The organism is Pseudomonas sp. W15Feb9B, from assembly GCF_000828175.1.
Classification (GTDB): domain Bacteria; phylum Pseudomonadota; class Gammaproteobacteria; order Pseudomonadales; family Pseudomonadaceae; genus Aquipseudomonas; species Aquipseudomonas parakoreensis.
Map to the genome: position 1 here is coordinate 1 of NZ_JTKF01000011.1, position 57,671 is coordinate 57,671.

Genomic DNA, 57,671 nt, shown 5'->3' on the forward strand with positions numbered 1-57,671 from the left:
TTGTTTTGTCCGCAGGAAAGTTCCTACAGCGCGCGGTATGCCCTTCCGGCTGTAACAGCCTGCCGACAATGCTAAGGTTCTGCCCTGGCTTTGTACTTTTCCAAGGAAGCTTTTATGCCGGACGCCCAGTCCCTCAATGCTGCATTCATGGTGGTCCAGAGCAATAGCCTGGACGAACTGCGCAGCCTGGTGGTTAGCGTCATGCGGCGCTATCCATTGGCACCCTTGGAGAACGAAATCGCTCTGGTGCAGAGCAACGGTATCGCCCAATGGCTCAAACTGGCTTTGGCGGAAGACCCTGAGGACGACGACCTCGGGGGATGCGGAATAGCTGCGGCCATAGATGTGCAATTGCCTGGCAGTTTCATGTGGCAGCTTTACCGTATGGTGTTGGGCCGAGACGAAATTCCCGCCAACTCCCTGCTCGACAAAGCCCCATTGACCTGGCGACTGATGCGCTTGCTGCCGCAGGTTATTGATCGCCCCCATTTTGAGCCGCTACAAAGGTTCCTCACGCACGACACGGATTTACGCAAGCGCTACCAGCTGTCAGAGCGTCTGGCAGATCTCTTTGACCAGTACCAAGTGTATCGGGCTGATTGGCTCGAGGACTGGGCCGAAGGCCGGCACCAGTTGCGCAATGTTCGAGGTGAAGTGAAGCCACTGCCCCCGGTCGTTTGCTGGCAGGCCGAATTGTGGCGTGCTCTGCTGGAAGATGTCGGTGAGCAGGGCATGGCGCAGAGCCGGGCAGGTGTTCATCAGCGCTTTGTCGAGCGCATAAATGCCCTTGAAAACGCACCTGCGGGGCTACCCTCGCGGGTGATCGTGTTTGGCATATCTTCGTTGCCGGCCCAGGTGCTCGAAGCATTGGCCGGACTTGCGCGTTTCAGTCAGGTGCTGCTGTGTGTGCACAACCCTTGCCGACACCACTGGGCCGATATCGTTGCCGACAAGGATCTGCTGCGCCATCAATACAAGCGACAAAGCCGCAAGACCGGCATGCCGGTCGTACTCGATCCGGAAGCGCTGCACCAACACGCGCATCCGTTGCTCGCAGCCTGGGGCAAACAGGGGCGCGACTACATCAACTTGCTGGACAGTTACGATGACCCCAATAGCTATCGCGCGGCATTCCGTGACGGGCGCATCGATCTGTTCAGCGAGACGCAGCCACAGAACCTGCTCAATCAACTTCAGGATGACATCCTCGAATTGCGGCCGCTCAATGAAACGCGTGAACACTGGCCTGCGGTCGACCTGACGCAGGATGAGTCTATCCGCTTCCATATAGCCCACAGTGCTCAGCGCGAGGTGGAAATCCTTCACGACCAGTTACTCGCCCGCTTCAGTGCCAATCCCGACCTTCGCCCGCGCGATGTAATCGTGATGGTGCCGGACATCGATAGTTATGCGCCCCATATTCGGGCGGTGTTCGGGCAACTGGATCGGCATGATCCGCGCTTCATTCCATTTACCTTGGCCGACCAGGGTCAGCGCGGTCGCGATCCGTTGCTGATTGCCGTCGAGCACCTGCTCAAACTGCCGGACAGTCGTTTCCCGGTAAGCGAGATCCTTGACCTGCTCGACGTTCCTGCATTGCGCGCCCGCTTTGGCGTTCAGGAACGCGACTTACCTACTCTGCATCGCTGGATCGAAGGCGCAGGTGTGCGCTGGGGAATGAACGCTGAACAACGTGCCGGATTGGGCTTGCCAAATGAGCTTGAGCAAAACAGCTGGCATTTCGGCCTGCGACGGATGTTGCTTGGATACGCCGTAGGCAGCTCCAACGCCTGTGCAGGTATCGAGCCTTACGATGAAATCGGCGGTCTGGATGCCGCGTTGATCGGGCCGCTGGTTGCCCTGCTCGATGCCTTGGAGCTGGCCCATCACGAGCTCAATGAGGCCGCTCAGCCCAAGGTGTGGGGCCTGCGGCTGCAGATTCTGATGCAACTATTCTTCAAGGCCAGTAATAAGCACGACGATTATCTGCTCACGCAACTTGAGGAGCTGCGCGAGACTTGGCTGCAAACCTGCGAATCGGTGGGGTTGGTAGATGAGTTGCCGCTGACGGTGGTTCGGGAAGCCTGGCTCGCGGGGCTGGATCAGGGGCGTCTGTACCAGCGCTTTCTGGCCGGTGCAGTAAATTTTTGCACACTGATGCCCATGCGTGCGATCCCGTTCAAGCTTGTCTGTTTGCTGGGAATGAACGATGGCGATTATCCCCGAGCGCAACCTCCACTTGATTTTGACCTCATGGGCAGTGATTACCGGCCCGGGGACCGTTCCCGACGTGAGGATGATCGCTATCTGTTGCTCGAGGCGCTACTGTCAGCGCGAAATCAACTGTACATCAGTTGGGTCGGACGCAGTATTCGAGACAATAGTGAACGGCCTGCTTCCGTGCTGATCGGCCAGTTGCGCGATCACCTCGCCAGTGGCTGGCGGTCGCTCGATGAGCACCAGGAACTCTTGCACGCCATGACCGAGGAGCATCCCCTGCAACCGTTCAGCTCGCGCTATTTCCATGAAGGCGACCAACTATTCAGTTATGCCCGTGAATGGCAGGTTTTGCACCAGATGCATGAGCCACACCGCGAGGCGGAACTACTCGCGCCCCATGTTCAGGAGGAGCCGCTGAGTCTGGCCCTTCTGCAGGATTTCCTGCGCATTCCGGTCCGACACTTTTTCACGCAGCGACTCAAAGTGTACTTTGAAGCCGCCGAGGCGCCCCTGGCTGACGAAGAACCGTTCGTGCTGGACGCATTGCAACGTTACACACTGAGCGAGAGCCTGCTCGAGGCCGCGCTTCGGCAGCCCGATAATGTCGATCGTGCGCTAGAAGACCAGGCACGTCGTTTGCAAAACAGCGGGTTACTGCCCATGGCCGGTTTTGGCGAATGCCTGCAACGAGAGTTGATCGAGCCGTTACCGGATCTGCTGCAGCGTTACCAACAACTTCTGGCGTTATGGCCGACTCCGTTGACCAGCGCGCTGCCGGTCAATCTCGAGTTGCAGGGTGTGCGTATCGAAGGCTGGCTCGCCGGTTTGCATCAGCGTGCTGACGGTGGCGTGTTGTCCGTCACGGCCATTCCCAACAGCATCGGTTCGATCAAAAGTCGGAAATGGCATCGCTTGATCAAGCCCTGGGTCAACCACCTGGTGGCCTGCGCCAGCGGACTCATGCTGAGCACGGCGTTGGTGTCGAGTGACGATACGCTGTTGCTCGAGCCGATGGAGAAGGATCGTGCCGCTCGGTTCCTTGGCGATCTTCTGCTCGCCTGGCAGGCCGGCATGCGCCAGCCGCTGCCGATCGCGGTCAAGACAGCCTTCGCCTGGCTTGCGCAGACTGATCCGCTCAAAGCCGAGGCAGCTGCCCGCAAGGCCTATGAAGGTGACGGCCAGACCACTGAAGGCGAGCGCCGAGAGAACCCTGCGTTGTCCCGTCAATTCGCAGATTTTGATGCATTGCTGGCGGATGAAACATTCTCCGGTTGGTGCGACGCGTTGTATCGCCCTCTGTATGAAGCGCCTTGGCGTTCACTGACCAGCGAAGGGGCGCGCGCATGAGTACCAAGACACCTTTGGCACTGGCCTTCCCGCTGCACGGCAGTCAACTTATCGAGGCCAGTGCCGGCACCGGCAAGACCTTTACTATCTCGGCGCTTTATCTGCGGCTGATCCTTGGGCACGGCGGCGAAGCGAGCGGCTTCGGCCGGGAGCTGCTGCCCCCGCAGATTCTTGTGGTGACGTTCACTGATGCCGCCACCAAAGAACTGCGTGAACGAATCCGTACGCGGCTGGCCGAGGCCGCGCGGTTTTTCCGTGAAGAAACCCCTGCGCCGGATGCCCTGATTGTCGAATTGCGTGAGCAATTTGACCCGGCGCAATGGGCCGGATGCGCCAATCGTCTGGACATCGCCGCGCAATGGATGGACGAAGCGGCCGTCTCCACCATCCACAGTTGGTGCCAGCGCATGTTGCGCGAACATGCATTCGACAGCGGCAGCCTGTTTACGCAATCCCTGGAGACCGATCACAGCGACCTGCTCGGCGAAGTGCTGCGCGATTACTGGCGACTGTTCTGTTATCCGATGCAGGGCGATGCGCTGAACTGGGTTCGTACCCACTGGGGCGGGCCGGCCGCGTTGTTGCCAAGGGTGCGCGGTCTGTTTGGCAGTGAGCGCGAAAGTGATGACGGCAAAGCTCCCGCAGAGTTGATCGACGAGTGCCTGCAGGAGCGACGTGCCGCGTTGCTCGAGCTGAAGATGCCATGGCGTCAGTGGGCGGATGAACTACTAGTGATCTGTCACGAGGGCGTCGCGAGCAAAGCCGTTGACGGACGCAAGATACAGGCGCGTTACTTCGAACCCTGGTTCGAGAAACTCAAGGCCTGGGCGCAAGACGAGTCCATGGAGCAACTGGACATCGGCACCGGTTTCACCCGACTAACCCCTGACGGGATGGCTGAAGCCTGGAAGGGGCAGCCACCGAGTCATCCGGGGCTCGACGCGATGCCGGGGCTCAAGGCGAGCCTCGACGCGCTGCCAACCCCGGATGCCGCTGTCTTGCAGCACGCGGCGAGATGGGTGGGCGCGCGTTTTGAAGAAGAGAAGCGTCGTCGCGCGGAAATGGGTTTTGATGACATGCTGTTGCGCCTGGATTCGGCGTTGCAATCCGACAGCGGCGAGCGCCTTGCTGCGGTAATCCGCGAGCAGTTTCCGGTAGCACTGATCGATGAGTTTCAGGACACCGATCCGGTGCAATACCGGATCTTCGAAAGCATCTATCGCATCGAAGATAACAGTCCGGACACCGGCCTGTTCCTGATCGGCGACCCCAAGCAGGCGATCTACGCGTTCCGTGGCGCCGATATCTATACCTACCTGCGTGCGCGTCAGGCCACCACCGGCCGCCTGCATACGCTGGGCACCAACTTCCGCTCCAGCCATGGCATGGTCAATGCGGTCAATCATGTATTCGAACGCGCCGAGTCCCGTGAGCAGGGACGCGGCGCGTTTTTATTCCGGGAAAAAACCGGGGAAAACCCGGTGCCGTTCCAGCCCGTTGATTCGCAAGGACGCAAAGAGCGGCTGCAGATTGCCGGCCAGGATGTCACGGCACTGAATGTCTGGCACCTGTCGACGGACCAGCCGCTGTCAGGGGCGGTCTATCGCCAGCAGTTGGCGGCGGCCTGTGCCAGCGAAATCACCGCATTGCTCAACGGTGGGCAAGCCGGCGCGGCGGGATTTGTCCGGGACGCAGAAGCCTTCCGTGGTTTGCGGCCCTCCGATATCGCGATTCTGGTACGTGACGGCAAAGAGGCCCGAGCCGTACGCACAGAACTCGCGGCCCGTGGCGTGCGCAGCGTTTATCTGTCGGACAAGGACTCGGTGTTTGCCGCCCAGGAAGCGCACGACCTGCTGTCCTGGCTCAAGGCCTGCGCCGAGCCGGATGTCGAGCGCTCACTGAAGGCCGCGCTGGCCTGCATCACCCTCAATCTGCCGCTGGCTGAACTTGAGCGCTTGAATCAAGACGAGTTGGTCTGGGAAGCCCGCGTCATGCAGTTTCGTGGCTATCGCGAACTGTGGCGCAAGCAAGGTGTACTGCCGATGTTGCGACGCTTGCTGCACGACTTCCATTTACCGCAGACCCTGATCGCTCGCAGTGACGGCGAGCGAGTGCTGACCAACCTTCTGCACCTGTCGGAACTGATGCAGCAGGCCGCGGCGGAACTCGATGGCGAGCAAGCGCTGATTCGCCATCTGGCCGAGTTGCTGGCACTGTCCGGTCAGGCCGGTGAAGAACAGATATTACGTCTGGAGAGCGACGAGCAACTGGTCAAGGTGGTGACCATCCACAAGTCGAAGGGACTTGAGTATCCGTTGGTGTTCCTGCCTTTCATCTGTTCGGCAAAACCGGTGGATGGCAGTCGCCTGCCGCTGCATTACCACGATGCCTCCGGCAAAGCCCAGGTGACACTGAAGCCTACCGCCGAATTGGTCGCCCTGGCGGATGACGAGCGTCTGGCCGAGGACTTGCGTCTGCTCTACGTCGCGCTGACTCGCGCGCAACATGCATGCTGGCTGGGTGTCACGGACCTCAAGCGCGGTAATAACAACAGTTCAGTGCTTCATCTTTCGGCGCTTGGCTATCTGCTGGGTGGCGGCGCCAGGCTGGAAGAGTCAACCGGCCTGAGTCGTTGGCTGCAGGATCTGCAACAGGACTGCGCGGCTATCAGTCTGAGTGAGTTGCCTCAAGCGACGCAGGAGATCTACCAGCCGGAGCGCAATGAGGCGATCCTCAGCGCCACATTGGTGCCAAAGCGCAAGGCCAGCGAGAACTGGTGGATCGCCTCCTATAGTGCGTTGCGCATCAGTGACGTGTTGAGTGTCGGCAGCGATGAGGCGCCGGACAGTCCGCAAGCGCAAAAGCTGTTTGACGATGAGCGCCTTGACCCGGATGCGCCGCGAGATCTCGTGGTTGGTGGCGCCGATATTCATCGTTTTCCTCGCGGTCCGAACCCGGGAACCTTCCTTCATGGTTTGCTGGAGTGGGCTGGCGATGAAGGCTTTGCCGTTTCCAGTGAGTCGATCAAGGACGCAATTGGCCGGCGCTGCAATCTGCGCGGCTGGCAGGGCTGGATTGTCACCTTGAGTGACTGGCTGCAGCACTTGCTCAAGTCCCCGCTGCCAGCAGGTGGCGGACAGCCTCCGGTCGTGCTCGAGCAACTGAAGCAGTACCGCGTTGAAATGGAGTTCTGGTTTGCCAGTCACAAGGTTGATGTCCTCAAACTTGATGATTGGGTGCGCCAGTACACCCACAACGGTGTGGCGCGAGGAGCCGCCGAGCCAGTACAGCTCAACGGCATGTTCAAGGGCTTTATCGACCTGACCTTCGAGCACGCGGGCCGTTACTACGTCGCCGACTACAAATCCAACTGGTTGGGTGTCGACGATACGGCCTATACCGAGCAAGCCATGGAGCGCTCGATCCTCGACAACCGTTACGACCTGCAGTACGTGCTGTATCTGCTGGCCTTGCATCGGCAATTGAAGGCGCGCCTGCCCGACTACGATTACGACCGGCATGTCGGTGGTGCGTTGTATGTATTCCTGCGGGGAACCCGGGCAGACAGTCGCGGCGTGTACTTTGCGCGGCCGCCACGGGACTTGATCGAACGCCTGGATCGCCTCTTCCAGGGTAAGCCGGAACCCAAGGCCGAACCCGCATGGGAACAGGGAGTCCTGTTATGAACCGTACCTTCGCCGATCTGTCATCGGCTATCGACAACCCGTCGAGCCTGGCGCCACTGACCAGTGCCGCAGATCTGCTGATCTTGCTTGAGCGCTGGGTCGAGCGAGGCTGGCTTCGTTCGCTGGACAAGGCCTTTATCGGTTTTCTGTACGAACTCGCACCCCAGTCCGATCCACTGGTGTTGCTCGCTGCCGCACTGACCAGCCATCAACTGGGTCACGGACATGTCTGCCTCGACGTGTTCGAAACCCTCAAGGCCCCGGATTTCGCCCTCTCTCTGCCTCCGGAAGGCGATGTACAGGGTGGCGCCCTGCTGTTGCCGTCGCAGTTGCTTGAAACGCTGGATGGCGCCCATTGGTGCAAGGCGCTGGCGAGCAGTGCGCTGGTTGCACTGGCAGCGGACACCAGCGACCCGGCGCAGCAGCGGCCGTTGGTGCTGTCCGGCAAGCGTCTGTATCTGCGGCGCTACTGGGCTTACGAGCGGCGTATCGATGCAGCGTTACGGACACGTCTGGCTCAGCCTGAAACGCCGCCGGATGACTTGCCCCAACGCCTCGATGAGTTGTTCGGCCCTGCAACACCGGGGGCCGTGATCGACTGGCAGAAACTCGCCTGTGCCCTTGCCACTCGCGGTGCGTTCAGCATCATCACCGGCGGCCCGGGAACCGGTAAAACCACGACCGTGGTGCGTTTGCTCGCGCTGCTCCAGGCGCCGGCGGTCGAGGCCGGTCAACCGTTGCGTATTCGTCTCGCAGCGCCCACCGGCAAGGCCGCTGCGCGGTTGACCGAGTCCATCAGCCAGCAAGTGCAATCGCTGACGGTCACCGAAGACGTGCGCGAGAAGATCCCTTGTGACGTGACGACTGTCCATCGTTTGCTGGGCAGCCGTCCCGGCACCCGTCACTTCCGTCACCATGCTGGCAACCGCTTGCCGCTGGATGTGCTGGTGGTCGATGAAGCTTCCATGATCGACCTGGAAATGATGGCTAACCTGCTCGATGCATTGCCGAAGCATGCGCGTCTGGTGTTGCTCGGCGACAAGGATCAACTCGCTTCGGTGGAGGCCGGAGCGGTACTCGGCGATCTTTGCCGTGATGCCGAGGCAGGCTGGTATAACCCGCACACCCGGCAGTGGCTGGAGTCGGTCAGCGGAGAGTCATTGCACGGCAGTGACCTGCACGTAGACCTCGATGGCTCTCATCCGCTGGCCCAACAACTGGTGATGCTGCGTCATTCCCGGCGTTTTGGTGAAGGTAGCGGCATTGGTCAACTGGCGCGGCGGGTCAATCAACAGTTGCCGGATGAGGCACGCCAGTTGCTGGCGGCCGGTCACTACGACGATGTGTTTTCACTGCCGCTCAAGGGAGAACACGATCACAAGCTGGAGCGCCTGTTGCTCGACGGTCATGGCGACGGTCCACAGGGTTATCGCCACTATCTGAACATCCTGCGCGAACAACGCCCGCCAGCGGGCAGACCGCTGGAGCATCCAGACTGGGTCAACTGGGCGCGGGCGGTGCTGCAGGCGTTTGACACCTTCCAGTTGTTATGTGCCGTGCGCAAGGGACCTTGGGGCGTTGAAGGGCTGAATCTGCGGATCACCGAAACCCTGCTCAAGGCACGCCTGATCGAGCATGACCAACAATGGTACGAAGGCCGGCCGGTGCTGATGACCCGCAACGATTACGGTCTGGGACTGATGAACGGCGATATCGGCATCGCCCTCAAGTTGCCCGAGCGCGAAGGCCCCGAAGCTGGCAGACCGGTACTGCGCGTTGCCTTTCCGCGAAACGACGGGCAGGGCGGGGTACGTTTCGTGCTACCGAGTCGGCTCAACGACGTTGAAACGGTGTACGCCATGACCGTGCACAAATCCCAGGGCTCTGAGTTTGCCCACACCGCGCTGATCCTGCCGGATGCCTTGAATCCGGTGCTGACCAAAGAATTGATCTACACCGGGATTACACGGGCCAAGCACTGGTTCACCTTGATCGAACCCCGGCCTGGAGTGTTCGAAGAGGCCGTGCAGCGCAAGGTCAAGCGCCTGAGCGGATTGATGCTGGAACTGGAGGAAGGCGCAGAGGCTCGGGAATGAAATAACCTGAAGTCTGATACCGATTACTGACCGGCGGGTCAGAAGACGCTGTCTCGCTGGTGTTACTTCGCTGTGCTATCGTTGCGGCATCATTTCGGTACGATCCAAGAGAATCCCTGCATGAAGGTGGCTGTCTGGGCGACAGAGCGCGTGGTTCGCTGCAAGCACGCATTGCTTGTCGGTCTGCTCTGTTTGCTGGCGGGCGCTGCCATCGCGCAGCCACAAACGTCGGCGGGCATGGCCGAGCAACGCGCCCAAGCGGTGACGCAGGTCGTGCTCGGCATTCTCAGCTATGCACGCTGGCCGGTTGAACCTGCGCAATTGCGCCTGTGCATCGTCGGCCCCACTGAATACACCGACGACCTGGTCAAAGGCACCACGCAGGCCACTGGTCGGCCGGTCGTCGTACGCCGACTGCTGGCCGACAACCCGGCGATCGTCAGCGAATGCGATGCGGTGTATATCGGCAAACTCACGGCGGATGAGCGCAGTCGGCTGTTTGCTTCATTGATCGGTCACCCGGTGTTGAGCATCAGCGAAGGGGGCGATCAGTGCACGGTCGGCAGCCTGTTCTGCTTGCGCGTCGGCGATGAACAGGTGTCCTTCGAGGTCAACCTCGACTCTGTCGCGCGCAGCGGTGTACGCATCCACCCGAGCGTACTGCAATTGTCGCGTCGCAAACCGGCGGCGCCATGAAACTGTTCCGTTCTGGAAGCCGCCCGACGCTGGGATCGGTCATTGGCCGTGGCCATTTGATTGTGGCGCTGGTAGCCGTGACGATGGCCAGCGTATCGCTGACCCTGCTGGGCGTTCTCGCGCTGCGGGTGTACGCCGATCACAACTTGCAGCTCATTGCGCGCTCGATCAGCTACACCGTGGAAGCGGCGGTAGTGTTCAACGACAAGGCCGCCGCGACTGAAGCGCTGGCCTTGATTGCGTCCACCGAAGAGGTGGCGGACGCGCAGGTGTTCGATGCGCAAGGTCAGGTGCTGGCGCGTTGGCAGCGGCCGGAGAACGGCTTGTTCACCGAATTGGAAATGCAGATCACGCGTACCGTTCTGGAAAAGCCGGTCAGGCTGCCGATTGAGCATCAGGAGCGCGAAATCGGTCACATTCTGCTGGTCGGTCATGGCGGCAGTCTCATGCGCTTTTTGCTGAGCGGTCTGGCAGGGATCATCCTGTGTACCGCCATCAGTGCCTGGGTCGCGCTCTATCTCGCGCGTCGACAATTACGCGGTATTACCGGACCACTGCGTAGCCTCGCCGCGGTGGCCCACGCCGCGCGCAGCGAGCGCGCGCTGGATCGGCGGGTACCGCCGGCGCAGATTGCCGAACTGGATAATCTGGGCAACGACTTCAATGCTTTGCTCGACGAACTCGAATCCTGGCAAACCCACCTGCAGAGCGAGAACGAGACCCTCGCCCACCAGGCCAGCCACGACAGCCTCACCGGCTTGCCGAACCGGGCGTTTTTCGAGGGCCGATTGATTCGTGCCCTGCGTAATGCCGGCAAACTCAACGAGCGGGTAGCGGTGTTGTTTCTCGACAGTGACCGTTTCAAAGGCATCAACGACAACTTCGGCCACGCCGCCGGCGATGCCGTGCTGGTGGCGGTCGCCAATCGGGTCCGCGCGCAGCTGCGTGAAGAGGATCTGGTGGCGCGGCTCGGCGGCGATGAGTTTGCCGTGCTGCTCGCGCCGCTGCACAAGGTCGAAGATGCCGAGCGCATTGCTGACAAGATTCTCGACAGCATGGACATGCCCATCGCGCTGCCGGGCGACACCAGTGTGGTGACGTCGCTCAGTATCGGCATTGCGGTTTTCCCCGATCATGGCGCCACGCCAGGTGCCTTGCTCAACGCCGCCGACGCCGCGATGTATCAGGCCAAACGCCTGTCACGTGGTGCTCAATTCACTGCCGGGTCGGAGAGCCCGGTTGTCAATCTGCAAACCAGGAGCTGATTCCCGTGTTCACACTTCCCGCTCGATTGTTTTCCGCCTTGCTGATGATCACCGTACTGGCGCTGACCGGCTGCCAGACCGCACCACAAAAAGGCCTGACCCCGGCGCAGATCGCCGTCCTCAAACAACAAGGCTTCGAGGCAACCGACGAAGGCTGGGAGTTTGGCCTGTCAGGCAAAGTGCTGTTTGGCAGCGATATCGAAAGCCTGAACGCGCAAAGCACCGAAATCGTCGAACGCATCGGCAAGGCGCTGGTGGGGGTCGGTATTGAACGCGTACGGGTCGACGGTCATACCGACGCCTCGGGCAAAGAGACCTATAACCAGCAATTGTCGCTGCGCCGGGCCAAGAGTGTGGCCAAAGTGCTGACCACCGTCGGCATGAAGGAAGAGAATATCCAGTTGCGCGGCCTGGGCAGCAGCGAGCCGGTGGCGTCCAACAGTACTGCCGCCGGACGCACCGAGAATCGCCGGGTGTCGATTGTGGTCAGCGCCGATTAATCGGCGAACTGCATCTCGCGAGTCTGCCCCATCAGCAGACCCTGATTGCGCTCGGTCACCTCACGGATGTAATCCCACAGAAGGGTGATCCGCTTCAACTTGCGCAAGTCCTCCCGGCAGTACATCCAGAACTGCCGGGTGATGTCGATTTCTTCGGGCAGCACCGGCAGCAGGCGCGGATCCTGCGCCGCGAGGAAGCACGGCAGAATGGCCAGTGAACGCCCTTGCTGCGCTGCGACGAACTGCGCGATCACGCTGGTGCTGCGCAGGTTCGCGCTGGCGCCGGGCAGCACGTTCGCCAGGTACAGCAGCTCCGAGCTGAACGCCAGGTCATCCACATAACTGATGAATTGATGCTTGCCCAAATCGGCCGGGCGGCGGATCGGTGGGTGTTGGTCGAGGTAGTCCTGGGTCGCGTACAGCTGCAAGCGGTAGTCGCAGAGTTTGCAGCACACATACGGGCCGTGTTCCGGGCGCTCCAGTGCGATGACGATATCGGCTTCGCGTTTGGACAGGCTGATGAAGTGCGGCAGCGGCAGGATGTCTACCGAGATTGCCGGGTAAGCGTCGACGAAATGGCTCAGCTGTGGGGTGATGAAAAAGCTGCCGAAACCTTCGGTGCAACCCATGCGTACATGCCCGGAAAGTGCCACACCAGAGCCCGAGACCTGCTCGCAAGCCATGTGCAACGTGCTTTCAATCGACTCGGCATAGCCCAGCAAACGCTGGCCTTCAGTGGTCAGGACAAAACCGCTGGTGCGCGATTTTTCGAACAGCAACGTACCCAATGCCGCTTCCAGCGAACTGATGCGCCGCGACACGGTGGTGTAGTCGACGGCGAGCCGTTTGGCCGCGGTGCTGGCCTTGCGGGTACGGGCGACTTCGAGGAAAAACTTCAGGTCGTCCCAGTTCAGCGACCCCAGGGAGGTGATGTTTTTTTGCATGATGGACGGGCTTATATGTGCGTTCTTATTAGAAGTTTGCACATCTATACTCCAAAAACAGTCCGACAACCAATTCGTGACACACGCCTCATCTCAAGGCGAACCCTTTCGCCTTGGCTCCTACGATAAAAACAAGTTTCGGAGACCAGCATGAACGCATCGCTTACGCCCAACGAAACCACGGTCCAGAAGGTCAAGCTGCTGATCGACGGCGAGTGGGTCGAATCGCAGACCACCGAGTGGCACGACATCGTCAACCCGGCGACCCAGCAAGTGCTGGCCAAAGTGCCGTTTGCCACCGCCGCTGAAGTCGATGCCGCCATCAGTGCCGCGCACCGCGCGTTCCAGACCTGGAAACTGACCCCGATCGGCGCGCGCATGCGCATCATGCTCAAGCTGCAGGCACTGATCCGCGAGCACTCCAAGCGCATCGCCGTAGTGCTGAGCGCCGAGCAGGGCAAGACTATTGCCGACGCCGAGGGCGATATTTTCCGTGGCCTGGAAGTGGTCGAACACGCCTGTTCCATCGGCACCCTGCAAATGGGCGAGTTCGCCGAAAACGTGGCCGGCGGCGTCGATACCTACACCCTGCGCCAGCCAATCGGCGTGTGCGCCGGCATCACCCCGTTCAACTTCCCGGCGATGATTCCGCTGTGGATGTTCCCGATGGCCATCGCCTGCGGCAACACCTTCGTCTTGAAGCCTTCCGAGCAGGATCCGCTGTCGACCATGCTCCTGGTGGAACTGGCTATCGAGGCCGGCGTTCCGGCGGGCGTGCTCAACGTGGTGCACGGTGGCAAGGACGTGGTTGATGGCCTGTGCACCCACAAGGACATCAAAGCGGTGTCGTTCGTCGGTTCGACCGCGGTCGGTACGCACGTTTACGACCTGGCCGGCAAGCACGGCAAACGCGTGCAATCGATGATGGGCGCGAAGAACCACGCCGTGGTGCTGCCGGACGCCAATCGCGAGCAAGCGCTTAATGCGCTGGTCGGCGCCGGTTTCGGTGCCGCCGGGCAGCGTTGCATGGCCACTTCGGTGGTGGTGCTGGTCGGTGCCGCGAAACAATGGCTGCCGGACCTGAAAGCGCTGGCGCAGAAACTCAAGGTCAACGCCGGCAGCGAGGCGGGCACCGATGTCGGCCCGGTGATCTCGAAGAAAGCCAAGGCGCGGATTCTCGATCTGATCGAGAGCGGCATCAAGGAAGGCGCCAAGCTTGAGCTCGATGGTCGCGACATCAAGGTGCCCGGCTACGAGCAAGGCAACTTCGTCGGCCCGACCCTGTTCTCGGGCGTGACCACCGACATGCAGATCTACACCCAGGAAATCTTCGGGCCGGTGCTGGTGGTGCTGGAAGTCGACACCCTTGATCAGGCCATTGCGCTGGTCAACGCCAACCCGTTCGGCAACGGCACGGGCCTGTTCACCCAGAGCGGTGCGGCGGCGCGTAAATTTCAGAGTGAAATCGACGTCGGCCAGGTCGGCATCAACATCCCGATTCCGGTGCCGGTGCCGTTCTTCAGCTTCACCGGTTCCCGTGGCTCGAAACTCGGCGACCTCGGCCCGTACGGCAAGCAAGTGGTGCAGTTCTACACCCAGACCAAAACGGTCACGGCGCGCTGGTTCGATGACGACAGCGTCAACGACGGCGTGAACACCACCATCAACCTGCGCTGAGGACTGGTCATGAAAATCGCATTTATCGGTCTGGGCAACATGGGCGCGCCGATGGCGCGCAACCTGATCAAGGCCGGCCATTCGCTGAACCTGGTGGACCTGAACAAAACCGTGCTGGCGGAACTGGAGCAACTGGGCGGCACCATCCGCGCCTCGGCCCGTGAAGCGGCGCAAGACGCCGAGCTGGTGATCACCATGCTCCCGGCGGCGGTGCATGTGCGTAGCGTCTGGCTCGGTGAGGACGGTGTGCTGGCCGGTATCGGCAAAGGGGTGCCGGCGGTGGATTGCAGCACCATTGATCCGCAGACCGCCCGCGATGTGGCCGCCGCTGCCGCCAAACAAGGCGTGGCCATGGCCGATGCACCGGTCTCCGGCGGCACCGGTGGCGCGACCGCTGGCACGCTGACCTTCATGGTCGGCGCCACCCCGGAACTGTTCGCCACCCTGCAACCGGTGCTGGCGCAGATGGGCCGCAACATCGTGCATTGCGGTGAAGTCGGCACCGGGCAAATCGCCAAGATCTGCAACAACCTGCTGCTGGCGATTTCGATGGTCGGCGTCAGCGAAGCCATGGCGCTGGGCGATGCACTGGGGATCGACACCTCGGTGCTGGCCGGGATCATCAACAGCTCCACCGGGCGTTGCTGGAGTTCGGAAATGTACAACCCGTGGCCGGGCATCGTCGAAACGGCGCCGGCCTCGCGTGGTTATACCGGTGGTTTCGGTGCCGAGCTGATGCTCAAGGATCTGGGGCTGGCCACCGAAGCGGCGCGTCAGGCGCATCAACCGGTGGTACTCGGCGCGGTGGCGCAGCAGTTGTATCAGGCGATGAGCCAGCGCGGGGAGGGCGGCAAGGACTTCTCGGCGATCATCAACAGCTATCGCAAGCCGCAGTAACCACGCATCAAATGGTGGGGTGAGCTTCTGTGGCGAGGGAGCTTGCTCCCGCTGGTCTGCATCGCAGACCCAAACCCGGTCAATGCGGTTCTTCATAAAAACCGCATTGACTGAATTTACGACTGCTGCGCAGCCGAACGGGAGCAAGCTCCCTCGCCACAGGCGGTTTCCCGGCTTTTTTGCATCAGGCGAAAACGAAATATTTGCGCACGGTCTCGACCACTTCCCAGGTGCCTTTCATCCCCGGCTCAACCACGAAGATGTCGCCGGCACGCAGGTGAATCGGCGCCATGCCGTCCGGGGTGATGATGCAATAGCCTTCCTGGAAGTGGCAGTACTCCCACTTCACGTAGTCGACCCGCCACTTGCCCGGGGTGCAGATCCAGGTGCCCATGATCTTGCTGCCGTCTTCGCTGGTGTAGGCGTTGAGGTTGACGGTGTGCGGGTCACCTTCGAGTTTTTCCCATTTGCAGGCATCGAGTACCGGCAGCGGGTGGGTGTCGCGCAGAACGGTGATGGGGGCGGTCGCGGTCATGGGAACTCCGGGCAGAGGGATTTGAAGTCGAACCCTATAGCGCCTGCTCGCCGTTCAGTTGTCTGTGCTCGACATCGAACTGCTCAGAAACGCGCGGATCAGTGAGCGCGTGTAACAACGCGCGGGCGTAATTCGGCAACGTAGCGAAGTCTCGGGCGCACAACATGAGCGTGCGGCGTGCCCACGTTTCATTGAGCGCAACCCATTTGAATGACCGCAATGCGCTTCGCTCGACAGCGGCCAGCGGCACAATTGCCAGCCCGGCACCTCGGGCGACCATGCGTAGCACCCCGTCGAATCCGTCGGCGCGGATGCGGATCTGCATCCGCGAGCCGCTGTGCAGCGCTTGTTCTTCCAGATACACCGCCAGCGCACTGTCGGCGCGCAGTCCGACAAAGTCATGCTGCAGAGCGTCGCTGAAACGGCTTTCGGCAGCGTCAGACAATGGGTGGTCGAGGGGGAGAATCAGCACCAGCGGATCGGCACGAAATGGCAGGGTCTGCAGGTCGGTGGTATCGACGGCGTCGGACACAATCCCCAGGTCCGCCGCGCCTTGGCGCAAGGCATGAGTGATGCGCGCGCTGGGCAATTCCTGCAGATCGATGTCGAGGTTGGGATGCTCGCACAAAAAGTCCGCCAGCACTTCCGGCAGGTATTCAGTGATCGCGGTGGTGTTGCACAGCAACCGTACCTGGCCTTTGACGCCTTGGGCGTAATCGGCCAGATCCTGCTGCATGCGTTCGGACTGTTGCAGGAGGACGCGCGCATGTTGCGCCAGCGCCTTGCCGGCCGGCGTCGGGCTCACGCCACGGCGCCCGCGCTGCAGGAACTCGGTGCCGAGCGAAGCCTCCATGGCCCGGATGCGCGCACTGGCGGCGGCCAGCGACAGATGACTGCGGGCGGCGCCGGCGGTGATGTTGCCGCTGTCGAGGATGTGCAGGTAGAGGCGCAGGTCGGTGAGGTCGAAGTGCATGGGGGGAAGCCTCTGGTCTTCGTGGTTTCTGGGCGGGCCCTATCGCTGGCAAGCCAACTCCCACAGGATGTGTGTTGTGCACAGAATCTGTGATCGACACTGAAACTTGTGGGAGCTGGCTTGCCAGCGATGAGGCCGGAAGTTTCCATCAAGTCTTCAGCCTCTTGTATCGAAAGAGGCAGCCTCAGTATATGGCAGATTTTCAGCACACCCACCAAGGCGCACAGTAGCGCCATGAACGCACTCGCAGACTTCTATCAAAACCTCGGCCTGGGCCTATCGCTGCTGGTCATCGCCACCTTTATCATGGCCGGTCTGGTCAAAGGGGTAATCGGTCTCGGCTTGCCCACTGTCGCAATGGGGCTGCTGGGTCTGGCTATGGCCCCAGCACAGGCAGCCGCATTGCTGATCATTCCGGCGACACTGACCAACGTTTGGCAACTGGCCTTTGGCGGGCATCTGAAAGGGCTGATCAAACGCCTGTGGCCGCTGCTGCTGATGATCTTCCTCGGGACCGCCGTCGGCACGTTGTCGATCGGCATGGCGGGCGGGCATTGGGTGGTGCGCGGCTTGGGCGCGGCGTTGCTGCTGTATGCGTTGAGCGGGTTGCTGCTGCCGACCCTGCAGGTCAATCCCCGGCATGAGCCGTGGCTCGGCCCGCTGTGCGGGCTGATCACCGGAGTCATCACTTCGGCCACCGGCGTGTTCGTGATACCGGCGGTGCCGTACCTGCAGGCGCTGGGTTTGCAGCGTGATGAACTGGTGCAGGCGCTGGGCCTGTCGTTCACCGTCTCGACCCTGGCGCTGGCCGGCGGCCTGTTCTGGCGCGATGCACTGGGCAGTGGCGAGTTGACTGCCTCGCTGCTGGTGCTGATCCCGGCGATGCTGGGCATGGGGTTTGGCCAATGGCTGCGGCAGCGCATCAGCGCCGTGCTGTTCAGGCGCGTGTTCTTTATCGGACTGGGCGCACTCGGCGCCCATTTGCTGATCAGCGGCTAGCCGAAGAAGCGCTGAGCATTTCGATCCGACGGATATCGAAATCGCGCTCCAGGTACGTCATGCGGTTGTCGAAAAACTCGCGCATGTGCGGCAGGTTCGAGTGCACGTCCAGGTGCGCCTGGCTTTCCCAGATCTCGTAGAAGATGAATAGCGTCGGGTCTTCCTGGTCGCGCAGCATGTGGTACTCAATGCAGCCCGGCTCGGCGCGGCTCGGCTCGACATAGGCGCGAAACAGCGCTTCGAAGGCCTCGGCTTTCTCCGGGCGGGTCTTGGCGTGCAGGATGAAACCGTGGCGCTCACTCATCAGATCAACTCCTCAAATGCAGATGGCTGCCAATGCTATTGCAACAATCTGCGTTACATTCGTGCTTTTTGATCAAATGTATTTTGCGTCGACGCGGCTTATTCCGCGCGAGATGGATGGTTAACCTGCCGCCATTCGTTTTCCCATCTTTCTCCAGCCCAATGGCTGCGCGAGGCGTTCTGATGAAAAAAGTGTTGTTGCTCAATGGCGGCAAGAAATTCGCCCATTCCGACGGTCGTTACAACGCCACCCTGCACGAAACTGCACTGAGCGTGCTGGATCGTGGTGGCCTGGATGTCAAAACCACGTTCATCGATGAGGGGTACGACGTCGCTGAAGAAGTGGCCAAATTCCTCTGGGCCGATGTGATCATTTATCAGATGCCGGGCTGGTGGATGGGCGCGCCGTGGACGGTGAAAAAGTACCTCGACGAAGTCTTCACCGAAGGTCATGGCAGCCTTTATGCCAGCGATGGTCGGACCCGTTCCGATGCGTCGCAGAAGTACGGCAGCGGCGGTCTGATTCAAGGCAAGCAGTACATGCTGTCGCTGACCTGGAATGCACCGCAGCAAGCTTTCGACGACCCGAGCGATTTCTTCGAAGCCAAAGGTGTCGACGCGGTGTATTTCCCGTTCCACAAGGCCAACGAGTTTTTGGGCATGAGCGGGTTGCCGACGTTTCTCTGTGTCGATGTGATGAAGCGGCCGAACATCGAGAATGATGTGGCGCGGTATGAGCAGCATCTGAAACAGGTGTTTGCTCTCAAGGCTTGATGGATTTCAGGCTACTATCGAATGGCTTGGCCTGATCCTGTGGCGAGGGAGCTTGCTCCCGCTGGGCTGCGCAGCGGCCCTCGCTTTTACCTGAACCGCAGGGGAGCGCTTCGCACTCCAGCGGGAGCAAGCTCCCTCGCCACAATGAGTACGCATTCGATTAGAGAGTTTCCGTGAAAGCCAGATCCGATGAATTGCAGATTTTCGTCTGCGTGATCGAGTGCGGTTCGATTTCCGCCGCCGCCGAACAGGTCGGGCAGACGCCGTCGGCGGTCAGCCGCACGTTGTCGCGGCTCGAAGCCAAGCTCGACACCACGCTGATCAACCGCACCACGCGGCGCATGGACCTGACCGAGGAGGGCAAGTATTTCTTCGAACAGGCCAAGCTGATTCTCGATCAGATGGATGCGCTCGAAGAGCGTCTGTCTTCACGCCAGCAAACCCCGTCCGGGCGTCTGCGGATCAACGCTGCGTCGCCGTTCATGCTGCACGCCATCGTGCCCTACATCGACGAGTTCCGCAGGTTGTACCCGGACATCCAGCTCGAACTCAACAGCAATGACCTGATCATTGACTTGCTGGAACAAAGCACCGACGTCGCGATCCGCATCGGCACTCTTGCTGACTCCACGTTGCATGCGCGTTCGCTCGGTTGCAGTCCGCTGCTGATCGTCGCCAGTCCGGCGTATCTGGAGCAGCACGGCGCGCCGCAGCAGGTCGCCGACTTGAGTGACCACGCCCTGCTCGGTTTCACCCACAACGAAGGCCTCAATCAGTGGCCGCTGCGTTACGTGCACGGTGACCGTTGGCCGATCACTCCGGCCATCAGCGCCTCCAGCGGTGAGACCGTGCGCCATCTCGCGCTGGAGGGGCAGGGCATTGCCTGCCTGTCGCACTTCATGACCATCGACGACATTCGCGCCGGACGCCTCAAGGTGTTGCTGGCGGAGTTCAACAGCGGTTATCGCCAGCCGATCAACGCGGTGTACTACCGGAACTCGCAACTGGCGCTGCGCATCCAGTGCTTCCTCGATTTCATCCAGAGCAAACTCGCGGCGTACGCCAGTGCTGATTTCAAGGGCTGATTCGTGATCCCTGCGCAAGAGTGAATTGGGCGAGGGCGGGTTTTTCCATCGGGGTGACCGGTCGATACTCGTTGCATCACTTATTCACGCAGGGAGTTTCTCCATGAACGTATTCATCACCGGCGCCGCCGGTTTTATCGGCGGTTCCATCGCCACCGGTCTGGTCCAGGCCGGGCACTCTGTCACGGGCCTGGTGCGCAGCGCCGAGCAGGCCGATGAGCTGAAAGCTTTGGGCATCACCCCGGTGATCGGCACCCTCGAAGACAGTACATTACTGGCCGATCAGGCCCGCGCCGCCGATGCGGTGATCAATGCCGCCAGCAGTGACCATCGCGGCGCGGTCGAAGCCTTGCTCGACGCCCTGCGCGGTTCGCACAAAGTGTTCCTGCACACCAGCGGTTCGAGCATCGTCGGCGATGCCTCGGGCGGCAAATCCAGTGACGTCATCTACTATGAAGACAACCTGCCGGAACCCACCGTTGACAAGGCGGCCCGCGTGGCGATCGACAACCTGATCCTCGCCGCCGCACAGGACGGCGTGAACTCGGCAGTGATCTGCAACACCCTGATCTACGGCCACAGCCTGGGCGTCAATCGCGACAGCGTGCAGTTGCCGCGTCTGCTCAAACAAGCACGTAAAAGTGGCGTGGTGCGGCATGTCGGCACTGGCCAGAACATCTGGTCCAACGTGCACATCGAAGACGTCGTCGCACTGTACCGGCTGGCGCTGACCCGGAACGTGCCCGGCACCTTCTACTTCGTCGAAAGCGGTGAAGCCTCGTTCATCGACATGACCACTGCCATGGCGCAGGCGTTGAATCTGGGCCAGCCACAAGACTGGCCACTGCAAGACGCCGAAGCCGAATGGGGCTACGAAATGGCCAACTACGGGCTCGGCTCCAACAGCCGCGTACGCGGCAAACACGCTCGTGAACGGCTGGGCTGGGCGCCAAAGCGTACGTCGGTGGTGGAGTGGATTCGTAACGAGATGGTGTGAATCGTACTCCAGCCATCCAGACACCACCGAACCTGTGGGAGCTGGCTTGCCAGCGATAGCGGTTCACCCGTCAGCAAATATGTTGAATGTGCAGCCGCCATCGCTGGCAAGCCAGCTCCCACAAGTTTTTGTGTTTGCCTGGGAACCATGTAAATCCCGCCCCGCGATTTTCATTAATCGCGACAAGACATATCCAACAGCGACACGCCTTACCTCTCCACGAAAATTACTTTCATGGCGTTTGAAAACTCGATCTCGAAATGATTTATGAGTTTCACAACCCATTCGAACGTGACCCTTTCGAGGAGTACCGCATGACGCCTTCCTTCGGCTATTGGCTACTGATTTATGCCGCCGTAGCCATCATTGCCTTGATCGTGCTGATCGCCCGTTACCGGCTCAATCCGTTTATTGTCATCACGCTGATTTCCCTCGGTCTGGCGCTGGTGGCGGGGATGCCGCCGTCGGGCGTGGTGGGGGCGTATGAGGCCGGCGTGGGCAAGACGCTGGGGCATATTGCGCTGGTGGTGGCGCTGGGGACGATGCTCGGCAAGATGATGGCCGAGTCCGGCGGTGCGGAGCAGATGGCCCGCACCTTGATCGAGAAATTCGGCGAGAAAAACGCACACTGGGCGATGGTTTGCATCGCGTTTCTGGTCGGCCTGCCGCTGTTCTTCGAAGTCGGCTTTGTCTTACTGGTACCCATCGCCTTCACCGTGGCGCGGCGGGTGGGTGTGTCGATTCTGATGGTCGGCCTGCCGATGGTTGCCGGCCTGTCGGTGGTGCATGCGCTGGTACCGCCGCACCCGGCGGCGATGCTCGCGGTGCAGGCGTATCAGGCCTCGGTCGGGCAGACCTTGCTGTATGCGATTGCCATCGGTATTCCCACCGCAATCATCGCCGGTCCGCTGTACGCCAAATTCATCGTGCCGCGCATTCAACTGCCGGTGGATAACCCGCTGGAAAAACAATTTCTCGACCGCGAGCCGCGCGACAGGCTGCCGGGTTTCGGCATCACCATGGCGACCATTCTGTTGCCGGTGGTGCTGATGCTGATCGGTGGCTGGGCCAACCTGATCTCCACGCCGGGCAGCGGTTTCAACCAGTTCCTGTTGTTCATCGGCAACTCAGTGATCGCACTGTTGCTGGCGACCTTGCTGAGTTTCTGGACGTTGGGCATCGCTCAGGGTTTCAACCGTGAATCGATCCTCAAATTCACCAACGAGTGCCTGGCACCGACGGCCAGTATCACTTTGCTGGTCGGCGCCGGCGGTGGTCTGAACCGGATTCTGGTGGACGCTGGGGTCACCGATCAGATTGTCGGGCTGGCCCACGAATTTCACCTGTCGCCGCTGATCATGGGCTGGCTGTTCGCCGCGTTGATGCGGGTGGCCACCGGCTCGGCCACCGTGGCGATGACCACCGCGTCCGGCGTGGTTGCGCCGGTGGCCATCGGTCTGGGTTATCCACACCCGGAATTGCTGGTGCTGGCGACCGGCGCCGGCTCGGTGATCTTTTCCCACGTCAACGACGGCGGCTTCTGGTTGATCAAGGAATACTTCAACATGACGGTCGCGCAGACGTTCAAGACCTGGACCGTGCTTGAGACCCTGATCTCGCTGGTCGCTTTCGCTTTGACCGTCGGCCTTTCTTACCTGCTGTAACCGGAGCCCGCCGCCATGGACATCCTTTATCAGATCCGCGCTCGTCAGGATTCCTTCAGCGCCGGCGAAGGCCGCATCGCCCGGCTGATGCTGGACGACGTCGGTTTTGCCGCGAGCGCCAGCCTCGAAGATCTCGCACAACGGGCCGAAGTCAGTACCGCCACGTTGTCGCGTTTTGCCCGTACGGTGGGCTGCCGCGACCTGCGCGATCTGCGCCTGCAACTGGCCCAGGCCAGCGGCGTTGGCAGCCGTTTTCTCGACCCGGCGGGTACCCCTGAACAGTCGGCGTTCTACGGGCAGATTGTCGGCGATATCGAAACCACGCTGCGCCAGCATCTGGCAGGGTTCGACGAATCGCGCTTCGCCGACGCGGTGAAAATGCTCGGCCAGGCGCGGATGATTCATGCGTTCGGCATGGGCGGTTGCTCGACCCTGTGCAGCGATGAATTGCAGGTACGCCTGGTGCGCCTTGGCTACCCGATTGCGGTGTGCCACGACGCGGTGATGATGCGCGTCACCGCCGCCAGCCTCAGTGCCGAGCACGTGCTGATCGTCTGCTCGCTGACCGGCATCACCCCGGAGCTTTTGGAAACCGTCGAACTGGCGCGCAACTATGGCGCGCGCATTCTGGCCATCACCCGCGCCGACTCACCGCTGGCCGAATTGGCCGACATCGTCCTGCCGTTGCAAGGCGCGGAAACTTCGTTCATCTACAAACCGACGGCGGCGCGCTACGGCATGTTGCTCGCCATCGATGTGCTTGCGACCGAGCTGGCGCTGGCCAATCCTGAAGACAATCAAGAGCGTCTGCGGCGGATCAAACTCGCCCTCGACGAATACCGTGGCGGCGACGATCACCTGCCGCTGGGAGACTGACATGCAGTACGACACGCTGATCCGCAACGCCACCGTCATCGATGGCAGCAACACGCCCGGCTACCGCGCTGATGTGGCGATTCTCAACGGGCGCATCGAACGCATTGGCGACTTGCACGATGCCCGCGCCACAGAAGAAATCGACGCCGCCGGCCGCGTGCTCGCCCCGGGTTTTATCGACGTGCACACCCACGACGACACCGTGGTCATCCGCCAGCCGCAGATGCTGCCCAAACTCAGCCAGGGCGTGACTACGGTGATCGTCGGCAACTGCGGGATCAGCGCCTCGCCGGTCAGTCTCAAAGGCAATCCACCGGACCCGATGAACCTGCTCGGCAGCGCGGCGGCGTTCGTCTATCCACGTTTCAGCGATTATCGCGCCGCCGTCGAAGCGGCGAACACCACGTTGAACGTCGCCGCACTGGTCGGTCACACCGCGCTGCGCAGCAATCACCTCGACGATCTGTTGCGCACCGCCACGTCTGACGAAATCGCTGCCATGCGTGAGCAACTGCGTGAAAGCCTTGAGGCCGGCGCACTCGGTTTATCCACAGGTCTGGCCTACGCCAGCGCCTTCAACGCTTCCACCGATGAAGTGAAGCAACTGACCGAAGAACTGACGGCATTCGGCGCGGTGTACACAACCCACCTGCGCAGTGAATTCGAACCGGTGCTGGAGGCGATGGACGAAGCGTTCAGCATCGGCCGTCACTCGCGATCCCCGGTGATCATTTCCCACCTCAAATGCGCCGGTGTGGGTAACTGGGGGCGCAGTCCGCAGTTGCTCGCGGCGTTGGAGCAAGCAGCGAAAACCCAGCACGTGGGCTGCGATTGCTATCCCTACGCAGCGAGTTCTTCGACGCTGGATCTGAAGCAGGTCACCGATGCTCACCGCATCACCATCACCTGGTCGACGCCGCATCCTGAAGTCAGCGGCCGCGACCTGATCGACATCGCCGCCGAATGGAACGTGCCACTGCTCGAAGCCGCCAAACGCCTGCAACCGGCGGGCGCGGTGTACTACGGCATGGACGAGGCCGATGTACGAAAAATCCTCGCGCATCCACTGTCGATGGTCGGCTCTGACGGCCTGCCGGAAGACCCGTTCCCGCACCCACGCCTGTGGGGCGCTTTCCCACGAGTACTCGGACATTTCAGTCGTGATGTCGGGCTGTTTCCGCTGCACACCGCCGTGCACAAGATGACCGGTCTGTCGGCGGCGCGGTTTGGCTTGAAAGAGCGCGGCGAGATTCGTGAGGGCTATTGGGCGGATCTGGTCTTGTTCGATCCTGAGACGGTGCGCGATGTGGCGGATTTCACTGATCCGCAACGAGCGGCACAGGGGATTGAGGGGGTGTGGGTCAATGGCGTGTTGAGCTATCGCGACGGGCAGGCGAATGGTCGCCGGGAAGGGCGGTTTCTGGCGCGGCAGGGGGATTTGCGCGAAGGATTTCATTGATTGCCAAGCCCCGGTAGGCGCTGCCGAAGGCTGCGATCTTTTGATCTTCGTCTCGTAGTGGCACTCTGAGATTAAAGAATGTCGAAACCAAGCCGAATTGCTGACATCCCGCCCCGCTAAACGCTTGGGCCAACCAGTCAGGGAGCACCCCATGAGCTTCGGCAAAACCACCCCGATCCTGCGGATCTTCGATGAAGCCAAGGCGTTGGAGTTTTACGTCGACTTCCTTGGCTTCAAGATCGACTGGCAGCACCGTTTCGAAGCGAATTTCCCGCTGTATCTGCAGGTGTCCCGTGGCGAATGCGTGCTGCACCTGTCCGAGCATCACGGCGACGCGACGCCGGGCTCGGCGTTGCGCATCGAGACCGACGAGCTGGAGGCGTTTCAGCAGCAGTTGCAGGCCAAGGATTACAAGTTCTCGCACCCACAGATTCAGGCGATGCCGTGGGGCAGTCAGGACATGACGATTGCTGATCCGTTTGGTAATCGGTTGGTGTTTACCAACGCGATCAGTGTTTGAGTCGAGCCATACAAAAAAAGCGCTGCCAAACCATTAAGGTGGCTACTGGCGCCATCGCTGGCAAGCCAGCTCCCACAGTGATCGAGTCGTACACAAAATTTGTGCTTCACCAAGAAACCTGTGGGAGCTGGCTTGCCAGCGATGAGGCCAGAACAATCACCCCCGATGCATCTGCCGAAACTCCCCCGGTGGCATCCCGCGCCGGCTCTTGAAGGTTCGGTGAAAAGAGCGCGGCTCGGTAAACCCCAGATACTGCGCAATGTCCTGAATCGGCAACGTACTGTTGAGCAAATAATGCTCCGCCAGCTCCTGACGCAAATCATCGAGAATCTGCTGATACGACGTCCCCGCCTGATGCAACTGCCGCTGCAACGTGCGCACCGACACCGCGAGCTGCTCGGCCACCTGTTCCTTGCGCGGCAAGCCTTCCTTGAGCAACTGACGCAGGATGCTTTTGACCCGCTGCTCCAGCGACGCATCCTCCAGCGTCGCCATCAAACCCATCGCATGTTCTTCCAGCGTACGCAGCAATTGCGCATCGGCCTGGCGCAGCGGTAATTGCAGATACGCCAACGGCACGATCAGCGCTGAATAGGCCTGCTCGAACAGCACCGGGCAATCGAAAAACGCTTCGTACTGCGCCTGGGTAGCATCTGGCGGGCACGGATGTTCCAGCCACACGGCGGCGGGCGACATCTGTGTGTCGGCGATCCAGCGCGCGTATTGCAGCCACGAGCCGAGGACGTTTTCCACCAGATGCCGGCGGATACGCGGGCGCTCGTAGCGGCACGTCCAGATCAGGTGCACGTGGCCATCCTGCACGTCGGCGCGGCTGACGCCCATGTCGCCCACCAGTTTTTCGAACGGCATGATCCGGCTCATCGCATCGCCCAGAGTTGCGCAGTTCATGGTGATGTAACCGAGCACGCTCCAGGAGTTGGGCAGGACGAAATTGGCCGCGTTGAGACCGAACAGCGGATCGCCCGAGTGCTCGCAGAAATAATCGAGCAGGCGCTCATGGGTTTCGCCCGGCAGGCGCAGGCTGTTGTCGCTCAGTTGCTGCGCCTGCAAACCGGCAGCGGCCAACGCCGGCTCGATGGCCATGCCCAGTTGCTCGGCATGGCGCACGTATTTGAGCAGCGGCGGAACCGAGGTGAAGCCGAGCGATTGCATGATCCGAATCCCTTGATCAAGGCCTGCGTGAGCGAATGAATGCCTGAAAGGTAATTTGAAACCCCGACTAAAGTAAATGGCTGGCACTGGCGCGACGTTTGACTCAATTGGCTACTCGAACTGGCCGGATACGACCGTGACACTTTTTGGCCGCTGACTAGTATGGAGGCCTGCAATATCACTGATCAGACTGCATAAGAAGGACACACGCATGCGACGCTGGAACGGCTGGGGAGATGCAACCACGGTGGTCGAACTGCCGGCCCAGGGCGCGAGCTTTCTCCATGAACGACTGGGGGCCGGGCAGGTGTTGCCCGATGCCACGCTGGACGCGGCATTGGCGCGGGTGCCGGTCTCGCGGCTGGCGGCGCACACCTTGTACAGCGTCGATGCCCATGACCGTCTGCTGCACGCCCGGGGCCAGAGCCTGCCGGACTGGCTGGCGCTGCGCGAAGGTGCACTGGGCAATTATCCGGACGCGGTGGCGTTTCCGGAGACCGCCGGGCAGATCCGCCAATTGCTGGCGCTCGCCCACGAACAGGACCTGTGCCTGATTCCCTACGGCGGCGGCACCTCGGTGGCCGGGCATATCAATCCGCCGGATTCGGCGCGGCCGGTGGTGACCGTGTCGCTGGCGCGGATGAATCGTCTGATCGACCTCGACGAGCAGAGCCAACTGGCGACGTTCGGCCCCGGTGCCAGTGGCCCGCAGGTGGAAAGTCAGCTGCGCGCTCGCGGCTACACGCTGGGGCATTTCCCGCAGTCGTGGGAGCTGTCGACGCTGGGCGGTTGGGTCGCCAGTCGCTCCAGCGGTCAGCAGTCGTTGCGTTACGGGCGCATCGAGCAATTGTTCGCTGGCGGCACCCTGGAAACTTTCGCCGGGCCTTTGGAAATCCCGACCTTTCCTGCCTCGGCGGCGGGGCCTGATCTGCGCGAAGTGGTGCTCGGTTGCGAGGGCCGTTTCGGGATCATTTCCGAGGTCAAAGTGCGGGTCAGTCCGCTGCCGGCCGATGAGCGTTTCTACGGGGTGTTCCTGCCCAGTTGGAGCAAGGCGCTGCAAGCGATCCGCCAATTGGCCCAGGCGCGGGTGCCGCTGTCGATGCTGCGCCTGTCGAACGCGGTGGAGACCGAAACCCAACTGGCGCTGGCCGGGCATCCGCAGCAGATCGCCTGGCTGGAGAAGTACCTGAACCTGCGCGGCGCCGGTGAAGGCAAGTGCCTGCTGACTTTCGGCGTGACCGGCAACCGTCGGCAAAACGCGCTCTCGTTGAGCCAGGCGCGCCAGCATCTGAAAGCCTTCGGCGGCGTGTTCACCGGTACGTTGCTTGGCAAAAAGTGGGCGCAGAACCGCTTCCGTTTCCCCTACCTGCGCGAGAACCTGTGGAACGCCGGCTACGTGGTCGACACCCTGGAAACCGCCACCGACTGGAGCAATGTCGACAATCTGCTCACCCTGATCGAAAACAGCCTGCGCGATGCCTTGGCGGCGCAGGGTGAACGGGTGCATGTGTTCACCCATCTGTCCCACGTTTACGGCGAAGGCTCGAGCATCTACACCACTTACGTGTTTCGCCCGGCGGCGGATTATCCGGCGACGCTGGCGCGCTGGCAGGCGCTCAAGCACGCGGCCAGTCAGACCATCGTCGACAACCACGGCACCATCAGCCACCAGCATGGGGTCGGCAAGGATCACGCGCCGTACCTGCCGCGCGAAAAAGGCGCGCTGGCGATGGACACTTTGCAGGCGCTGAGCAGGCACTTCGATCCGGCCGGGCGCCTCAACCCCGGCACGCTGATGCAGGAGTGACGATCATGCACCCGGACTGGAACGCCGCGTGGCGCCAGCAAACCTTGCCGACATTGGCCGACGCAAGCTGGGATCTGATCGTCATCGGCGGCGGTATCAGCGGTGCCGGCATCCTGCGCGAAGCGGCACGGCGTGGCTGGCGTTGTCTGCTGCTGGAGCAACGTGATTTCGCCTGGGGCACCTCCAGCCGGTCGTCGAAAATGGTTCACGGCGGATTGCGTTATATCGCCAAGGGCCAGTGGCGCCTGACCCGCGATTCGGTGCGCGAGCGTCAGCGTCTGCTCGACGAAGCGCCGGGACTGGTGGAACCGATGAGTTTCCTGATGCCGCACTATCGCGGCGGCTTTCCCGGGCCGCGTGTGCTCGGTGGCTTGTTGTCGGTGTACGACGCGTTGGCCGGACGACGCAGCCATCGTTTTCACGACGCGCAGCAACTGCGGTTTCTCGCGCCGGGGGTGAAGGAAACCCGGCTGCTCGGTGGCACCAGTTTTGTCGATGCGCTGACCGATGATGCACGGCTGGTGATGCGCGTGTTGAGTGAAGCGCGAGCCGATGGCGCAGTGGTACTCAACGGGGTGCGCGTCGAACATTTGCTGCGTGAAGACGGCCGGGTGTGTGGGGTTCAGGTCGAAGATTATGAGTCGGGCGGGTCGTTGCAATTGCGTTGCGACGTGCTGGCGGTGGCGACCGGGGCGTGGGCGGAGCGCCTGCGTTTGCCCGAGGCTCCGCGACAATTGCGCCCGCTGCGCGGCAGTCATCTGCTGCTGCCGGGCTGGCGTTTGCCAGTGGCGCAGGCCTTCACGTTTCTGCATGCGCGCGACCGGCGGCCAGTGTTCGTTTTTCCGTGGGAAGGCGCGACAGTGGTTGGCACCACCGACCTCGATCATCGCGAGAATCTGGATCAGAGCGCGAGCATCAGCGCTGAAGAACTCGACTACCTGCTGGCGGCCTGCACGCAACAATTTCCAGGTGCCGAAGTGACGGCGAGCGATGTGCTGTCGACCTGGTCCGGCGTGCGTCCGGTGGTGGGCAGCGCGGCGGGTCAACAGCAAGGCAAGCCGTCGAATGAAACCCGTGAACATGTGCTGTGGCAGGAGCCGGGGTGCGTCACGTTGGCTGGCGGCAAACTGACAACGTTTCGCCCGCAAGCCATCGAAGTACTCAAGGCCTGTGCCGACATGCTTGGCCGTGCTTTCGAAGATGACGGCGCGCCGGTATTCGCAGCCGTACCGCCACTGACCATTCCCGGACTCAGCCCGCAACAGTGGCGACGGCTGGCCGGCAGGCACGGTCGCGATCTGCCGCGACTGGCGCAGTTGATCGCCGAGTTGGGCCACGAAATGGTTGGCAACACTGACACCTTGTGGGCAGAGCTGGCCTTCGCCTGTGAAGCGGAAATGGTGCTGCACCTCGATGATCTGTTGCTGCGCCGCACTCGTCTGGGCCTGTTGCTGGCGCGTGGTGGCGAAGCGCATTTCGCCGCCATCCGCCAACTCTGCCAGCCCCGCCTGGGCTGGGACGATGCACACTGGCAGCAAGAGCTGCAGCGTTACCGGGCGTTGTGGCAACGTCACCATGGCCTGCCGGATGCCACGCCTTGAGGCCCCTTGAAGAGAGCGCCATGGATAACCACTCGAACAAGCGCTACCTGCTGGCGATCGACAACGGCACCCAGAGCGTGCGCGCATTGCTTTTCGATTTGCAGGGCAATCTGCTCGGTAAAGGCAAGGTCGAGTTGCAGGCGTATTACTCGACGCAACCGGGCTGGGCCGAGCAGGACCCGGAATATTATTGGGCGAAACTCGGCGAGGCCTGTCAGCAGGTGTGGGCGCAAACCGGGATTGATCGCTCGCAGATTGCCGGGGTGTCGCTGACCACCCAGCGCGGCACGGTGATCAATGTCGATGCCGAGGGCAAACCGCTGCGCCCGGCGATTTTGTGGCTCGATCAGCGCCAGAGCGACGTCGAGGGCGGGATCAAGGGACCGTGGGGCTGGCTGTTCAAACTGGTCGGCGCGCAGGCCACCGTGGATTATTTTCGCGCGCAGGCAGAGGCCAACTGGATCGCCAGACACCAGCCTGAAGTCTGGGCGGCGACCGACAAGTTTTTGCTGCTCTCGGGCTTTCTCACCCATCGCCTGTGTGGGCGCTTTGTCGACTCGGTCGGCTGTTGCGTCGGCTACCTGCCGTTCGACTTCAAACGCCTGAAATGGGCCGCACCCAGCGACTGGAAATGGCAGGCGCTGGCGGTGCGTCCGGAGCAATTGCCAACCTTGCACAAACCTGGCGAAACCCTTGGCTACATCAGCGCTGAAGCGAGCCGTCACACCGGGATTCCCGAGGGCTTGCCGCTGATTGCCGCGGGCGCTGACAAGGCCTGCGAAGTGGTCGGTTCCGGCGTGGTCGATGCGAGTACGGTGTGCCTGTCCTACGGCACCACCGCGACCATCACCAGCACTCGCTCGCGCTATCTGGAAATCGTCCCGCTGATTCCCCCATACCCCTCGGCGGTGCCGGATCAGTACAACTGCGAGGTGATGATTTATCGCGGTTACTGGATGGTCAGCTGGTTCAAAAACGAGTTCGGTCTGCGCGAAATGCAGCAGGCGCAAGAGCAGGGCATTGAACCCGAGCAACTGTTTGATGCGCTGGTCAACGCGGTGCCGCCGGGATCGATGGGGCTGATGCTGCAACCCTACTGGTCGCCGGGAATTCGTGAGCCGGGCGTCGAAGCCAAAGGCGCGATGATCGGCTTCGGCGACGTGCACACCCGCGCGCACATTTACCGGGCGATTCTGGAAGGGCTGGCGTATGCGTTGCGCCAAGGACTGGAGAACATCGAGAAGCGCTCGAAGGTATCGGTCAAGCGTCTGCGGGTGGCCGGTGGCGGTTCGCAGAGTGATGCGGCGATGCAGCTGACGGCGAATATCTTTGGTCTGCCGGCGGAGCGCCCGCATGTGTATGAAGCGTCGGGGCTGGGCGCGGCGATCTGTTGTGCGGTGGGGTTGGGGGTGTATGCGGATTACCCGGCAGCGATAACGGCAATGACTCGCGTCGGGACGGTATTCACCCCGCAACCCGAGGCGCAGCAGGTTTACGAACGGTTATACAAAGAGGTGTACCTGCGCATGTATCGCCAGCTCAAGCCGCTGTACCAGAGCATCCGCAAAATCACCGGTTACCCCGCCTGAAAAAACACCACCAATCCCCTGTAGGAGCTGCCGAAGGCTGCGATCTTTTGACTTTGATTTTTTAAAAACAAGATCAAAAGATCGCAGCCTTCGGCAGCTCCTACACAGGTGAGCGGTGAGCTTCATATGGCGCTATCGGAGAACTTTTCTGGTGAGATCGGACAGTGTCAGCGCCGGAGGTGGTTGTTAGGCTCAACCCCCACAGCACCTCCAATAAGAATTAAAAGCGATGAAGCTGACCTTTCTCCTGTTGCTGCTTTGTGCAACGGCCCCGACGGCGTGGGGCTGGTCGAACCACACGGTGGGCAGCTATCTGGCGTTGCAGCAACTGCCGGCGCTGCGTGATGCGCCACCGGTTGCCGTCGAGCCGCTGGAGCGTTTTCTCGCCGAGCAATATCCAGCCGTGGTCGCGTTGCTGGACCAGCAGGAAAGCTTCGCCCGTGAACACTTCACCCAATACCCGCCGCGCCCCGACAACCTGAAGCTGCCCGCCGTACCGGGTGACAATCTGCGCCACGATTTTCTCACTGCGTTGCGGCTCAATCCGCGCATTCATCTGGCGATGGTCATTCAGCCGCTGCCGGGTCAAGACCTGCCGGAGCGCGAACATCTCAGCGCCGATCAGGTGATGGTCGAGCAGACGCTGTCACCGTGGAATCGCCAGCGCTTCATTCGCGTGGCGGATGGCGAGAACGTCGCGCCGCTGGCGGTACTGGCAAGCGCCGCCGACGAGCCGGATTATGGTCACGACATCAATCTGTTCAGCGACAACCCCGGCGAGGTCGGCGCGCGGTACGGCTTCGGCCCGCAGCCGTTCGGCGATGCGCGTTTTCAGTACAGCTCGCAGGCGCCGTTCCACATGGGCTTCTTCCATGAAAGCGCGGTGGTGTATGCCGCAGCCGGATTTCTTCAGCGCAGTTGGCCGGACTGGCGCGCCTATCAGTACCTGGGCCTGGCGCGTCTGGCGTTCGCCTCTGGCCATCCTTACTGGGGTTACCGTTTTCTCGGATGGGGCGTGCACCATGTGCAGGACCTGACTCAGCCGTATCACGCCAAGCCGCTGCCCGGGGTCGAACTGCCGAGTCTGTTGCTGCTGGAGGGCAAGGCGCTGGCCGGTTTTGCCGATGATAAAAAAGCCTCCATCGAACGGGTCGCTACCCGCCATATGGAAGTCGAGAAGTACCAATCGACCTGGTTGCGCCGGGTACTGCGCGCCGGTCAGGCGCATCCGATGCTCGCGGCCTACGCCGATGTCGCTCAAGACCAACAGTATCCGCCGTACTCGGTGGGCTACTTGCGCGACGTGGTCAGCGCCGAGTCGGTCGAGGACTCGGCGGCGTTCGATGAAGCCATCGGCCAATGGCTGGAGACGGCCCCGGTGACCAGTGATTTCAGCAGCGGCAACCAGTTGCAGCGCGAGCGTTTCGAGCATCCGGCACTCAATCAGCAGCTGTTCAAACTGCTCGGCCATTTCGGCGCGCACAGCCGGATTTATGTCCGTGCGGGACTCACACCGTAGCCATCGCGGTCAGGCAAAAAACAATAAGAACAAGGAGGAACCCATGATCAACACTCGATTGCGCCTCAGCGGCGTGGCACTTCCCGGTGTCGGCCTGGCGGGGCTGCTGCAACTCTGTGCGGTGGATGCGGTGCAGGCTGCCGAGTTCAGCGTGCTGGACAATCAAGTCACCGGATCGATCGACACGACCCTGTCCTATGGCCGTTTGTGGCGGGTGCAGGGCCGCGACAAGAACAACGACGACGTCAACACCAACGACGGCAATCGCAACTTCGATACCGGGCTGGTTTCCGAGGTGTACAAGATCACTTCGGAACTGGAGGCCAACTACCAGAACTACGGGATGTTCCTGCGCGGCACGGCGTTCTACGACACCCAGTTGATGGACAAGCGCAACGATTACTACCGTAACAACAACCCGGCGCAGCCGAGCCAGAGCTATCCGCAGGACGACCGTTTCACCAGTCAGACCCGTGACATCGCCGGCAGCCGGATCGAGATGCTCGACGCCTATGTCTACGGTAACTGGGACTTGGCGCAGATGCCGGTGACTGCGCGGGTCGGGCGTCAGGTGTTCAACTGGGGCGAGGGGATTTTCTATCGCGGCGGCGTCAACACCACCAACCCGGTGGACGCCGCCAAGTACCGCTTGCCGGGCGCCGAGGTCAAGGAGGTGCTGATGCCGGTGGAGGCCGTGAGCTTCAACATCGGCCTGACCGATTCGTTGACTATGGAGAGCTTCTACCAGACCAACTGGAAGGAAACCCGCATCGACCCGGTTGGGACTTTCTATTCGCAGACCGACCTGTTCGCCGATGGCGGCAACACCGGTTACAACAACTTCAGCGGCACCGCGCTTGATACCCCGGTGCCGGGGTTCGGCAACGTCATCGGGCTGTACAGCGCATTGGGCAACAACCCATTGCTCGGCCCGACGCTGAAAAGCACCGGCCTGTACGCCAACGGCGTGACACCGGCCTACGGCAATACGCTGAAAGTGGCGTCGATCGGCAAGGACTACAACGCACGCAACGACGGCCAGTTCGGCTTCGCCTTCCGCTATATCGCCGAGGCGCTCAACAGCACCGAGTTCGGCCTGTACCTGGTCAACTACCACGCCAAGGAACCGACCATCGCCGCAGATCTGGGTGGCTACAAGGGTATCGACATGAATGCCCTGACCAACATGCTCGCTGGTGTGGCCGGCAGTCAGGCCGGGGCGCTGGCCAACGGTCTGGCGACGGCCGACGTGATGGGCAATATTCAGGCGCATCGGCGTTATGCCGAAGACATCCGCATGTACGGTTTCAGCTTCAACACCACTTTGGGCCAGGCCTCCGTATTCGGTGAGATTGCCTACCGGCCGAACCTGCCGATCGGCATCGCCGCGACTAACGACTTGATCGGCGACCTGGCCAACGGTGCCGCCGTAGCGGTGACCGGCAAGCCTATCAACGTCGGCGGGCAGATGGTCACCCTCGACAGCGAGATCAACAACGCCGAGCGCGTTGAGGCGTTCAATACCTCGCTGGGCAGCATCTACAACTTCGGCCCGACGCTGTCGTTCGACTCGATGTTCGGCATCTTCGAACTGGCCTCCGAGCACCTGCGCGGCAGCAGCCTGCAATACACCGCCTACGACGGCAGCAGGCGTTATTACGCCGGTACCGGCAACACCTCTTATGTGTCCGGCGGTGATCGTGATGATCAGGTCAACCGCAACTCCTACAGCTACACGGTGATGTTCAACGGCACCTGGAACGATGTGTACGCCGGGGTCAACGTCTCGCCTTACGTCGTCTACAAGGACGACTTCAAGGGCAACAGCTATCAAGCCGGCAACACCATCGACGGGCGTAAGGCCTACACCCTGGGGATCAAGGCCAACTACCAGAACAAGCTCGAAGCCGAGGTGCAATACACCAACTTCTGGGGCGGCGGACAGAACAACGGGATTCGCGATCGCGACAACGTCGGGTTCAACCTCAAGTATTTCTTGTGAGTTTCAGACGCAGATCTCGGGACAACTCATCCCCCTGTGGGAGCGGGCTTGCCCGCGATGACGGCAGCACATTCGACATCAATGGTGGCTGATCCACCGCTATCGCTGGCAAGCCAGCTCCCACAGGGTATGCATTCTGGAGAAGAACATGTTTCATATTTCAAGATTGACTAAGACAATGCTGGCGCTCGTGCTGGGTCTCGCCGCGAGCAGCACATTGGCCGCCATCACCCCACAACAAGCCAAACAACTGAAAACCACCCTCACGCCCATGGGCGCCGAGCGTGCCGGCAACGCTGCCGGCACCATTCCAGCCTGGACCGGAGGCATCACCCAGGCGCCAGCCGGCTATAAACCGGGCCAACATCATCCGGATCCGTATGCGGCGGACAAACCGCTGTTCACCATCACCAAGGCCAATCTCGACCAGTACAAGGCCCACCTCAGCCCCGGTCAGATCGCGTTGTTCAACAGCTACCCCGACACGTTCCAGATGCCGGTCTATCCGTCGCGCCGTTCCGGTTCGGCGCCGCAGTGGCTGTATGACAACACGTTGAAGAATGCGACCTCAGCCAAGCTGCTCGAGGGCGGCAGCGGATTCGCCGATGCCTACGGCGGCGTACCGTTCCCGGTGCCCAAGGACGGCATCGAAGTGCTGTGGAACCACATCACCCGTTATCGCGGGATCTACGTGGTGCGTCGTGCGTCCGAAGCCCCGGTGCAGCGCAACGGCAGCTTTGCCCTGGTCACCTCACAGCAAGAAGCGCTGTTCAATTTTTATCGTCCGGGCGGGCAGTACGCCGACCTGAAAAATATCCTGTTTTACTACCTCGCTTTTGTGAAAAGCCCGGCGCGGCTGGCCGGGGGCGCGGCGCTGGTGCACGAGATGCTCGATCAACTCAAGGACCCGCGTCAGGCCTGGGTCTACGATGCAGGCCAACGCCGCGTGCGCCGTGCGCCGAACTTGGCGTATGACACGCCGATCGCCTCGTCCGATGGCCTGCGCACCGCCGACGACACTGACCTGTTCAACGGCGCGCCGGACCGCTACGACTGGAAGCTCAAGGGCAAGCAGGAGATCTACATCCCCTACAACAACTACAAGGTCGGCAGCCCCGACGTGAAGTACGCCCAACTGCTGACCCCGGGCCACCTCAACCCGCAATTCACCCGCTACGAACTGCACCGCGTGTGGGTGGTTGAAGGCAACCTGAAACCGGGCGCGCGGCATGTCTATTCCAAGCGCGTGCTGTTCCTCGACGAGGACAGCTGGGGCGCGGCGCTGGTCGATCAATACGATGGGCGCGGGGAGTTGTGGCGGGTGTCGATGGCCTACCTGAAAAACTTCTACGACCTGCCGACCACCTGGAGCGCACTGGACGTGTTCCACGACCTGCAGGCCCGCCGTTACTACGTGCAGAACCTCGACAACGAAGAAGCTTCCACCGTCGACTTCTCGCAACCGGTGCCGGAAGACGCGTATTTCATGCCGTCGGCGTTGCGCCAGCGCGGGACACGCTAAGGGGCACCGGACTGCTGATCGAACGCAATCCCTGTAGGAGCTGCCGCAGGCTGCGATCTTTTGACTTTGATTTTAAAAACAAGATCAAAAGATCGCAGCCTGCGGCAGCTCCTACAAAGGCTCGATCAAATGGCGTTACAACCTGAAAACGAAGATTCGTAAACCGAGTGGTAGTCTCGCTGCTTCGATGGCTGTATCGCTGGAGTACATTGTGGCGAGTTTGACTATCAGCAATCTTGACCTTCAGCTCTATGAAGAACTGCAGTTAGCGGCAGATATTAATAATCGTTCGATTGAAGAGCACGCGCGTGTGATGTTGCAGAAAGCGCTCGAGCAGAATCAATCTGCCGCTGGCTTGGGGACTCGAATTCATAGACGATTTAATAATGTCGGTGACGTTGAATTGGATGTGCCTTCACGCTGAAGCCAGTATTTTCTCGGCATCGCCAATTTTCAGTGGCAGTAAATCTGACGCCATCGCGGGCAAGCCCACTCCCACAGGTTTTTCGGTCGTTCACATATTTTGTGTTTGACTCGTTTCCTGTGGGAGCGGGCTTGCCCGCGATTGGATTTACGCTTTGGCGCTGACTGAAGATCAGACGCGGAAGTGGCTGACCATCTGCTGCAGCTGGCCACCAAGGCGTGCCAGTTCAACGCTGGACGCTGCGGTTTCATCACTGGCCGCGGCGGTCTGTTCCGACACGTCGCGCACGTTGATGATGCTGCGGCTGATCTCTTCGGCCACGGCGCTTTGCTGTTCGGCCGCGGCGGCGATCTGCTGGTTCATCGACTGGATGTTCGACACCGTGCGGGTGATGTTTTCCAGGGAGTCGCCAGCCTTGCGGGTCAGGGCCACGCTGCTGTCGGTCAAGGCGCGGCTGTTGTTCATCACGGCAGCCACTTGCTGGGTGCCGTTCTGCAGACCGGCGACCAGGCCTTCGATTTCTTCGGTGGATTTCTGCGTGCGTTGCGCCAGGCCACGGACTTCGTCGGCGACCACGGCAAACCCACGACCGGCTTCACCGGCTCGCGCGGCTTCAATGGCTGCGTTGAGCGCGAGCAGGTTGGTCTGCTCGGCCACGGCCTTGATCACGTCCATGACGCTGCCGATCTTGTCGCTTTCCTGTTGCAGCACGCTCATGGCTTCGGTGGAACGCACCACTTCGCTGGCCAGGCGCTCAATCTGGGCGATGGCTTCATTCACTACCTTGTCGCCTTCACGGGCTTCGCCGTCAGCGGCCGCTGCGGCTTGCGAAGCTTCTTCGGCGTTGCGCGCGACTTCCTGCACGGTGGCAGTCATCTCGTGCATGGCGGTGGCCACCTGATCGGTCTCGACCTTCTGGCTGTTCACGCCGGCGCTGGTCTGCTCGGTCACGGCCGAGAGTTCTTCGGCAGCGCTGGCGATCTGAGTGACGCCGTCGCGGATACCGCTGATCAGGTCGCGCAGGGTCACGCCCATACGCGCGATGCCTTGTTGCAGCACGCCGAGTTCGTCGCGGCGGGTCACGATGACGTTCTGGGTCAGGTCGCCGCTGGCAATGCGCTCGACCACGGCCAGGGTATCTTGCAGCGGTCGGGTGATCTGACGGGTGATGATCACCGCAGCAATCACACCGACCAGCAGTGCCAGCAGGGTGCTGATCAGCTGGAGCGTACGGGCCTGGGCACTTTCGATGTCGCGACGGTCGAGCTGGATCTGGTACAGCTGCTCGCTGGTGGTGACGATGGCCGCACCCTGATCAGTCATCTCCTTACGCGCCTGCACCGCTTCGCTGTTGGCGTTCTTGTAGGCCTGCAACGCGCTGCGGTAGTTGGTCAGGGCAGTTTCCAGCTGACGCAGAGCGTCTTGCTGGGTCGCGGCGAAATGCACGTTCAGTTGCTTGAGGCTGTCGATGGCCACGTTCAGTTGGCCGACGGCTTTCTGCTCGGTTTCGGCGTTGGTGGTGGCGGTGTAGCCGCGCACCTCATAGCGCGCGAGGATGAACGCTTCCTTGGCCTGGGTGATGGCCTGGAACTGCTCGAAGCGCTGCTCGCTCATGTCCATTTGCTGCACGCGCTTGCTGATCGTTTCGATCAGGTTGTAAGCGGTGTCGGCGTTGCTGCCCATCACGTCGCGGGCGCTGTTGCCGGTGCGGTAGGCGTTGCGCATCTTGTTCAGCGAAGTCTGGTATTCGGCGATGGTCGCGGCCTGCTCTTTCAGCAGCTTGACGTTTTCCGGGCTCTTGAACTTGTTGATCAGCGCCTGTTGTTGCGCGGCGAAGCTTTCGAGGGTGGTTTGCACATTCTGCGCGGCGGTTTCGTCGCCGTTGGTCAGCATGTATTGCAGGCGCACCACGCGCAGCTTGGTCAGGCCGGCATTGAGCTGGGTGATGTCGCTCATCCAGTTGCTGCGGTCGATCAGACCGCCGAGGCTGGTCCAGCCCGTCAGGGCGAGGACGCAGGTCAGGGCCAGGACCAGGCCGAAGCCCAGACCCAATTTCATGTTCACGCTGATGTTGCCGAACCAGCTATTCATCACAATTCCTCCAGGAACGTAGAGCTACTTGATCGTCGGTCAGGCTGGAAGATTGTTGTTTTTTTGAGCCAGCAAGGGGGTTAGCAGGTCTGTATCGGCCGCAAACACGAGAGCTGAAAGGATTTTGTCCGACGGAATTTGTAACAAGGGCGTTTCAAGACTTTTTTCACATGCGTTTCACTCGCCACTTACGCCCGCTTCTCTACCCTCGCCGCATCGTATTGACTGTGATGGATGCCGACGAGGCGGCCCGATGTGGAATTGAGACTGAGTCTGTTCGGCGTCAAACGCTCGATTTCCCTGAGTAAGCTGGCCCGCTATCGCAACACGTGGGTGGTGCTCGGTGCGTCGCTGCTGGTGATCCCGCTGACCCTGTGGCTGCTCGCCCCGGCGGCGGTGCCTGACCTGGCCCACGGCAATGTGTCCGGTGCACGCGCGCTGGCGGCCGGGTGGGCCAAGGGCGAGATGATTGTGCTGGTGCGTCACGTCGAGCGCTGCGATCACTCGCCGGCGCCGTGCCTGAGCGGTGATGACGGTATCACCGACCGCTCGCGCAGTGTCGCGGTCGGTGTCGGCGCACAGTTCGAGCATTTGGGCCTGAATAACGCCGATATCTACAACAGCCCGATGCTGCGCACTGTGCAGACCGCCGGTTACATGTTCAATCGCGCGGCCACCGGCGAAGACTGGCTGATCAGCTGCAAGGGCCACATCCTGCAGGAAGCGCTGGCGCACAAGCTTACGGGGCGCAATCTGATTCTGGTGACCCACAGCGAATGCATGGCGGAGCTGGAAAAGGATCTGAATTCGCCGGTTTCGGACCCGGGCTATGGCTCCTCGCTGTTTGTTTCCGCTGCGAACAAAGCGGCCCCGCGCGTGCTTGGCTTCATCGAAGCCTCCGACTGGCAATCAGTGAGCACTCGATGAACTGGGCAAAGCGTCGGCCCAAACAAAACCCGCCAGTGACGGCGGGTTTTTTATTGGCTGGCGCGAAGGGCGTCAGTAGCCGACGAAGTAGTACGCCTGGCGCCCGACCATCATGGTCTTCAGCACTTTGAGTGGTGCGACGGGTTCGCTGTCCGCGGAGATCACCGCGACGTTCGAGGGCGAGGCACTGAGGAAGTCATGCAGTTGCGCGTCGGTGTCCAGTCCCTTGAGCACACGTTGGGTGTAGAACACGCTGGCGCCGCCGACCCGCTCGTTGGCCTGGAACAGCGCGACCTGCTGACCGTTGGCCTGCAAGCTCTGAATGTGTTCGGTCAACGGCAGGAACGACAGCTCCTTGTCGGCGTTGGGCAGTGCCCACTGCGCGGCGCCGAGGTAGCTGGCGATCACCACTGTGAGCAGTCCTGCGGCAATTGCCTGACGATGACGGGCGACTTTTCCGATGAAACGGTCGGCGGTTTCGCGGGCCTGCAAGCGCTCGAAGAGTATGCGCGCATACTCGGCGGCAATCACCGCCGCCGCCGGGGTCATCGACATCAGGTACACCGTGCGTTTGCTGGAAGCGAGGGTCAGCATGATGAACTGCGCGACGATCCACAGGCTGAAAAACAACAGGTAACGGTTGGCCTTCAGCTCCTTGCGGAAATGCCACAGGCCCAGATACACCAGAATGTTCCATGGCAGGAACGCTTCCGGCAGTTTGGCCAGATAGTAGTAGAACGGCTCGTAATGCCCGGCCTCGACGAACGAGCCGCTGAAGCGACCGACGCTATTGGTCAGCAGCACTTCAGCGACGGCGTGCGAGCCACCGCGCTGGTAAAGCACGATGAGCCAGATCAGCAATGGAATCAGGCCCACTGCCGTGAGCAGGCCGGGACGCAGCCACGCGCCGATCTTCAGGCGTCTGTCGATCAGGTTATCCGCCAGCAGGTAGGCGAAAATCACCACGCCGGGCATCGCCAGTCCCAGCACGCCCTTGCTCAGCGTGGCGATGGCGATCCCGACGATAAACAGCAGCGAGTTAGCCGCGTTCGGTGCGCGTTGCGCCTGAAAGAACGCCAGCAGCGCCGTGGTCACGCCGAGCGCCAGCAGCGCATCTTCGCCGACTCCACGCACGTTGCTCCAGTAACTGGCCATGGTCGCCAGCAGAATCCCCGCCGTCCAGGCCAGCGCTTTCGGCCGACCGAAGCGGCGCAACATGCCGTACAGCAGCATCACGCTGAGCAACCCGGCCACCGTCGACGCCAGCCGCACCGCCCACGGCGAAACGCCAAACACGCGCATGGCGCCGGCGTCCAGCCACAGGCTCAGCGGTGGTTTTTCCAGAAACGGTTCGCCGAACAGGCGCGGCGTCACCCAGTCATCGTCCAGGTGCATCTCCATGGCGATCCCGGCGACCCGAGCCTCGGTGGAGCCTTGCAGCTGGTGGTTACCCAAAGCGAAAAAAAACAGCAGGGCGGCGAGTAGAAACAGCGAAGTGGCGGCACGCGGCATGGATTTCAGGCAACCGGAAAGGGCAGGAGCCTTGAGCATACTTCGCCAATGCTTAACAAATTGTGAAACTCACGCCAGTTGTCGTGACCAACGCTTTTCCGGCGCCTCGAACACCGGATTGACCAGCGCCGTCAGCACATGGTCCTGCCAACGCCCGGCGATGTTCAGGTAGGCCTTGGCGTAGCCCTCGCGTTCGAAACCCAGACGCTCCAGCAACCGCGCACTGCGCTCGTTGCCGGGTATGTAGTTGGCCATGATCCGGTGCAGGTTCTGCGTGTCGAACATGTAACCGATGCCGGCCTCCAGGCCTTCCTGCATCAAACCCTGACCCTGATGCGCATGGTCAATGTGATAACCCAGATAACAGGCCTGAAACGCCCCGCGAATGATCCCGCTGAAATTGCACGCGCCGATCATCTGCTGGCCGTCCGGCGTCAGCAGGGCGAAATGCATCGCCAGCCCGGCCTCGTAGGCACTGGCCTGAACTTCAAGGCGTCGGCGAATCTGTTCGCTGGAGAAGTACTCGGTGGTGCGAATCGGCGACCAGGGGGCGAGGTGGCGCTGGTTGCGTGCGTAGAAGTCACTTTCCAGTTCGGCCTGTTCCGGGGCCAGGATCGCGAGCGTCAGGCGTTGGCAGGGCAAGGTCAGCAGCGGCATCGGGCGCTCCGGTGGGCATGGTCGAGGGACAGGATTGATCATGGGGCGGGAAAAAACAAACCGCGCGGATCGTTTCCGCAGCAAATGCCAGGCAAAAAAAAAGCCCGCGGGAGAGCGCGGGCGAACCGTAGTTTCTTGAATGAGCGAGCGGACTGTACCGTGTTGATCGAACGGGGGCAGTGAAGAAAAATTCATCTCGATAGCGAGCGCTCTGCAGCGTGTCAAGGCAAGTGATCCGCTGCAAAATCCGCTTCCGAACGTGCCCGCAGCCGGCCCTTGCGGCAGGCCTGCTGAAAACGTTCGAAGTCGCGTTCGTTCTGCGCGGTGTAACTGCGGGCGTATTTGAACAGGGCGTCGGCCAAGGCATCGCCCTTGCCGATATAGCCGCTGATGACCGCCGCATTGCCCGAGGCTTTGGCGTGGGCGCGGGCCAGTGCGCGACCGCAGACCCGGGCATAGGCGGCGAAGGTTTCGGCGTCGAAGTTTTCCAGTTCGGCGGAGATCTTCATGTCGCGCAATTGCCGCACATAAAAATGCCGACCGTTAGGGCCGGTGGTCCAGCCGAGAAACAGATCGCTGGCCGACTGCATCAAGCGCTGCCCCTCGACCACCCGTTGGCCTTCATGACGCGTGCGGGACTTGGCCTTCACATAGTCGGCGAGCACCGAGCGCCGCGCCTCCTTGAACTGCAGAAACAACGGAAATTCCTGATCGTCGGTCAGCAGCGCCACCAGACATCGGGTGCCCACACTGCCGACACCCACCACTTTGAACGCCAGATCCTGTACGTGAAACCGCGAGAGCAATTCCCGCCGGTCAGCCTGCAGCGTGGTGCGATAGTCACGCATGAACGTATCGAACAACGGCCGCCAGTCTGCCAGCCGCAACCAATCATCGTCGGCGTCGAGCAGCGTGGTGTTCTTGTGCAGGTGGAAAATTTCCGGCAAATCGTCACGAATGACCAGTCGCCCGTTGGCGTCGCGCTCGCTGATTTTCGGCAGCAACTCAGCATGGGTGCGCCGTTCGGCTTTATCGACGGCACGCTGCACATGCTCCAGCGCACTCTTGCGTGCCTGATCGAGCAAGTCTTCGTACTTGATCGATTCGTACCAGGTTTCCAGCGCACTCTGTTCGGCGCACTCCAGCATCGTCGCCTGATAGGCACCGACCATCTGCCGACACACCTCTTCCTCAACCGACTCGCCATGGCGCAAATCCCGCGCCGCCACCACAAAACTCGCAGCCAGCCGCTTCACATCCCATTCCCAAGGCCCGGGATGCGCCTCGTCGAAATCATTGACGCTAAACAACAGATTGCGCTCCGGCGTGGCAAAACCGCCGAAATTCATCAAATGCGCATCCCCGCAGATCGGCCCGACCAGGCCCATGTTTTCGGTGCTCGACAGATCATGCGCCTGCAGCAGCGCGTTGCCACGGAAGAATGTGAAGGGCGACACCAGCATTCGTCCGTAACGCAACTCCACCAGCGAAGCGACGCGGCCCTGACTCGACGCTTTGATCAGCGGAATCGGATCGCGGCTCATTTTTCCGGTGGTGGCGTGGGCGCTGCGCGAGCATTTCTTGCGGGCGTCCTTGCCTTGCTTAATGCGGGTTTGGAGGGTGGTCATCAGCGCTCGCTCTGGGAAGGGGCGCTGTGAGTGTAGAAGGGGATTTGAGGTTTATCCGTCGAGCCGTCGCTGCCTTTCAGGGACTTTTTGTTGCCGGTTTTTTCGCGTCCGTCGGGGCGTTCTCGGAAAGCCACAACGACAACGAATAACTGGCCACCGCCTGCCGCCGCACCGCGTTGCGCATCAAATACACCTGAACCGTGTACTCGCCATCAGCAGGCACTGCGCCGGCAAAGTGATCGCCCATGATCGAACCGTTGAACAGCGCTTCGTCAGCACCCGGGGCGGCGACGTTGAAATAAGCGGACGTGTTGGAGGATTTGAAATCAACTGTCAGTGTCTGACCGGCCTTGGCGACGAGTTTGTATTCGGCGGTCTGATAGCCCTTGATCTTCTGTTTGAACTGCACGCTGCCGACTTCACTCTTGAACGTGACTTGTTGCACACGTGGGGGAGGGGCGTCTGCGGCGATGGCGGGGAGTGACATCAACGAGGCCAGGGCGGCGGCGATCCAAGTGCTCATGGTGGGTAATCTCCGTGATGTTCAAACGGTAGCCTGGAGGTTGTGCGCGACTATCTTTCAGTCACTGTGACAGTCGGATCCGGCGTGAGTGTGCCTTGCGCAGGAGGTGTTCCGGTTGGGGGACGCCAGATGTGACAAAGCCCGCGCTAGGCGAGCTTTGTCGTTGAGAGTTGGTGGGCCGGGGTAATTTGAAACAACCGCATATTCATATGAATTTTCTATGTTTTTAGCAGTTAGGTTTTACCTGTGGAATACCGACTGGAATACCAATGTTGTCATTCGGTGCAGTGAAGGCGATGGTGCGCAGAGGTTCATCTCCTAATCTTCAACGAATTTGTGAGCGGCGCTCGACCTCCATACGTCAGCGCTGCGTTTGGCCAGCCTGAAGGTCGAGCTTGAGAAGCTCTAGGGGCGTGTGAATGATTCGCACCTTGTTGAGTATCGACGGGTGAACGATAACCTTTAGTGGCAAAATGATGTTGGGTTATTTTGTTGAGGAGGATTGGATCGTTAATGCGGTGGCGGTGGGCTTGTTTGATGAGGTGGTGGGCTCGTATATGATCGAGTTCGGATATTGCTAGGGCCATGCGGGCTCAGGGTGAAGCGTTATCGAGCCTTTTCATGACCTCGGTTGCGCCTATTTGACGCTCAAAAAAACTGGAGTACGCCTGTGAGTGATGTGCAAGGAAAGCTGTTCAAAGTCTGGTTGACCGATACCGGAAAATCACCGAATACCGCCAGTAGCTACCGTTCTGGCCTCAATACCATCAGTAACCACTTGGGGCGCCAAGTGCTTCTGATCACCGATGTGGATGAGCTAACTACTCTCTACCGGCGGTACGGCCCAGGCGGTGAATTTGCACAGATTGGTGCGAGCAACAGCAACAACGTGCAGAACGGGCTAAAGCAGTGGCTTGAATACCAGCGACAGATCGCGCGAGGTGCGATTGAGGGCTATGCCGATCAGCGTGTGATTCAGCTTCTGGACAAAGGTACCACTGAGGAACAGATGTGGGTTTGGATGTTGCTCAAGTGCTTCCGTGAACGCTACCCACAGGCTGATCACTGGACAGTTAACATCACCCCGGCGGATATCCGGATTGGCGTGCGTGAGCAAAACAGTCTGAAAGGAAAACCAGCATTCACCCTTTACTGGTATGGAGGTGAAATATGCTGTTCACTTCGCGGAGTCGCGGATCATCGGGCGCTAATGGAAGCGCAAGAAGAAAGCTGGGAAATCAGCGCGCAACGCTGTCCCAATCAAGCCGATGTAGAGGCTTGGATGAGCACCGTTGACAAGGTACTTAAGAACCGGCAATTACCATTGAAGGGTAGTGGGTTGGTACCTAGTGACTATGGCCAGGCTGAACCAGAAGGCCCGGAGGCTGTTATCGACTTATCGGCAACCAAGCCCCCGCTCAATCAGATATTGTTCGGCCCGCCCGGTACCGGCAAAACGTACGCCACTATCAACCAGGCATTGGCAATTCTTGCGCCCGAGTTCCTGGCGCAGAACACCGGCAACTCTCCTGAAGCTCGCCAGCGGTTGAAAGCCGAGTTCGAGCGCTTTGCTTCTGCGGGGCGCGTGCGCTTCGTCACCTTCCATCAGAGCTTTAGCTATGAAGACTTTGTCGAGGGCATCCGCGCGGATTCAGACAGTGAAACGGGGCAGTTGCGTTACCCCATTGAAGCGGGTGTATTCAAGCGGATCTGCGACGACGCCAAGACGCAGCCGGTTGCAGACTTGGGAGTTCGTCCCAACGCCGCTATCTGGAAAATTTCCATCGATGGCTCTGGCACGTCGCCCAGCAAAAACTACTGCCTGACGCACGGCGAGGCTCGCATTGGATGGGGCCAAAGCGGGGACTTAAGTGAAGACTACGAAGCCAATGACTATTACCAGGGCCTGGGCTCAGGCGACAAAGGCACACTCCACTACTTTGCTGAGCAAATTGCAGTGGGGGACATTCTGTTATGTATCCAGTCGGCCGAGAAGGTCGGTGCCATTGGAGTAGTGACCAGCGAGTACCGGTATGAAGCCAAAGTGCCCGATGGGGTGAACCCTCACTATCGGCATGTGCGCTCAGTGCGTTGGCTTTATCGGGACATCAACCTGTCCATTCTGCCCATCAACGATGGCCGTCAGTTCACGTTGAAAACCGTCTACGCGATGAACCGCTTCACTTGGGCAGACTTGCTGACTTACCTGCAGCACGAAGGTGTTAAAGCCGTCGAACCCTCAGTATCCACCTCGCCAGCGGACACGCCTTATGTGCTCATCATCGACGAGATCAACCGGGGCAACGTGTCGCGTATTTTCGGCGAGCTGATCACCCTGATCGAGCCTTCCAAGCGCGATGGTGCGGATGAAGCGCTCAGCCTACAACTGCCCTATTCGAAGAAGCCGTTTACCGTGCCTCAGAATGTGCACATCATCGGCACCATGAATACCGCAGACCGTTCGCTGGCCGGGCTCGACATCGCGTTGCGCCGACGCTTTGTGTTCAGAGAAATGTTGCCAGAGCCACATTTTCTGGATGGCACTACGGTAGAGGGGGTGAACATTGGCCAGTTGTTGAGGGTAATGAACCAGCGTATTGAAGTGCTGCTCGATCGCGAGCACTGCTTGGGGCACGCCTACTTTATGCCGTTGATCAACGGCGGCACGCTGGCGCAGTTAGAGCTGATTTTCCGCAACCAAGTACTGCCGCTGTTGCAGGAGTACTTCTTTGAAGATTGGCAACGCATCCAATGGGTATTGAACGACCACCGTAAACCCGTCACCGACTGTTTCGTGCTGCGCGAAACCCAGAACTTGCTGGCGCTATTTGGCGACAAGGTACCTGCGCAGGACCAGGTGTGGCGTATCAACCCACTGGCGTTCAGTCGACCGACGGCTTATGCCGGGGTGATCAGTACCCATGCCGGCACTCAGGATGCCATTACCCCGGAGGAGCAAACGGCGTGAGCACGAACGTTATCGTTCGGGAGTACGCCAGGCTTACCACGGCGCCGGTGCCGCCGGGCAACCTGGATTGCGCGCACATCTCGGAAACGGCGTTCGACTGGCTGTGCGACCTCAGCGCAAGCTTCAACCGCGCTGGCGCGACCCTGCTGCAGGTCGAGGGCCGGCAGTCGCTTAAATGGGACAGCTATGTGGGTGTTATCGAAAGTCCCTGCGGCACACGGCTTGAAATACTGCCCAAGCATTTCGAACAAGGTGACTGCGTGGTCAAGAGCCGCACGCTGTTACGAAAGTTGATTCAAGCGGCGCTGTTTTTAAAGCCACGGCAGGTATCAGTTACGGCGCTGGAATTGTTCGATGCACCGCTCACTGAATGGGTGATGGGGCAGTATCTGAATGAGCTGGATGCTTTAGTGAAACGCGGTATTCGTTTCGACTACACACGCGTCGAGGAGGAGCGACCCTTTTTGCGTGGCCAGCTCAATGTAGTGGCGCAGCTCCGCCAGCCTCCGGGCCGGCAGCACCAGTTTCAAGTGCGTCATGACGTCTATCTGCCGGACCGTGCGGAAAACCGGTTGCTGAAACTCGCATTGGAACAGGTCGCCAAGGTAACCCAACTGCCTGCCAACTGGCGTCTCGCCAACGAGCTGCGCGCCTTGTTAGCAGAGATACCTGCCAGCCGGCACGTCGCACAGGATTTCCGCCTGTGGAGCCGTGATCGCCTGATGGCACATTACGGCGCCATCAGGCCCTGGTGCGAGCTGGTATTGAACCAGCAGATGCCGGTTGCGGTGCAGGGCACTTGGCAAGGGGTAAGCTTGCTTTTCCCGATGGAGCGGTTGTTCGAGAACTATGTGCAGCATTCACTTGGCAAGCAGTTAATGCCGGGTGTTGAGCTCACAGCGCAGTCCTCGCAAGCGGACCTCTGCCGCCATGGCAACAGAGGAATATTCCGGTTGAAGCCGGACTTGCTAATGGATACTGCCGAGCAACGCTGGGTGTTGGACACTAAGTGGAAACGCATTGACCAACGCAACGCTGGGCAGAACTACAACCTGAGCCAGAGTGATTTTTATCAGCTGTTCGCGTATGGCCATAAATACCGTAACGGCGGAGGTGTACCTAGGCTGGTGCTGATTTATCCATACTGGGCTGGTTTGCAGCGGGCGTTGCCAATGTTTGATTATGGGGAAGGGATGCAGTTATGGGTGCTGCCGTTTGATTTGGAGGCAGGGTGCTTGGTTGATGCGGAGGTAGCGAGTGTGCCGCTGGTGGGGAGAGCGCTTGGCGCGGTCAGGGGATAGCGTTGTTGGTTGCGTTTGCACGGGTGAATTTGATACGGCGATGTAGTCCCGCGATTCACCTGCAGTGTCGCCTATCGCGGCGAAATCGGCTTCCGAATCCGCCGCTATGAGCCAGGTCATTTCAGAGTTCCGTGTCCTTGTCCTCGCGCAAAATCCACCCAGCTTCACATGCCACCAACTTGTACTGAACCTGACGCATCTTCCCCGTACGCCCGGCGCCAGCGTCGGCGCTGTCATACACCGGGAAGCGTTGCACCAGCGTGTTCTCCACCACGGCAAACGAGTCCTCGCCCTGATAGCCCTCGGCGGTTTTCGGGTTGTCGCTGACGGGAGGCAGGTAGATTGCGCTCAGGGATTTCTTGTTGTTGGCTGAATAGGCGATCAGTTCACCCGGCATGCCGCGCCCGGGCGAGCGGGTAAAAACGTAGAGTTCTGGGGAGCCGTCGTTATTGATGTCGGCGACTTCGGCGCGCACCACCTCACCGCTAAGGGCCTGAATGATGACCGTATTGTCGATCTCCAGCCCCTTGGGAGCGATGTGCAAAGTGGGTTTGCCATCGACCTGTTCAGTGCTGACGTGAAAGGCAATGCCCTGCAATTCCAGCGTCTGATCGAATGGTGGCTGACGGCTGATGGCATCGCCATTGACCAGCTTCAGCGCCAGCTCGTAGTTGGCCACTTCATTACGCCGTGCGGCGTTGCGCATGAGGTAGACCTGAATCGTGTACTCGCCATCGCTGGGCAATGTGCCGAGGAAGTGATTGCCCATGATCGAGCCATTGAACAGCGCGTAATCGGCCCCCTTGGCAGCGATGTTGAAGTAAGCGGAGGTGTTGGAGGGCTTGAAGTCGACGGTCAGCATCTGGCCGGCCTTGGCGTTGAACCGGTACTCCGCCGTCTGGTCACCCGTGATCGACTGTTTGCGCTGGACGCTGTCGGCACTGGTTGTGAACGCGATCGGTTCGACGCGCACAGTGGGGGCCTCGGCCGCATGGACGGACAGGCAAATCAGCGCTGTCAGCGCGGCGGCGATCCAAGTCTTCATCTTCAACTCCATTGCATCTCGATGTTCGCAGCATAGAAGCTGCATCGAGCGATCGCCCAGAGATTGCGCGGATTAAATGTTGCTGGATTTGAGCACGTGCCAGAGGCCGTGTTCCCTGACACGAATCAGTTGTTCACATAATTCTCACCTGAGTTTTGCCATGATGCTGGCTGGTATTCCATCGGCCCCAGCGAGTGATCCCGGCATGAATATGAGCGTTCTCTACGCATTGATTGCGGCAGCGCTGTTTGGCGCCAGTACGCCCCTCGCCAAACTGTTGGGGGTACAGATTTCGCCGATTCTGCTCGCCGGGTTGCTCTATCTCGGCAGTGGTCTGGGTTTGACCGTTCTGCGTTTTGCCCGCGATCGTGGCTGGAAGCCTTCGGGGCTCGGCACCGGTGAATGGCCATGGCTGCTCGGCGCCATCGGCTTCGGCGGCGTGTTGGCGCCAGTGGCGCTGATGTTCGGTCTGACCCGAACGTCCGGCGCGAGCGCGTCACTGATGCTCAACCTCGAATCCGTGCTCACGGCGCTGCTGGCGTGGGTGGTGTTCAAGGAAAATGCCGACCGCCGAATCGTGATCGGCATGCTCGCCATCGTCGCCGGTGGCGTCGTGCTGTCCTGGCAACAAGAGGCCGTCTCGGCGCAAGACTGGACCGGGCCTCTGGCTGTGGCTTTCGCCTGCTTTTGCTGGGCCATCGACAACAACCTGACCCGTAAAGTCTCGGCCTCGGACGCACTGTTCATCGCCGGCAGCAAAGGCCTCGTGGCCGGTCTGGTCAACTGCACACTGGCCTTGGTCATCGACAGCCAGCTACCCGCCGCCACCTCGCTGGTGCCGATCATGCTGGTCGGCTTTCTCGGCTACGGCGTCAGCCTGGTAATGTTCATCCTCGCCCTGCGCGGCCTCGGCAGCGCACGCACCGGCGCCTACTTTTCCACCGCACCGTTCCTCGGCGCAGGCATCTCGATTCTGCTGCTGGGCGAATCGATATCGCTGATGTTCCTGCTCGCAGCAGCGTTAATGGCCGTGGGCGTATGGATTCATCTGATGGAAAACCATGTTCATGAACATCAGCACGAATGGCTTGAGCATGATCATCGGCATACACACGATGAGCATCATCAACATACGCATGGGTTTGAGTGGGATGGGGTGGAGCCGCATAGTCATCGGCATGTGCATACGCCGATGCGGCACAGTCATGCGCATTTTCCGGATGTGCATCATCGGCATGGGCATTGAGTTGGCGTGGGGGGCGACGTTTGGCGGTGAAGCGGGAGTGAAACGCGAGATACGACAAGGCCCGCACTTGGCGGGCCTTGTCGTTGAGAGTTGGTGGGCCGAGGTAATTTGAAACAAATCGGTATCTATATGTTTTTACTAGTTAATAATTTATTGGTAAAGATTCTCGGAATACCACTTGGAATGCTGGGGGGCTGGCTTCCGATGGACGGTGCTTTTTAGCTTCGCCCCCAAAAAGGAATCGGGATCGAATCTATCAAGCAAAAGGTCGTGCTGTTGATGTTGCTCTTGCTCGTATGATGTCCCCACTCGCAGGCACTTCACTGTTGCGATACATATGTCCACCTCTGCGATCTGCCCCCACGCTCGAATTAGCAGGCACCTTTACCGGGTGAGCTTTCGGTCAGCGGCAATACAGACGGGGAGCCACTTATTCCCAGGTGCCTTCAGCTGTGCGGTGTCGGTAACGTTTCGGGAAATATCTTTAAAACGAAGATCTGCACCGAAAAAAATCCTCAGACAGTCTCATCTGGATTAACTCGTCCAGGTTTGCGACGCGCACAAACTGGGCTGCGTACGAAGTCTCGAGCTAACCCTCAGCCCAACCTCAGAGGGCAGATCCTCACGCTGGCAGCGGAAAGAGCACGAGAAGCGGTATCGGCATTCTCCGCACGGCGGGCGGTTTCACTGTGTCATCAAACCACAAAAATCAGCGTATTTTTGTGGGTATGTTATTGATTGTAGGGTGCAAAGAAAGCCCACGACAGTATATCTAATTGAAGGGAGCACATAGAATGAGCATCCTTGTGCCAACGTCGGCTCGACACGCATATAACACGATTCAGGTCAGGTCCGAATACTTTGGAATGATCATGAAAACCGCATTGAAACAGGATAAGCAGTATGACCAGTGCCCAACAACGTTCCGCCCTGCAACGTCAGATCTGGGCCATCGCTAATGACGTGCGTGGCGCTGTCGATGGCTGGGACTTCAAGCAGTACGTGCTTGGCACCCTGTTCTACCGCTTCATCAGCGAGAACTTCGTTGACTACATCACCGGCGGCGACAGCGCGGTTGATTACGCGGCGATGGAGGATGATGACCCGCTGATCGCCGCCGCCAAAGATGACGCTATCAGGACCAAGGGCTATTTCATTTCCCCCAGCCAGCTGTTCAGTAACGTGGCCGACAAGGCCAGCAGCAACGACAGCCTGAATACCGATCTGGCGCGAATCTTTGCCGCCATTGAGAGTTCGGCCAATGGCTACGCCTCCGAGCAGGACATCAAGGGGCTGTTCGCCGATTTTGATACCACCAGCAACCGCTTGGGCAATACCGTCGCTGACAAGAACAAGCGCTTGGCGGATGTGCTCAAGGGAGTGAGTAAGCTGGAGTTTGGCGGCTTCGATGCCAGCCATATCGATCTGTTCGGCGACGCCTACGAATTTCTCATCTCCAACTACGCCGCCAATGCCGGCAAGTCCGGCGGGGAATTTTTCACCCCGCAGCATGTGTCCAGACTGATCGCCCAACTGGCCATGCATAAGCAGACCAGCGTCAACAAGATCTACGACCCGGCATGCGGCTCTGGCTCGTTACTGCTGCAAGCCAAAAAGCACTTCGATGCTCATGTAATCGAGGATGGATTCTTCGGTCAGGAGGTGAACCACACCACCTACAACCTGGCGCGGATGAACATGTTTCTGCACAACATCAACTACGACAAGTTCAACATCCAGTTGGGCGACACGCTGCGTAATCCGCACTTTGGCGATGACAAGCCCTTTGATGCCATCGTGTCCAACCCGCCCTATTCGGTGAAATGGATCGGCAGTGATGATCCCACGCTGATTAATGACGACCGCTTTGCTCCGGCCGGCGTGCTGGCGCCCAAATCCAAGGCAGACTTCGCCTTTGTGCTGCATGCACTCAGCTATCTCTCGGCCAAGGGGCGCGCCGCTATCGTCTGCTTCCCCGGCATCTTCTACCGTAGCGGCGCCGAGCAGAAGATTCGCCAGTACCTGGTGGACAATAACTATGTGGAAACGGTGATCTCGCTGGCGCCCAATCTGTTTTTCGGCACCACCATCGCCGTCAACATACTGGTGCTGTCCAAGCACAAGCTGGATACCACCACCCAGTTTATCGACGCCAGCACGCTGTTCAAGAAAGGCACCAACAACAACCTACTGGAGGACGCGCATATCGAGCGGATCATGCGTGTGTTCGACAGCAAGGAGAATCTGGATCACTTCGCCCGATCGGTGCCGTTGGAAAAGGTGGCCGCCAATGATTACAACCTGTCGGTCAGCAGTTATGTGGAAGCTAGAGATACCCGTGAAGTGGTGGACATTGCCCTGCTCAGCACCGCTCTGAAGACGACCGTGGCCCGCATCGACCAACTGCGTAAAGATATTGATGCCATTGTGGCGGAGATTGAAGGTGAGGAGTTTGGGGCATGAGTGGCGTGAACTTCTTGGCGAAGCTGCTCAATGGGGTCGGTGTGGAGTGGATGGCGCTGGAGTCATGCGCGACTATCGAAAGGGGTCGTCGTGTGACAAAAAGTGAATTGAGTCCAGAAAAAAAATACCCCGTTTTTAGCGGGGGCGTTACCCCTATGGGGTTTTACGATGACTTTAATCAAAAAAAGAATACGATCACCATCGTTAAGTATGGCACCGCTGGTTTTGTTAATCTCATTGAGGCAGACTTTTGGGCAAATGATGTCTGCTATTGTATAAAGCCAGGCGTAGCACTCAACAATCGATACCTTTTTTATTACTTAAAAAAAAATCAGTACGACATCCAGTCATTGGCTACGGACGCTATTCCTGCACACTTGCCAACAGAGGCGGTCTCGACCTACAAAATACCTATACCCTGCCCAGAGAACACCAAAAGATCGCTTGAAATCCAAGCCGAAATCGTCCGTATACTGGACACCTTCACCAAGCTGACCGCCGAGCTGACCGCCGAGCTGACCGCCGAGCTGACCGCCCGAAGAGAACAATACAATTACTATCGCGAACAGTTGTTGAGTTTTAAAGAGATGGGCGGGGATGTTGAGTGGAAGGCGCTAGGGGATATTGGCGAGTTCATTCGTGGGAAGCGATTTACCAAGGCCGATTATGTCGAAGAAGGCATCCGCGTCATTCACTACGGTGAAATATATACCCGATATGGTGTGTGGGCGGACCACGCATTTTCAAAGGTTAGAGATGATATGGCTGGTTCGCTGCGCTATGCGGAGCCGGGTGATGTTGTCATGGCAGGTGTTGGCGAAACGGTAGAGGATGTATGTAAGGCTGTTGCGTGGCTAGGAACTCAGAGTGTGGCCATTCACGACGATAGCTATGCTTTTCGCCATACAATGAATCCAAAGTATATCTCCTACGCGATGCAAACAGCTTCATTCAATTCTCAGAAGACTAAGCATGTGTCTAGTGGGAAAGTTAAACGCATACTCATCGAGGGTATAAGGAAAGAAGTTAGGATTCCTGTTCCATATCCCGATGATCATGAAAGGTCGCTAGCAGAACAGGCTCGCATCGTCGCTATTCTTGACAAGTTTGACACCCTCACCAACTCCATCAGCGATGGCTTGCCCCGCGAGATCGAACTGCGTCAAAAGCAATACGAGTATTACCGTGATCTGCTGCTGGGCTTCCCTAAGCCGGAAGAGGCGGTGGCCTGAAATGAGCAAGACGCTGACCGAGGTCGCCGAGCAGTTGAAGAACGCCAACAAGAAGGTGCAGCTGATCTATGCCTTCAACGGCACGGGCAAGACACGCCTGTCGCGTGAGTTCAAGCAGCTGATTGTCCCGAAAGCGAATGGCGGTGAAGACGATGATGAGGCTAACCAACTAGGGTTGTCGCGTAATAAGATTCTCTATTACAACGCTTTTACCGAAGATCTGTTCTATTGGGACAATGATTTGACCGGAGATACCGAGCCCAAGCTTAAAATTCAGCCCAATACCTTCACGGACTGGGTGCTGATGGATCAGGGGCAAGATCGGAATGTCATTACGACTTTTCAGCGTTATACCAACGATAAGCTAACGCCGCGGTTCAATGCAGAGCAAAAGGACGAGAAAACAGGCGAAGTGACCCTCAAAGCCTTTTCGGAGGTGACTTTTTCTCTGGAACGTGGAAATGATGATCGTTCGAGTAATCTGAAAATATCCAAGGGCGAAGAAAGTAATTTCATCTGGAGTATTTTCTATACGCTGCTCGAGCAGGTGATTGGCGTGCTCAATGTTGCTGAGCCAGCTGACCGTGAAACTGATCAATTCAACCAGCTGGAGTATGTATTCATTGACGATCCAGTTAGCTCCCTGGATGAGAATCATTTGATTCAGTTGGCGGTGAATCTGGGGCAGTTGATCAGTTCGAGTGCATCGGACGTTAAATTCATCGTCTCTACGCACAGCGCCCTATTCTATAACGTGCTTTACAATGAGGTAGGTGCCAAGAGCGGTTACATTCTCAGTCGTTTAGATGATGGTACCTTTGTACATGAGGAAAAGAAGGGCGACTCGAACAAGAGCTTTTCTTACCATCTGCACATTAAATCGCTTATCGAGCAAGCAGTCGAAACTAACAATGTGCAACGCTACCATTTTGCGCTGCTACGTAATCTGTATGAAAAGACCGCCAATTTTCTGGGCTATCAAAGATGGTCTGAGCTGCTGCCGGAGGAAAGAAAGGCTTACGCCACTCGGGTGATGAATTTCTATCCGCACAACACTTTATCCAACGAAGAAATCGCTGAGCCGACACCGCCCGAGAAAGAGATGGTCGGGTTACTGCTTAGAAACTTGGATACCTTTGGTTACTGGCAGCAGGAGCGGGGAAATGGTTAATGAGCGCATTATGTTGACTGGGATCGGTTTTCTTTCGTGAACATCTTAGACAGGACCAGCATCGCTCGCTCTAGCCATTGCCGACAGGCGTTGGCTACCATCAAGCAGCGCATTCAAAGGTCGCAGACCCGAGCAGTGCTGGCAGTGCTGGCAGTGAGTGCAGAGCTGCTGACAGCCGACCATAGGCCTGATCCCCTGCAAGGACAAGGACAAACTGGATACGGAAGACGCGTTGCGCGATATCCATAAACCCAGGGGCGTCAGCTCATTCATCAAAGGACATTCCACTGGCCGGGCACTCGCACATGCTAACGGTGGAGGAAATTAAAAGCGAACTCGCACAGAGGCATCGGGAGCCCCCAAGTAATGACTGACTACAAGACCATCGCCGAGTCCAACACCTTCATCGTGCTCGACGGGTACGCCAGAGAATGGAAAGTTGCCGAGAGCTACCAGAGCGAAGGCGACCTGGAGCGCGAGTTCATCCAGGATCTGGTCAATCAGGGCTATGAGCATCCCACCGGGCTGAAGACGATGCCGGCACTTCTGGCTAATGTGCGGACCCAGTTGCAGGCTCTGAACAGCGTCGACTTTTCCGACGGTGACTGGGAGCGCTTCGTGGAAAGCTGGCTCGACAAGCCCAGCGATAGTATTGTCGACAAGACCCGCAAAATTCACGACGATTATGTCCATGACTTCGTGTTCGATGACGGGCGCATCCAGAATATCTACCTGCTGGACAAGAAGAACCTGGCCCGCAACAAGGTGCAGGTCATCAAGCAGTTCGAGCAGGCGGGCAGTCACGCCAACCGCTACGACGTGACGATTCTGGTTAACGGCTTGCCACTGGTGCAGGTGGAGCTGAAGAAGCGTGGCGTGGCGATCCGCGAAGCTTTCAATCAGGTGCATCGCTACAGCAAGGAGAGCTTCAATACCGAACATTCGCTGTTCAGGTATCTGCAACTGTTCGTGATTTCCAATGGCACCGATACGCGCTACTTCGCCAACACCACGCAGCGCAACAAGCACAGTTTCGACTTCACCATGAACTGGGCGCAGGCCGACAACAGCCCGATCAAGGATCTGAAAGACTTCACCGCGACCTTCTTCCAGAAGCGCACCCTGCTCGATGTACTGCTCACCTATTCGGTGTTCGACGTCAGCAACACTCTGCTGGTAATGCGCCCGTACCAGATTGCCGCCACCGAGCGCATCCTATGGAAGATCCGCAGTGCCTGGCAGGCCAAGCGCTGGAACAGCACCGAGGGCGGTGGTTATATCTGGCACACCACCGGCTCGGGCAAGACCCTGACCAGCTTCAAGGCTGCGCGCCTGGCCACCGAGCTGGAGTTCATCGACAAGGTGTTCTTCGTGGTGGATCGCAAGGATCTGGATTACCAGACCATGAAGGAGTACCAGCGATTTTCACCCGACAGCGTCAATGGCTCGGAGAGCACTGCGGGCCTCAAGCGTAACCTGGACAAGGACGACAACAAGATCATCGTCACCACCATCCAGAAGCTCAACAACCTGATGAAAAGCGAAGGCGACCTGCCGGTGTACCACCAGCAGGTGGTGTTCATCTTCGACGAGTGCCACCGCAGCCAGTTTGGCGAGGCGCAGAAGAATCTGAAGAAGTTCAAGCGTTTCTATCAGTTCGGCTTCACAGGCACGCCGATCTTCCCAAGAAATGCGCTGGGCGCCAATACAACCGCTAGCGTGTTTGGCCGCGAGCTGCATTCCTATGTGATCACCGA

At 59.8% G+C, this 57,671-nt stretch carries 42 protein-coding genes and 1 pseudogene (1 of these 43 running past the window's edge); 31 read left to right on the plus strand and 12 right to left on the minus strand.

The window, feature by feature from the left end; translation table 11 throughout:
- Positions 1-114 precede the first annotated feature (114 nt).
- The 6 genes from recC to OC71_RS07580 all read left to right on the plus strand — a co-directional run bounded on the left by recC (position 115) and on the right by OC71_RS07580 (position 11,810).
- Positions 115-3,567, plus strand: a complete 3,453-nt coding sequence (gene recC / locus OC71_RS07555) for an exodeoxyribonuclease V subunit gamma (protein WP_041066629.1) — start codon at positions 115-117, stop codon at positions 3,565-3,567.
- Entirely contained in the window at positions 3,564-7,253 is a 3,690-nt protein-coding gene (gene recB / locus OC71_RS07560) for an exodeoxyribonuclease V subunit beta (protein WP_041066634.1), read from the plus strand. The genes recC and recB overlap by 4 nt, the downstream gene beginning before the upstream one ends.
- Entirely contained in the window at positions 7,250-9,349 is a 2,100-nt protein-coding gene (gene recD, locus OC71_RS07565; RefSeq protein ID WP_041066638.1) for an exodeoxyribonuclease V subunit alpha, read from the plus strand. Before recB ends, recD begins: the two co-directional genes overlap by 4 nt.
- Positions 9,350-9,469: 120 nt before the next feature.
- Positions 9,470-10,045: a YfiR family protein gene (locus OC71_RS07570; RefSeq protein WP_041066640.1), complete on the plus strand. Its 576-nt coding sequence runs from the start codon at positions 9,470-9,472 to the stop codon at positions 10,043-10,045.
- Entirely contained in the window at positions 10,042-11,310 is a 1,269-nt protein-coding gene (locus OC71_RS07575) for a diguanylate cyclase domain-containing protein (RefSeq protein WP_041066643.1), read from the plus strand. Before OC71_RS07570 ends, OC71_RS07575 begins: the two co-directional genes overlap by 4 nt.
- A 44-nt stretch (positions 11,311-11,354) precedes the next feature.
- Positions 11,355-11,810, plus strand: a complete 456-nt coding sequence (locus OC71_RS07580; RefSeq protein ID WP_177327905.1) for an OmpA family protein — start codon at positions 11,355-11,357, stop codon at positions 11,808-11,810.
- Here OC71_RS07580 and OC71_RS07585 read toward each other — a convergent pair.
- Positions 11,807-12,754 carry a LysR family transcriptional regulator gene (locus OC71_RS07585; RefSeq protein WP_041066648.1) on the minus strand — a complete coding sequence of 316 codons (948 nt, stop codon included), beginning with the start codon at positions 12,752-12,754 and terminating at the stop codon, positions 11,807-11,809. The genes OC71_RS07580 and OC71_RS07585 overlap by 4 nt on opposite strands.
- Before the next feature lie 150 nt (positions 12,755-12,904).
- On the opposite strand from OC71_RS07585, the gene OC71_RS07590 reads away from it, so the two are divergent.
- Complete coding sequence (locus OC71_RS07590; RefSeq protein WP_025110541.1) at positions 12,905-14,431, plus strand: CoA-acylating methylmalonate-semialdehyde dehydrogenase; 1,527 nt, start codon at positions 12,905-12,907, stop codon at positions 14,429-14,431.
- A 9-nt stretch (positions 14,432-14,440) separates the two neighbouring features.
- Positions 14,441-15,328, plus strand: a complete 888-nt coding sequence (mmsB, locus tag OC71_RS07595) for a 3-hydroxyisobutyrate dehydrogenase (RefSeq protein WP_041066652.1) — start codon at positions 14,441-14,443, stop codon at positions 15,326-15,328.
- A 184-nt stretch (positions 15,329-15,512) separates the two neighbouring features.
- On the opposite strand, the gene OC71_RS07600 is transcribed toward mmsB, so the two are convergent.
- The gene (locus OC71_RS07600; RefSeq protein ID WP_003221437.1) at positions 15,513-15,863 is read right to left on the minus strand and encodes a cupin domain-containing protein; all 351 of its coding nucleotides are present in this window, start codon (positions 15,861-15,863) and stop codon (positions 15,513-15,515) included.
- 34 nt (positions 15,864-15,897) lie between these two features.
- Positions 15,898-16,836, minus strand: a complete 939-nt coding sequence (locus OC71_RS07605) for a LysR family transcriptional regulator (RefSeq protein ID WP_041066655.1) — start codon at positions 16,834-16,836, stop codon at positions 15,898-15,900.
- Positions 16,837-17,070: 234 nt separating this feature from the next.
- Here OC71_RS07605 and OC71_RS07610 point away from each other — a divergent pair, with 234 nt between their 5' ends.
- Entirely contained in the window at positions 17,071-17,835 is a 765-nt protein-coding gene (locus OC71_RS07610) for a sulfite exporter TauE/SafE family protein (RefSeq protein ID WP_041066657.1), read from the plus strand.
- Here OC71_RS07610 and OC71_RS07615 read toward each other — a convergent pair.
- The gene (locus OC71_RS07615) at positions 17,825-18,139 is read right to left on the minus strand and encodes a putative quinol monooxygenase (RefSeq protein ID WP_041066659.1); all 315 of its coding nucleotides are present in this window, start codon (positions 18,137-18,139) and stop codon (positions 17,825-17,827) included. The genes OC71_RS07610 and OC71_RS07615 overlap by 11 nt on opposite strands.
- A gap of 182 nt (positions 18,140-18,321) precedes the next feature.
- Here OC71_RS07615 and OC71_RS07620 point away from each other — a divergent pair, with 182 nt between their 5' ends.
- The 7 genes from OC71_RS07620 to OC71_RS07650 all read left to right on the plus strand — a co-directional run bounded on the left by OC71_RS07620 (position 18,322) and on the right by OC71_RS07650 (position 25,513).
- A complete protein-coding gene (locus OC71_RS07620; RefSeq protein ID WP_041066661.1) occupies positions 18,322-18,912 on the plus strand; it encodes an NAD(P)H-dependent oxidoreductase in 591 nt (196 codons plus the stop codon).
- Positions 18,913-19,085: 173 nt separating this feature from the next.
- Entirely contained in the window at positions 19,086-19,997 is a 912-nt protein-coding gene (locus tag OC71_RS07625) for a LysR family transcriptional regulator (protein WP_041066663.1), read from the plus strand.
- Positions 19,998-20,100: 103 nt separating this feature from the next.
- Complete coding sequence (locus OC71_RS07630; protein ID WP_041066665.1) at positions 20,101-20,994, plus strand: NAD-dependent epimerase/dehydratase family protein; 894 nt, start codon at positions 20,101-20,103, stop codon at positions 20,992-20,994.
- Positions 20,995-21,308: 314 nt separating this feature from the next.
- Entirely contained in the window at positions 21,309-22,658 is a 1,350-nt protein-coding gene (locus tag OC71_RS07635; RefSeq protein ID WP_041066886.1) for a GntP family permease, read from the plus strand.
- A gap of 15 nt (positions 22,659-22,673) precedes the next feature.
- Positions 22,674-23,534 carry a MurR/RpiR family transcriptional regulator gene (locus OC71_RS07640; RefSeq protein WP_041066668.1) on the plus strand — a complete coding sequence of 287 codons (861 nt, stop codon included), beginning with the start codon at positions 22,674-22,676 and terminating at the stop codon, positions 23,532-23,534.
- Position 23,535: 1 nt separating this feature from the next.
- A complete protein-coding gene (locus OC71_RS07645; protein WP_041066671.1) occupies positions 23,536-24,993 on the plus strand; it encodes an amidohydrolase family protein in 1,458 nt (485 codons plus the stop codon).
- A 151-nt stretch (positions 24,994-25,144) separates the two neighbouring features.
- Positions 25,145-25,513, plus strand: a complete 369-nt coding sequence (locus OC71_RS07650; protein WP_041066674.1) for a glyoxalase superfamily protein — start codon at positions 25,145-25,147, stop codon at positions 25,511-25,513.
- A gap of 156 nt (positions 25,514-25,669) precedes the next feature.
- Here OC71_RS07650 and OC71_RS07655 read toward each other — a convergent pair whose 3' ends face one another.
- Complete coding sequence (locus OC71_RS07655; RefSeq protein ID WP_041066677.1) at positions 25,670-26,686, minus strand: AraC family transcriptional regulator; 1,017 nt, start codon at positions 26,684-26,686, stop codon at positions 25,670-25,672.
- A gap of 211 nt (positions 26,687-26,897) precedes the next feature.
- Here OC71_RS07655 and OC71_RS07660 point away from each other — a divergent pair, with 211 nt between their 5' ends.
- The 7 genes from OC71_RS07660 to OC71_RS07690 all read left to right on the plus strand — a co-directional run bounded on the left by OC71_RS07660 (position 26,898) and on the right by OC71_RS07690 (position 37,150).
- The gene (locus tag OC71_RS07660; RefSeq protein WP_041066680.1) at positions 26,898-28,493 is read left to right on the plus strand and encodes an FAD-binding oxidoreductase; all 1,596 of its coding nucleotides are present in this window, start codon (positions 26,898-26,900) and stop codon (positions 28,491-28,493) included.
- 5 nt (positions 28,494-28,498) lie between these two features.
- The gene (locus OC71_RS07665; RefSeq protein WP_041066684.1) at positions 28,499-30,094 is read left to right on the plus strand and encodes a glycerol-3-phosphate dehydrogenase/oxidase; all 1,596 of its coding nucleotides are present in this window, start codon (positions 28,499-28,501) and stop codon (positions 30,092-30,094) included.
- Positions 30,095-30,114: 20 nt separating this feature from the next.
- Positions 30,115-31,683, plus strand: a complete 1,569-nt coding sequence (locus tag OC71_RS07670; protein WP_041066687.1) for an FGGY-family carbohydrate kinase — start codon at positions 30,115-30,117, stop codon at positions 31,681-31,683.
- Between the two features lie 229 nt (positions 31,684-31,912).
- Positions 31,913-33,202 carry a phospholipase gene (locus OC71_RS07675; protein ID WP_041066690.1) on the plus strand — a complete coding sequence of 430 codons (1,290 nt, stop codon included), beginning with the start codon at positions 31,913-31,915 and terminating at the stop codon, positions 33,200-33,202.
- A gap of 43 nt (positions 33,203-33,245) precedes the next feature.
- Positions 33,246-35,204, plus strand: a complete 1,959-nt coding sequence (locus OC71_RS07680) for a DUF1302 domain-containing protein (RefSeq protein ID WP_041066693.1) — start codon at positions 33,246-33,248, stop codon at positions 35,202-35,204.
- A gap of 148 nt (positions 35,205-35,352) precedes the next feature.
- Complete coding sequence (locus OC71_RS07685) at positions 35,353-36,726, plus strand: DUF1329 domain-containing protein (RefSeq protein ID WP_041066696.1); 1,374 nt, start codon at positions 35,353-35,355, stop codon at positions 36,724-36,726.
- A gap of 211 nt (positions 36,727-36,937) precedes the next feature.
- On the plus strand, positions 36,938-37,150 hold the full coding sequence (locus tag OC71_RS07690; RefSeq protein ID WP_041066888.1) for a plasmid stabilization protein: 213 nt from the start codon (positions 36,938-36,940) through the stop codon (positions 37,148-37,150).
- A 171-nt stretch (positions 37,151-37,321) separates the two neighbouring features.
- Here the strand turns inward: OC71_RS07690 and OC71_RS28695 are convergent, their stop codons facing one another.
- Both OC71_RS28695 and OC71_RS28700 read right to left on the minus strand, forming a co-directional pair.
- Complete coding sequence (locus tag OC71_RS28695; RefSeq protein WP_371260362.1) at positions 37,322-38,185, minus strand: methyl-accepting chemotaxis protein; 864 nt, start codon at positions 38,183-38,185, stop codon at positions 37,322-37,324.
- Positions 38,180-39,241 (minus strand): annotated as a pseudogene (locus OC71_RS28700) (methyl-accepting chemotaxis protein); the annotation flags it as partial. The pseudogene OC71_RS28700 and the gene OC71_RS28695, both read right to left, overlap by 6 nt.
- 255 nt (positions 39,242-39,496) lie before the next feature.
- On the opposite strand from OC71_RS28700, the gene OC71_RS07700 reads away from it, so the two are divergent.
- Positions 39,497-40,168: a histidine phosphatase family protein gene (locus OC71_RS07700; protein WP_041066702.1), complete on the plus strand. Its 672-nt coding sequence runs from the start codon at positions 39,497-39,499 to the stop codon at positions 40,166-40,168.
- Positions 40,169-40,240: 72 nt separating this feature from the next.
- Here OC71_RS07700 and OC71_RS07705 read toward each other — a convergent pair whose 3' ends face one another.
- The 4 genes from OC71_RS07705 to OC71_RS07720 all read right to left on the minus strand — a co-directional run bounded on the left by OC71_RS07705 (position 40,241) and on the right by OC71_RS07720 (position 44,488).
- Positions 40,241-41,719: a glycosyltransferase family 39 protein gene (locus tag OC71_RS07705; protein ID WP_084234158.1), complete on the minus strand. Its 1,479-nt coding sequence runs from the start codon at positions 41,717-41,719 to the stop codon at positions 40,241-40,243.
- Between the two features lie 30 nt (positions 41,720-41,749).
- Positions 41,750-42,337: a ribosomal protein S5-alanine N-acetyltransferase gene (rimJ, locus tag OC71_RS07710; RefSeq protein WP_041066708.1), complete on the minus strand. Its 588-nt coding sequence runs from the start codon at positions 42,335-42,337 to the stop codon at positions 41,750-41,752.
- Between the two features lie 221 nt (positions 42,338-42,558).
- Positions 42,559-43,965: a DUF2252 domain-containing protein gene (locus tag OC71_RS07715; RefSeq protein WP_041066711.1), complete on the minus strand. Its 1,407-nt coding sequence runs from the start codon at positions 43,963-43,965 to the stop codon at positions 42,559-42,561.
- A gap of 76 nt (positions 43,966-44,041) precedes the next feature.
- On the minus strand, positions 44,042-44,488 hold the full coding sequence (locus tag OC71_RS07720; protein ID WP_041066714.1) for a hypothetical protein: 447 nt from the start codon (positions 44,486-44,488) through the stop codon (positions 44,042-44,044).
- A 670-nt stretch (positions 44,489-45,158) separates the two neighbouring features.
- Between OC71_RS07720 and OC71_RS07725 the strand changes: the two genes are divergently transcribed.
- On the plus strand, positions 45,159-47,456 hold the full coding sequence (locus OC71_RS07725) for an AAA family ATPase (RefSeq protein WP_052510585.1): 2,298 nt from the start codon (positions 45,159-45,161) through the stop codon (positions 47,454-47,456).
- A complete protein-coding gene (locus OC71_RS07730) occupies positions 47,453-48,757 on the plus strand; it encodes an McrC family protein (RefSeq protein WP_041066717.1) in 1,305 nt (434 codons plus the stop codon). Before OC71_RS07725 ends, OC71_RS07730 begins: the two co-directional genes overlap by 4 nt.
- A 121-nt stretch (positions 48,758-48,878) precedes the next feature.
- On the opposite strand, the gene OC71_RS07735 is transcribed toward OC71_RS07730, so the two are convergent.
- Complete coding sequence (locus OC71_RS07735; RefSeq protein ID WP_041066720.1) at positions 48,879-49,802, minus strand: PliI family lysozyme inhibitor of I-type lysozyme; 924 nt, start codon at positions 49,800-49,802, stop codon at positions 48,879-48,881.
- Positions 49,803-50,007: 205 nt separating this feature from the next.
- Between OC71_RS07735 and OC71_RS07740 the strand changes: the two genes are divergently transcribed.
- The 5 genes from OC71_RS07740 to OC71_RS07760 form a co-directional block, all read left to right on the plus strand.
- Complete coding sequence (locus tag OC71_RS07740; protein ID WP_041066894.1) at positions 50,008-51,048, plus strand: DMT family transporter; 1,041 nt, start codon at positions 50,008-50,010, stop codon at positions 51,046-51,048.
- Between the two features lie 903 nt (positions 51,049-51,951).
- Positions 51,952-53,511, plus strand: a complete 1,560-nt coding sequence (locus tag OC71_RS07745) for a type I restriction-modification system subunit M (RefSeq protein ID WP_041066724.1) — start codon at positions 51,952-51,954, stop codon at positions 53,509-53,511.
- Positions 53,508-54,743 (plus strand): restriction endonuclease subunit S, encoded by a 1,236-nt coding sequence (locus tag OC71_RS07750; RefSeq protein WP_041066727.1) that lies wholly within the window; start codon positions 53,508-53,510, stop codon positions 54,741-54,743. Before OC71_RS07745 ends, OC71_RS07750 begins: the two co-directional genes overlap by 4 nt.
- A 1-nt stretch (position 54,744) precedes the next feature.
- On the plus strand, positions 54,745-55,914 hold the full coding sequence (locus tag OC71_RS07755; RefSeq protein WP_041066730.1) for an AAA family ATPase: 1,170 nt from the start codon (positions 54,745-54,747) through the stop codon (positions 55,912-55,914).
- 366 nt (positions 55,915-56,280) lie between these two features.
- On the plus strand, positions 56,281-57,671 hold the 5' end (the start) of the coding sequence (locus tag OC71_RS07760; RefSeq protein ID WP_041066733.1) for a type I restriction endonuclease subunit R. Its footprint extends 1,705 nt past the window's final position; 1,391 of the gene's 3,096 nt are visible here — the first part of the coding sequence; its start codon is at positions 56,281-56,283; its stop codon lies beyond the right edge, outside the window.

Bases quoted from the DNA above. Each gene is read 5' to 3' on its own strand.
- OC71_RS07720 (WP_041066714.1), bottom strand. From the start codon at position 44,488: ATGAGCACTTGGATCGCCGCCGCCCTGGCCTCGTTGATGTCACTCCCC.
- OC71_RS07635 (WP_041066886.1), top strand. From the start codon at position 21,309: ATGACGCCTTCCTTCGGCTATTGGCTACTGATTTATGCCGCCGTAGCC.
- OC71_RS07610 (WP_041066657.1), top strand. From the start codon at position 17,071: ATGAACGCACTCGCAGACTTCTATCAAAACCTCGGCCTGGGCCTATCG.
- OC71_RS07590 (WP_025110541.1), top strand. From the start codon at position 12,905: ATGAACGCATCGCTTACGCCCAACGAAACCACGGTCCAGAAGGTCAAG.
- rimJ (WP_041066708.1), bottom strand. From the start codon at position 42,337: ATGCCGCTGCTGACCTTGCCCTGCCAACGCCTGACGCTCGCGATCCTG.
- OC71_RS07660 (WP_041066680.1), top strand. From the start codon at position 26,898: ATGCGACGCTGGAACGGCTGGGGAGATGCAACCACGGTGGTCGAACTG.
- OC71_RS07600 (WP_003221437.1), bottom strand. From the start codon at position 15,863: ATGACCGCGACCGCCCCCATCACCGTTCTGCGCGACACCCACCCGCTG.
- OC71_RS07620 (WP_041066661.1), top strand. From the start codon at position 18,322: ATGAAAAAAGTGTTGTTGCTCAATGGCGGCAAGAAATTCGCCCATTCC.
- OC71_RS07680 (WP_041066693.1), top strand. From the start codon at position 33,246: ATGATCAACACTCGATTGCGCCTCAGCGGCGTGGCACTTCCCGGTGTC.
- OC71_RS07675 (WP_041066690.1), top strand. From the start codon at position 31,913: ATGAAGCTGACCTTTCTCCTGTTGCTGCTTTGTGCAACGGCCCCGACG.
- OC71_RS07645 (WP_041066671.1), top strand. From the start codon at position 23,536: ATGCAGTACGACACGCTGATCCGCAACGCCACCGTCATCGATGGCAGC.
- OC71_RS07605 (WP_041066655.1), bottom strand. From the start codon at position 16,836: ATGCACTTCGACCTCACCGACCTGCGCCTCTACCTGCACATCCTCGAC.
- OC71_RS07670 (WP_041066687.1), top strand. From the start codon at position 30,115: ATGGATAACCACTCGAACAAGCGCTACCTGCTGGCGATCGACAACGGC.
- OC71_RS07755 (WP_041066730.1), top strand. From the start codon at position 54,745: ATGAGCAAGACGCTGACCGAGGTCGCCGAGCAGTTGAAGAACGCCAAC.
- OC71_RS07585 (WP_041066648.1), bottom strand. From the start codon at position 12,754: ATGCAAAAAAACATCACCTCCCTGGGGTCGCTGAACTGGGACGACCTG.
- mmsB (WP_041066652.1), top strand. From the start codon at position 14,441: ATGAAAATCGCATTTATCGGTCTGGGCAACATGGGCGCGCCGATGGCG.
- OC71_RS07655 (WP_041066677.1), bottom strand. From the start codon at position 26,686: ATGCAATCGCTCGGCTTCACCTCGGTTCCGCCGCTGCTCAAATACGTG.
- OC71_RS07575 (WP_041066643.1), top strand. From the start codon at position 10,042: ATGAAACTGTTCCGTTCTGGAAGCCGCCCGACGCTGGGATCGGTCATT.
- OC71_RS07650 (WP_041066674.1), top strand. From the start codon at position 25,145: ATGAGCTTCGGCAAAACCACCCCGATCCTGCGGATCTTCGATGAAGCC.
- OC71_RS07740 (WP_041066894.1), top strand. From the start codon at position 50,008: ATGAATATGAGCGTTCTCTACGCATTGATTGCGGCAGCGCTGTTTGGC.
- OC71_RS07665 (WP_041066684.1), top strand. From the start codon at position 28,499: ATGCACCCGGACTGGAACGCCGCGTGGCGCCAGCAAACCTTGCCGACA.
- OC71_RS07735 (WP_041066720.1), bottom strand. From the start codon at position 49,802: ATGAAGACTTGGATCGCCGCCGCGCTGACAGCGCTGATTTGCCTGTCC.
- OC71_RS07640 (WP_041066668.1), top strand. From the start codon at position 22,674: ATGGACATCCTTTATCAGATCCGCGCTCGTCAGGATTCCTTCAGCGCC.
- recC (WP_041066629.1), top strand. From the start codon at position 115: ATGCCGGACGCCCAGTCCCTCAATGCTGCATTCATGGTGGTCCAGAGC.
- OC71_RS07570 (WP_041066640.1), top strand. From the start codon at position 9,470: ATGAAGGTGGCTGTCTGGGCGACAGAGCGCGTGGTTCGCTGCAAGCAC.
- recB (WP_041066634.1), top strand. From the start codon at position 3,564: ATGAGTACCAAGACACCTTTGGCACTGGCCTTCCCGCTGCACGGCAGT.
- OC71_RS07630 (WP_041066665.1), top strand. From the start codon at position 20,101: ATGAACGTATTCATCACCGGCGCCGCCGGTTTTATCGGCGGTTCCATC.
- OC71_RS07615 (WP_041066659.1), bottom strand. From the start codon at position 18,139: ATGAGTGAGCGCCACGGTTTCATCCTGCACGCCAAGACCCGCCCGGAG.
- OC71_RS07705 (WP_084234158.1), bottom strand. From the start codon at position 41,719: ATGCTCAAGGCTCCTGCCCTTTCCGGTTGCCTGAAATCCATGCCGCGT.
- OC71_RS28695 (WP_371260362.1), bottom strand. From the start codon at position 38,185: ATGGGCGTGACCCTGCGCGACCTGATCAGCGGTATCCGCGACGGCGTC.
- recD (WP_041066638.1), top strand. From the start codon at position 7,250: ATGAACCGTACCTTCGCCGATCTGTCATCGGCTATCGACAACCCGTCG.
- OC71_RS07745 (WP_041066724.1), top strand. From the start codon at position 51,952: ATGACCAGTGCCCAACAACGTTCCGCCCTGCAACGTCAGATCTGGGCC.
- OC71_RS07715 (WP_041066711.1), bottom strand. From the start codon at position 43,965: ATGACCACCCTCCAAACCCGCATTAAGCAAGGCAAGGACGCCCGCAAG.
- OC71_RS07750 (WP_041066727.1), top strand. From the start codon at position 53,508: ATGAGTGGCGTGAACTTCTTGGCGAAGCTGCTCAATGGGGTCGGTGTG.
- OC71_RS07685 (WP_041066696.1), top strand. From the start codon at position 35,353: ATGTTTCATATTTCAAGATTGACTAAGACAATGCTGGCGCTCGTGCTG.
- OC71_RS07580 (WP_177327905.1), top strand. From the start codon at position 11,355: ATGATCACCGTACTGGCGCTGACCGGCTGCCAGACCGCACCACAAAAA.